We start from the raw sequence: 50,345 nt of genomic DNA on the forward strand, positions 1-50,345 counted from the left end.
CTGTGTTGACGTCGGGTCGGGCCTGGTTGGCGGTGAAGGGGTATCCCTGGGTTTTGCCGTCGGGTGCGGTGACGTAGATGTGTACGGGGATTGACTGAGCTGGGGTGCCGGGGTCCAGGGTCCAGCCGCGGATGGTCAGGGCCGCGCCGGTGGAAGTTGCGATGATTCGGGTCACGTCCAGGGACCCCAGAGGCGAAGGAACGCCGGCGATAGCGTGGCTCTTACATCCCAGCGAGAGATTGTCGAACCTGCCGATGGCGTACGCGCACACTTGGTAATTTCCTGGGGCACTCACGCCGATGGTCTTGATGAAACCGTGGTTCGTGCCCAAACCCAAGACCTTATCCACGTCTGGGCGGGCTTCGTTGGCCAAAACTGCGTAGCCTGTCTTCACACCATCCGGGCCGGTGACATATATGTGGGCCTCGGTGGCAACCGTCGGATCTGCCATATCTACAGCCCAACCCGCCACTTTGAGAGACGCACCAGAGGCCGTTTTGCCGAAGGTAAGGGCGTCAAAACTTCCCTTCGGGACTTGGACGGCCGTGATCGTGACCCCAGCGCCGGAGTTGGAGATCCAGTCGATGGTTACGCGGGTTCCGGCGTGGGTGGTGAAGGTCTGTCCCGGCTGCCAGGTCTGGTTGTAGCTGTAGTAGCCGTTGAAGGTCGTGGTGCTGGGTTGCAGGGCGATGGAACCTGCGCCGGAGGACTGGACGACCTTGACTCCGCGATTGCCGCCGAGCGCCGTTGCGGCGTCGTTTCCCACGGGAAGACGGAGTTCGAGATAGTAGGCTTCGCCGCTGATGGGGTCCGTGAACTTGATGGCCCGGTTGTCGTCCGCGCTTCCCCAGGCCTTCAACTGATAGGAGTTCTTGCCGGACGCCTTCCCCAGGTCCCTGACCTCATTGCCGGAGCCGAAACCACCAAATTCATAAGTGGGGGAGCTGACTACCGGCTGGCTGACCTGCGACACTCCCATCAGGTCAAGGTTGTCCTTGTATTCCTCGATGCTGCACGAACTGTTGGCGAATGACCCATCTGGGTTGCTGGCGGTGTCCACTGCTCCGTTGGTGCAGCGGAGCCTGTTGGCGTGCATCAGCCCCAGGACATGCCCGAACTCGTGGGTGAGGACGCTCTTGGTAAGCGTCGCCGGGAGCGGCATGAGGACTCGTCCGCTGGTTCCGTTGTAACTCCAGCCCGCCCCGTAGGCCCCGTCGGAGAGTGTGGGTGTGGAGACGAACACCACGAGGGCCGTATAGGAACTGGGGACCCACCCGATTTCTCCGGCGATCGTGTTCATCATCGATGAATAGCTCTGCGTGGAGGTCGCCTTGCTCGTCCTGTTTTCAACGCTGGCAACGCTCATGGACAGCCGGCCGTTCGACATGGCCTGCCAGTACTCGCTGCTCGTGTTGATTGCGGCCCGCGCGGCCGCCTCCGGGATGCTCGCTTGCCGGTCGGCCAGCTGGACCATGACCAGCTTCACCTTAATGTCGCCTCGCCGGGAAAGTGAGTACGCCTCCGTGGAACTCTTCCTGGCGGTGATGCCCTTGGGGCCGGTGGGTAGCGGAGTTTCAAACGTGTGATCGATAAACGGTTTGTCCCCGGAAGCCTCGGAATATACGGAATGACCGTGCGCGGACTCCGGGCTCGCGCTCGCGCTCACGGGCGCGGGCGCGGGCGCCTGCGCCGGACCGGACGCAGGCAGAGATGCCGGCGTCGGGCTGGCCGTGGCTGCGGGGGAGGCAGCCGGGGCCGGCACGGACGCCGGGGTCGCCGCAGGCGACGAGGTCGGGGTCGGGGCCGCCGACGGATCAGCGAGAGCAGTCGAGAGCGGCGCAGCGGTGAGCGAGGCAAGAGTGACGACTAGCGCCGCCAGAAGCGCCGTCGTCTTCCGTATTGAATTCACAAGGTGTCTTTCATGAGACCGCCGCCCCACTGAATGCTCAGCGGGGCGGCCGGGGAGACCGGGAAGTGAGGTCAGTCTACGGACGGCACACCGGCAGATCCGGCAACTTGCACCAAACTTTCGTCTTAGGTAGCGAATCGTTGCCTAATCTTGAGCAAAGTCCATGGTCCCGCAAAGCGCCGGTCCTACTGGCCGAGCTCCAGCTCCAAAGCGTTCGCCTCGACGTAGTCCAAGGCGTGCCGGATCGCGCCGACCGTGACAATGGAGTCACCCAGCGGCGAGACGGTCACGCGCGGGGGCGTCGCCGTATAACGGGGGAGCAGGGCAGTGATCCCGGGCAGCAGCGCCCCTGCTGATTCAGCCACGGCGCCGCCGACCACTACCTGCTCGGGGTTGATGAAGCTCGCTACGGTGGCAATGACCCGGGCCATCCGGTCCGAAATCCGGTCCAGGATGGCCAGCGCCGCGGGATCCCCGGCGGCGGCATCCTCAAAGACGCGCCGCGCGCTCGCCACGCCGCCGCCGGCGGGACCACCGCCGGCCGCCGACCACTGCCGGGCCAGGCTGGCGATGCCGTCGCTGGAGCCGACGCCCTCCACGAGGTCCAGGTACCCCATTTCACCGGCAGCGCCGCCGCGGCCGTGCAGCAGCCGCCCGGACTCCAGCACCCCGGCGCCCAGGCGCTCACCAGCCAGCAGCACCACCAGATCGTCGACGCCGGCCCCGGACCCCCGCCAGCGTTCGCCGAGGGCGGCAAGGTTCGCATCGTTTTCCAGCAGCACCGCCCAGCCGTGCAGCTCCTTCAGCGCCGCGCGGAGCCCGACGTCGAACAGGCTCCAGAAGTGCTGGGTCCCCAGCACCTTGCCGTCACGGTCCACCGGCGCTGCGATGCCCGCCCCGACGGCTAGGACCGTGCCGGGGCCGCTCCCGGCGGCCGCCAGCGCCTGCCGGCAGGCGCGGTCAACGACGCCGATCCGCTCCTCGGCGGGGATGTCCGTGGCCCGGAAGCTTTCGCTGGAGCGCCCGACGACGGTGCCGCGGAGGTCCGCGACTGCCGCGGTCGTGGTGGCGGCGCCGATGTCGATGCCCAGCACGAAGCCGGCCGTCGCATTGAGCTCAAACCGCCGGGCGGGACGCCCCTTGCGCGGGCCCAGGGGCTGTTCCTCGCCGCGGGGGTCCAGCTCGCGGATCCAGCCGCGCCGGATCAGGTCCTCGCAGACGGCGATCACCGAGGCCCGCGTCAGCCCTGTCCGGGTCATCAGCTCGGTCCCGGTGGCCACCTCCGTGGTCCGGACGGCGGCGAGCACCGACTGGGCATTCACCCGGCGCAGCAGCTGGGGTGTGGCGGCGGCTGCCGTCGGCTTCAAATGTTGACCTCTCCCGGATCCGGACCCATAATTGTTCAGGCAATATATTTACCTTGTATCTAAATTACCAGAGCCCCAGTTCCGAGCCCGGAGGATCCCCCTTTGTCCAACACCGCAACGCTGGCCACCCTGTCCGGTTCCGACCTCGCCGCCGATCCCAACTGGTGGCGCCAGGCGTCCGTGTACCAGATCTACCCGCGCAGCTTCTCCGATTCCAACGGTGACGGCCTCGGCGACATCAAGGGCATCACGGCGAAGGTCCCGTACCTGAAGGAACTCGGGATCGACGCCGTCTGGCTCAGCCCGTTCTACCCCTCGGCCCTCGCCGACGGCGGGTACGACGTCGACGACTACCGCGACGTCGACCCCAAGCTCGGCACGCTGGCGGACTTCGCTGAGATGTCCGCAGCCCTGCACGAGGCCGGCATCAAGCTGATCGCCGACATCGTTCCGAACCACTCCTCGAACCGCCATGCCTGGTTCAAGGAAGCCCTCGCGTCGCCGAGAGGTTCGGACGCGCGGGAGCGCTACATCTTCCGGGACGGCCAGGGCGACAACGGCGAAATCCCGCCGTCGGACTGGGAGTCCGTCTTCGGCGGTCCCGCCTGGGAGCGCATCACCGAGCCGGACGGCACTCCCGGCCAGTGGTACATGCATATCTTCGCCAAGGAGCAGCCGGACCTGAACTGGTCCAACCGCGAAATCCGCGACGACTTCCTCAAGACCCTGCGCTTCTGGTCCGACCGCGGCGTGGACGGCTTCCGCGTGGACGTCGCGCACGCCCTCACCAAGGACCTCACCGAACCGCTGCTGTCCAAGGCCGAGCTGAGCGTGGCCAACAGCGGCACTGACGGCTTCGACGACGGCTCGCACCCGTTCTGGGACCGCGACGAGGTCCACGAGATCTACGTCGAATGGCGCGAGGTCTTCAACGAGTACAACCCGCCGCGCACCGCCGTCGCCGAGGCCTGGGTCCACGCCAGCCGCCGCGGCCGCTACGCGAGCCCGGAGGGCCTGGGCCAGGCGTTCAACTTCGACCTCCTGCAGGCCGACTTCGACGCCGAAGAGTTCCACGAGATCATCACCCGCAACCTCGCCGAGGCCGCCGAGTCCGGCGCCTCCTCCACCTGGGTGTTCTCCAACCACGACGTCGTCCGGCACGCCACCCGCTACGGCCTGCCCAAGGGCGGCGGCAAGCACGCCAAGGGCCAGGACGGCAAGGGCTGGCTGCTGGCCGGCGCCCCGGCTGAGGAGCTCGACGTCGAACTCGGCCTGCGCCGCGCCCGCGCGGCCACCCAGCTGATGCTGGCGCTGCCGGGCTCCGCGTACCTGTACCAGGGCGAGGAGCTCGGGCTGCAGGAAGTCGCGGACATCCCGGATGCGGAGCGCCAGGACCCGACCTTCTTCCGCAACAAGGGCGTGGAGATCGGCCGGGACGGCTGCCGGGTTCCGCTGCCCTGGGCCGCCGAGGGCAGCTCCTTCGGATTCGGCGACGGCGGCGCGCACCTGCCGCAGCCGGCCTGGTTCAGCCGCTACGCCGTCGCAGCCGAGGACGGCGTCGACGGTTCCACACTTGAGTTCTACCGCCGGGCACTGAAGCTGCGCCGCGAGCTGCAGACTTCGGAAGAACTGGAATGGCACACCGCGGCAAGCCCCGACGTGCTGCACTTCAGCCGCCCCGGCGGCTGGCAGACCGTAACCAACTTCGGTGACATGCCCGTCGAGCTGCCCGCCGGGACGGTGCTCCTCAGCAGCGGACCCCTGGACGGGAATCTCCTGCCGGGCAGCACCACCGTCTGGCTGCGGTGAGCGCCACGGACGGAATGGTGGCAGCAGGCCAGCCGGCCCGGGAGCTGATTTATGGCTGCATGGGCCTTGGCGGCAGCTGGTCGTCGGAGCCGTACTCGTCCGCGCACGTGGACGAGGCGGCAGCCGCCGTCGATGCCGCCCTCGAAACTGGCATCACCCTCTTCGACCATGCGGACATCTACCGTTCCGGCAAGTCCGAGGCGGTGTTCGGCGAGGTGCTGGCCGGCACGCCGGGGCTGCGCGAACGCATCCGGCTGCAGACCAAGTGCGGCATCCGGCTCAACGAAGACGGCCTGAAGGGCTACTACGACCTGAGCCGGGACGCCATCCTGGCCCGCGTCAACGAAAGCCTCACCCGGCTCCGCACGGACTACGTCGACGTGCTGATGCTCCACCGTCCGGACCCGCTGATGGACCCCGCGGAGGTTGCCTCCGCCGTCGGGCAGTTGATGGCCGAAGGCAAGGTCCGGGCGCTGGGCGTGTCCAACATGTCAGGCGCGCAAATCGAGGTCCTGCAGGACCGGCTCGAGACCCCGGTGGTCGCCAACCAGCTGGAGATGAGCCTGCTCAAACGCGCTTGGCTGGAGAGCACGGTGCTGGTCAACCACGCCGAGGGCACGGACCATAGCTTCCCGCACGGCACGGTGGAGCACTGCGTCCGGCACGGGATCACCCTGCAGGCCTACGGCGCCCTCGCCCGGGGCCTCTACACCGGGGCGCCGGCCCCGGCGCCGTCGGCAGCGGAGGAGGCAACCACCAGGCTCGTAGTGCAACTGGCGGCGGAGAAGGAGACCACCGGGGAATCGATCCTGCTCGGCTGGCTGATGAAGCACCCGGCCGGCATTGCCCCGGTGATCGGCACGGCCAATCCGGACCGCATCCGCGCCTGCGCCGACGCGGCCGCGGTGGCAGCATCCATGACCCGGACCGAGTGGTACCGGCTCTGGGTGACGGCGCGGGGCAGCAACATCCCCTAGCGTTTCTGCCGTCCCACCCGGCTGACTGGCAGCTAAGGCCGTTTTGGGCGCCCAAAACGGCCTTAGCTGCCAGTTCCTTGGGCGGGGACGTGATTTTGGTCGTATTGGTCGCTTCCGAGGGCCGGAATACTTCGCGGGAGGCACCCCGGAACGGTTAGCGTAGATACATGACCTCCACAACCACCGCCGGGACCGTCCGGCCTCAACGCAACATTCCGGCCGAAATCGCCCGCTCCTGGCTGCTGGTGAACGCAATGAAGACCGAACTCTTCGACCAGTCGGCCGTGTCCCGCGCGGACGCCATCATCCTGGACATCGAAGACGCGGTGGACCCCTCCCAGAAGGACGCCGCCCGCGCCAACGTCGTGGACTGGCTGACCGCCGGCGGCACTGCCTGGGTCCGGATCAACGACGCCACGAGCCCCTTCTGGGCCGACGACCTCGCCGGGCTCCGCGGCACGCCCGGCCTGCTCGGCGTGATGCTCGCCAAGACCGAGTCCGCGGACCAGGTCACCGAAAGCTTCCACCGCATGGACGGCAAGACCCCGGTCATCCCGCTCGTCGAGTCCGCCGTCGGGATCGAGGAGGCCAACAACATCGCCAGGGCCCAGGGCGCGTTCCGGCTCGCCTTCGGCTCGGGCGACTTCCGCCGCGACACGGGCATGGCCGCCACCCCCGAGGCCATGGCCTACCCCCGCGCGAAGCTGGTCGTGGCCAGCCGCGTCGGCAACCTGCCCGGCCCCATCGACGGGCCCACGGTCGGCACCAACCACCCGATCCTGCGCGAGCAGACCGGCATCACCGTCATGATGGGCATGACCGGCAAGCTCTGCCTCGCCATCGACCAGACCCACGTCATCAACGAGGTCATCAGCCCGACGCCGTCCGACGTCGCCTGGGCCACTGACTTCATGGCCGACTTCGAGGCCAACGGCCGCGTCATCCGCGACGGCTCGGACCTGCCCCGCCTGGGCCGCGCCGAAAAGATCATGAAGCTCGCGGTAGCCTTTGGGGTGCAGCCGGCCCTCTAGCCAGCCCCCGAACCAAGGAGACCCCGTGACGGATACAAGCTATCTGGTCCACGGGGTCTTTTGGGATGCTGAACCGGACGAACCGGGGATAGCCGGAACCCCCGACGACGGGCACCCGGTGATGCGCCTGCAGGACCCCGACGGCGGCTGCACGGACCTGCCGCTCCGCGCCGGCACCCGGCTGGGCTTCCGCCTCGCGGCAGCGGGGAAGTACTGCCTGGGGCACCACCAGGTGCACGGGCCCGCTGACCGGGACCACGTCCTCTGCCCGGCCAGGGCACTGGCCGTCAAGGGCAGCCAGTGCGAGCGGTGCTTCGTGGTGGACGATTCCCGGCTCATCCACGATTTCCACCGCGGCGGACGCGTTCCGCCCGGGCTGCGCGCCTACCTGATGCAGCCGCATTGGCTGTACGTCGCCACCTTCGCCGGCGGCGCCAGCAAGGTGGGTACGGCCGCGGACCTGCGGAAATGGAAGAGGCTCGCCGAACAAGGCGCCGTCGTCGCCCGCTACGTCGCCCGCGCCGACGACGGCCGGGTGGTCAGGATCCTCGAAGACATCGTGACGCGCGACGCCGGCCTTCCGCAGCAGGTCCGGTCGGCTGCCAAGGCCGCGGCCCTGGCCGGGCCGGCCCCCGCCGCCGAACTCGATGCCGTGAACAGCAGGCTTGCCGGCGGCGTCCGGGACCTGTTGGTCGGCGCCGGGGACGGCGGGTTCGAGGTCGTCGACGAGCCCTGGCAGCGGCCGGGCCTCTCGGATGCGGCGTGCGCGCCGGCCGTCCGGCACGCCTACCCGCACGAGCTCAGCACGGGAACCCACGGGTTCCGGATCGACTCGCTGAGCGGCAGCATCGCACTGGCCAGGCTCGACGGCGCCGACCTTGAGTTCGTCGTCAACCTTGGGCAGATGAAGGCCCGGACCATCGAACTCGGCGACCACGGCTCGGAAGTTCCGGCGGTCCAGGAGTCCCTGTTCTGAGCGGCAAACCGAGACCAACGGCCCAGTAGACTGGCACGGTGCTGAAAGAATTCTGGGACTCCGCGTCAACCACCTACAAGGTGCTGGTTTTCAGCGCCATGGGCATGCTCGGCGTCGGCATTGTCCTGAACCTGATCGGCAACAGCTCCGGCAACCAGGACCTCGCTGTTGCCTCCCTCGCCGTCATCGGCGTCGGCCTGGTCCTGCACATTGCCGGGATCGTGGTCCGCGGCCAGACGATCCGCAAAAACCTCAAACGTTAGCGGCGGCGTTCCGGCGCACGTGGCTGCGGGCATGCTCCACGGCCTCGGGCAGGGACGTGAACAGATGCTTGTGGTGGCGCAGTGAACGGATCACCCCGACATTGGTCACCAGCTCGAGGTGCTGCGGCTGGACACCCTTCAACAGGACCGTCACCCCGCGCAGCTCCAGCGCCGAGATGACCTCCACCAGCGTGTGGGCTCCGGTGGCGTCGAGCATCCGCACCTGCGACAGCCGGATGATGGCCACCTGGATGTCCTTGACCTGGCTGATTTCCTGCAGGACGCGTTCCGCTGCGCCGAAGAACATGGCCCCGTCCAGCCGGAGGATCGCTATGTGTTCGTCCCCGGGTTGGCGTGCTCCCGGGATTTCCTCCCGCTTGACCCCGCTGAGTGACGCGAACTTTCGCAGCGTGAAGAGGGCCGCGGCGACCAGCCCGATCTCGATGGCCACGATCAGGTCGAAGACCACGGTGATGAGGGCCGTCAGGACGAATACAAAGGCGTCGGCGCGGGTGGAGCGCAGGACGGCGGTCACCGTGTGCATCGAGACCATCCGAGTGGCCGTGACCATCAGGATTCCGGCCAGGACCGCCAGCGGGATCTTCCCGACGAGTCCCGCCGCCAGATAGATGATGGCCAGCAACACCAGGGCGTGCACCATTGCGGACAGCCGGGTCCGGGCGCCGGAGCGGACGTTGACGGCGGTCCGGGCGATGGCGCCCGTGGCCGGCATGCCGCCAAACAACCCGGCGGCAACGGAGGCGAGCCCCTGCCCTGTGAGCTCCCGGTCCGGGCTGTACGTCCCGGAGGGCCTGCCGTCGGGGCCGACCATGCCGGCAGCCACCCGTGCGGAGAGCAGGGATTCGATGGCGGCCAGCATCGCGATGGACACCGCAGGCATCAGCAGCCCGCCCACCGCGTCTGGATCGAGGGCCGGTACCGACGGTGCGTTCAGAGAATCCGGCAGCGCCCCGATCCGGGGGATGTCCAGTTGCAGCAGCTCCGCGGCCACGGTGGCCAGGAGCACTGCGATCAGGCTCGCGGGAAGGGCCTTGTTCAGCTTCGGAAGCAGGATCATCACCGCGGCGACGACCGCGACGACGCCGAGCGTCTGAAGCACCGTGGGGAGGGTGGCCCCGGAGACGGCCTCGACGGCGGCCAGCACGGTATTGTGGCCCGGTGTCCCCTCGGTGCCGGTGGCCATCGGAACTTGCTGGAGGAAGATGATTGCGGCGATGCCGAGGGTGAAGCCCTCCACCACGGGCCACGGGATGAAGGCCACCGCCCGGCCCAGGCCGCTGATGCCCAGGATGACCACCAGGAACCCCGCCATCAGCGAGACCAAGGGGATGCTGCCGGCGCCGTGGACGGCGACCACCGGGGCGAGCACCACCACCATGGCTCCGGTGGGACCGGAGACCTGGACGTGCGAGCCGCCCAGGACAGCCGCCACCAGGCCGGCCACCACGGCGGTGATGAGTCCCGATTCGGCGCCGACGCCGGAACTCACCCCGAACGCCAGCGCCAGCGGCAGGGCCACGATCCCCACGGTGATGCCCGCCAGCAGATCCGTTTTCCAGGAGGAGCGAAGCCCGTCGTAGTCACGGCGGGACGGCAGGAACCGGCGGAGGGGCGCCCGGGCGGGACTCATGAATCGGAAGCGCTGAGATGCTCGCTCGGCAGTCCCTGTGCGAGCTTGAGCTGCTCATTGGAATCGGCCAGGCTGTCGAGGAGGAAGGTCCGGGCGATGGCCAGCAGCTCGGCGATCTTCGGATGCGCCAGCCGGTACGTCACGGCGTTGGCGGACCGGGACGAGCTCACCACCCCGTGGCGCCGCAGCGTGGCGAGATGCTGTGACAGGTGGGACGCTTCGAGGCCGGTTTCGGCCAACAGGTAGCTGACGGGCGCCGAGTAGTCCGGCGCCGCGGACAGCAGCTCGAGCACCCGGATCCGCGCTGGATGGGCGAGGGCCTTGAACAGGTTCGCCTTGATCTCGTACAAGGGGGTTTGAGCGGCTGTAATCATCGCTGCCTGTCCTTTCTCATCGCCGCAATTCCAGGGCCGGCCATGAATTGATGAAATGATGTTTTCATCATACCGCAGTTCGCCTTTCTATTCACCCCCGTCATCGTCGCAGGTGGCCGGGCGGCGTGGCGATAGGCTGGATCCATGACTATCAATCCGGATCTGCAGGGGCGCAGCTACCCTGCCGCAGAGGTGTACGACGTCGGCCGCGAGAAGATCCGCGAGTTCGCCCGCGCGGTCAAGGCCACCCACCCCGCGCACTTCGACGTGGAGGCCGCCGCGGCGCTGGGGCACCGCGACGTCGTGGCACCGCCGACCTTTGCGATCATCGTCGCCCAGCGGGCCGACGCCCAGCTGATCGAGGACCCGGACTCCGGCATCGACTTCTCCCGCGTGGTCCACGCGGACCAGCGCTTTGTCCACCACCGTCCGATCGTGGCAGGGGACCGGCTGGTTGCGGAACTCCACGTCGACGGCGTCCGTGCGATGGGCGGCGGGGCCATGATCACCACCCGCTCGGAAATCTTCGCCCTTACCGCAGGCGCAGCAGCGGCCGGCGACGATTCGCGTGAAGCCGTCGCCACCGCCACCTCATCCATCCTGGTCCGCGGAGAGGGACAGTAGCCATGACCCCCACATTCTCAGAACTCACGGTCGGCCAGGACATCGGCAGCCGCAGCATCGACGTCACCCGCACGGACCTCGTCAAGTACGCCGGTGCCTCCGGCGACTTCAACCCCATCCACTGGAATGAGGCCTTCGCCACCAGTGTGGGACTGCCCGGCGTGATTGCCCACGGCATGTTCACCATGGGCTCCGCCGTCCAGCTCGTCACCGACTGGGCCGGCGACCCCGCTGCCGTCGTCGACTTCCAGACCCGCTTCACCAAGCCGGTCCCGGTCGCCGACACCACCGGAACGCCGGACGCCGGCGCCGTGATCGAGATCAGTGGAGCCATCGGGGCGCTCGACGCCGAGGCAGGCACCGCCCGCGTCGACCTTACGGTCCTGTCGGCCGGCCAGAAGGTGCTGATGAAGGCGCAGGCCGTCGTCAGGCTGGCCTGACCGTATGGCGCTGGAATGAGCGTGAGCACGGGCCAGTCCGCCGAGGTCACCCACTGGCGTAACGCCGTAGTGGCCGCCTACGCGGTCAGCGGCATCGCGTTCGCCACCTGGGTGTCCCGGTTGCCGGCCATCCGCGACGGGCTGGACCTCACCCCGGGGAACATCGGGCTTCTGCTGCTGTGCATGACGCTGGGGTCTTTCATCTCGGTCTCCGCATCGGGGCTGATCGTGCTCAAGTTCGGCTCGAAACAGACCATCCGGATCGGCAGCATCATGGTGGGCGCCGGACTGGTCCTCGCGGGCCTGGGAACCTCCGTCCTGGTCAACCCGCTCGCCGTCGCCGCGGGACTGGCCGTGATCGGACTCGGCACCGCCAGCTGGAACACCGCCTCGAACGTCGAGGGTGCCGCCGTGGAGCGCGCCGTCCGCCGGCACATCATGCCGCGGCTGCACGGCGCCTTCAGCCTCGGCACTGTTGCCGGCGCCGGTGCGGGCGCCTGGGCCGCGGGAGCCGGGGTGCCCGTCTTCTGGCACTTCGGCGCCGTGGGACTGCTCGTCGCAGGCTCGGTCGCGACTGCCGCATCGTGGTTCCGCGCCGACGTCACTCCGGTGGAGGGCGGGCAGACCTTCAAGCCGGCCGAACTCGACACGTTCGAGGATCCCTCCACCGGGCCGATCCCGATCATCCGGCCGGCCCCGGACCAGCCCGATCAGCCGCTGGACAACAAACGCCAGATCGCCCAGGCCTGGCGGGACCGCCGGACACTCCTGCTGGGCGTCCTCGTGCTGGGGCTCGCCCTCGCCGAGGGAGCAGCCGGGGACTGGGTGGCGCTCGCACTTGCCGACGGCCACGGCCAGTCCGACGCCGCCGGCGCGGCCGGGTACGGCCTCTTCGTCACGTTCATGACCATAGGCCGGTTCGCGGGCACGGTGGTCCTGGACCGCTTCGGCCGCGTCCCGGTGATGCGCTGGTGTGCTGCCCTGGCCGTGCTGGGCCTTGGCTTGTTCGTCTTCGCGCCGGTGCCCTGGGTGGCCTATGTGGCCCTCGCGGTGTGGGGACTGGGCGCCTCACTGGGCTTCCCGGTGGGCATGTCCGCCGCCGCTGACGACCCGGTCAAGGCGGCCGCCCGGGTCTCCGTGGTGTCCACGATCGGCTACGGCGCGTTCCTCTGCGGCCCGCCCCTGCTGGGCCTGCTGGCGGAGCACGTCGGCATCCTGCACTCCCTGCTGGCCGTGATGGTGATGCTCGTTGTCAGCTTCCTGCTCTCCCCGGTGGCCCGGAAGCTCACCTGACTTCGACGGTGCTTAGGGGTGCGCAGCGGAACCCGGCTAGGCTGGTCGGGTGACCCAGACTCTGCTTTCCGCCCTGACCACGGCCGCCGTCGGCGGCCCCGCCGGCCGTTTCATCGAGGCCCGCACCGAGGCCGAGATCATCGAGGCCGTCCGTTCCGCGGATGCGGCCGGCGAACCGCTGCTGATCATCGGCGGCGGCTCCAACCTGCTTGTGTCCGACGACGGGTTCCCCGGCACCGTCCTGAAGATCGCGTCAGAGGGCTTCACGGTCAGCGCGGAGGACTCCTGCGGCGGCGTCGCCGTTGTGGTGCAGGCCGGCCACAACTGGGACGCGCTGGTGGAGCACGCGGTGCGGCACGCCTGGTCCGGCATCGAGGCGCTCTCCGGCATCCCCGGCGCCACGGGGGCCACCCCGGTCCAGAACGTCGGCGCGTACGGCTCGGACGTTTCCCAGACCATCGCCGCCGTGCGGACCTGGGACCGGCACCGCAACGCCGTGCAGACCTTCACCAACTCGGAGCTGAAATTCGGCTACCGCGATTCGATCCTCAAACAGACCACCGTGAACGGCTCCCCGCGCTACGTCGTGCTCACGGTCGAGTTCCAGCTGCCCCTGGGGCGGATGAGCGCCCCCGTCCGGTACGCCGAGCTGGCCCGGGCGCTTGGCGTCGAAGCCGGCCAGCGGGCCTATTCCAACGATGTCCGGCGCGAGGTGCTGCGGCTCAGGGCATCCAAGGGCATGGTGTGGGACGCAGCGGACCGGGACACCTACTCCACCGGCTCGTTCTTCACGAACCCGATCGTGCCCGCAGAGGTGGCAGCCGACCTGCCCGAAGGCGCGCCGCGGTACCCGGGCGGCGCCGACGGGCTGACCAAGCTCTCCGCGGCCTGGCTGATCGACCAGGCCGGCTACGGCAAGGGATTCGGGCTCGAACCGGACAGCGTTTCCGGCGGCCGGGCCTCACTGTCCACCAAACACACCCTTGCCATCACCAACCGGGGATCGGCCAGCGCGGCGGACCTGCTGGCGATCGCGCGTGAGGTGCGCCGCGGCGTCGTCGAACGCTTCGGGATCGAACTTCATCCGGAACCGCTGCTGATCGGCGTGGAGCTCTAGGACACACCGCTACTGCCGGGCGGTCAGTTCCTGCCGCGGTGCGGGGAGACCTTGCTGAAGAGCATAAAGGTGAAGCCGGACGCGGCGGCGCCCAGGAAGAACACCTGGCAGAACGCCACGGACTGGACGCTGGGTCCGCTGCGGAGCAGGAAGCCCGCAAGGGCGAAGACGACAGCCCCGGCCAGCAGGGCCACCGAGCCGAGCAGGAAACTCTGCACGGTGTCCGGCAGGCCCCCCGGTTCCGGGCTCTCCGGTGGTCCGGCGTCGGACACCCGGGGCCGCGGCTGTAGCGAGGCCGCAGTGACGAAGCTGACCACCGCCACAGCCATGGACACCATTGCCACGAGTTGCATGGTGCTCATCATCGGCGAGAGCCGTGTTCCGCTGGCAATGGCAAGGGCGAGTCCGGCGGTCATGCCGGCTGCGCTGGATGCCCAGCCCAGCAGGGCCAGCCTCCTGCTCAGGGGCCGCAGCAGCGGCCACATCTCACTCATGGTCATCCAACAAGGGTAGGCAGTCCGGCTGGAAGGCTGCTGGGAACCAGCCGTCAGGAGTCCTAGCATGGGTGCATGACAGCAACGGCGCGCGTCCGGCTCAGCCGGGGGATCCTGGGACGGCTGCGGCTGGCGTCGCAGGGCCTGGCGGGGTCCGGGTTCCGCAGCGCGGCGGCAGCAGTGCGCTGGATGACAGCGATGCAGGCGCAGGACCTGCAGGCCGCCCTCTGGGCAGTCGGCCAGCGGGTGCCGGGTTCCCGCGTGGCTGATGTCCGCAGCGCCCTGGACCGGGGGGAAATCGTCCGGTCGTGGCCGATGCGCGGGACACTGCACCTGATGGCTCCCGAAGACTTGAAATGGATGCTGGCCATTACCTCCGATCGGCTGATCCGGGGCATGGCCGGGCGCCACCGGGAGCTCGACATCGATGCTGCGGACGTCGATGCCGCGGCGGAAACCGCGCTGCAGCTGGTCTCCGGCGGGGCGGCCGCCAGCCGGGCGGAACTGTTCCAGGCCTTCGAACAGGCGGGCCAGTCCACGGCCGGCCAGCGCGGCATTCACCTGCTGGGGATGCTGTGCCAGCGGGGCTGGCTGGTGCAGGGTCCTCTGGCGGGCAACCAGCAACTTGTCGTTGCTTTCGACGACTGGATCACCGAGTCGCGCGTCCTGGACCGTGCGGACGGCATCGCCGAGTGGCTGCTGCGTTATCTGCGCAGCCACGGGCCCGCCACGGAACGCGACTTTTCCTGGTGGTCCGGCATCCCCCTGACAGAGGTCCGCACGGCACTGGCCCGGGTGTCGGACCAGTTGGTGGAGTTGAAGTTCGAGGGGACCAGCTACTGGCTCTCCCCGGAGACGGCTGCACTGCTCGACGACGGCGTCCCCGCGGGCCGCCTGCTGCTGGCACTGCCCGGATTCGACGAATTCCTGCTCGGCTACACGGACCGGTCGCTGGTGTTGCCGCCGGAGCATGCGAACAAGATCGTGCCGGGCGGGAACGGCGTATTCCGGAAGACGATTGTTGCCGGCGGCCAGGTCGTCGGCACCTGGGACGCGTCCCGCAACGGCGGGGCGATGGTGGTTGTTCCCGAGCCCTTCGACGACGTTAACGGACTGCGGCCCGCCGCCCAAAGATCCTTTGAGCTGCAGGCCGCAAAGTACCGGAGATTCCTCGGTACCTGACGTGGGTGGTGAACCCCTAGAGTGTGCCGGTCGCGATGTTGAGCATGCGGCGGAGCGGTTCGGCCGCGCCCCACAGGAGCTGATCGCCCACCGTGAAAGCGCTGATGTACTGCGGTCCCATCTCCAGCTTGCGGATGCGGCCGACCGGGATGTCGAGGGTGCCGGAAGCGGACACCGGGGTGAGGTCCGCCATGGAAGCGTCCTTGGTGTTGGGCACCACCTTTGCCCACTCGTTGTCCGCATCCAGGAGCTTCTCGATCTCGGCGACGGAGAGGTCTTCGCGCAGCTTGAGCGTGAGTGCCTGGGAGTGCGAGCGCATGGCGCCGATGCGGATGCACAGACCGTCCATGATGATGTGCTCGTCGCCGGAGGTGCCGAGGATCTTGTTGGTCTCCACCCCGGCCTTCCACTCTTCCTTGGACTGGCCGTTGCCGAGGTCCGCGTCGATCCAGGGGATCAGCGAGCCGGCCAGCGGGACGCCGAACTGCGAGGCATCGATGTCGGTGCGCTGGTGGGCCAGGACCTTGCGGTCAATGTCCAGGATGGCCGACGCCGGATCCTCCAGTTCCGAGCTGACCTGCGCGTTGAGCGTGCCGAACTGGTTCAGGAGTTCGCGCATATGCCGGGCGCCGCCGCCGGAGGCAGCCTGGTAGGTCATGGAGGTGCCCCACTCGACGAGGTTGTTCTTGAACAGCCCGCCGAGGCCCATGAGCATGCAGGAGACGGTGCAGTTGCCGCCGATGAAATCCCTCGTGCCGTTGGCGAGGCCCTTGTCGATGACGTCGCGGTTGATCGGGTCCAGCACGATGATCGAATCGTCGTTCATCCGCAGCGTGGAGGCGGCATCGATCCAGAGACCGTCCCAGCCACGGCTGCGGAGCTCGCCGTGGACCTGCTTGGTGTAGTCGCCGCCCTGTGCGGTCACGATGATCGGCAGCTTGGCGAGGGTATCGACGTCGAACGCGTCCTCCAGCTTGCCGGCACCCTCAGCGAAAGCCGGAGCCGCACCCCCTGCATTTGAGGTGGAGAAAAATACCGGGTTGATGCTGGCGAAGTCGCCCTCTTCCTGCATGCGTTGCATCAGGACGGAGCCGACCATGCCACGCCAACCGACAAGTCCAACGGACGGAGTAGCTGCTGTAGTCATTTTGCCAGTTTAGACTTTGCCGGCTCCGCTGCGCAGTCGGTTACGTCACCGCCCGGTCCAACTGGCGCCGAGTGGTGCCCTTTCCGGTGCTAGCGGTCCAGCGTCGCTGTCGCGCCGTGGTTGGAGAAAGTATGCGGTTGCCTCGCCCCGGGCTCTGGCCGCGGATGAGGTTTCGGGCGGATCATGATGGTGTCTGCCGCGGTGGACGCCGGTTCGTCTATGGTGCCGTGGTTGAGCCTGTGGGCTAGCGTGGCGCGGAGGGCTTCCACGGGAACCGTGGATTGTTGCCCTTGGAGCACGAGTGTTAGATTCCTCTGTTTTCCCTGTCCTCCCCGCGGCCGACGCCGACATAACGAGGTCAAGGTGTCAGGAGGAACAGTCATGGATATCGTGCACGAGCGGGCTGCCGGTTTGGATATTTCCAAACGCGACGCGAAGGTCTGTCTCCGGCTTCCCGGGCAGCGGGCCGGAACCTACACCTCCACGGTCACAACCTGGGGCGCAACCACGGGCCAGATCCTTGCCCTGCGGGACTTCCTGGAACGCGGGCACGTCACAACGGTCGTGATGGAAGCCACGAGCGATTACTGGAAACCCTTCTTCTATCTCCTCGAAGAAACGCTGCCGGTGATGCTGGTCAACGCCAAGGCCGCAAGGAATATCCCGGGCCGCAAAACCGATGTTTCCGACGCGGCCTGGCTGGCCCAGCTGGGTGCGCACGGGCTGCTCCGGGCCTCGTTCGTCCCGGAGCAGCCGATCCGTGAACTGCGGGACCTGACCCGGGCCCGGTCCATCGCCACCCGTGACCGGACACGCGAGATCCAGCGCCTGGAGAAGTTCCTGGAAGGCTCCGGGATCAAGCTCTCCTCCGTGGTCTCGGACCTCACCGGGGTCTCGTCCCGGGCGATGCTCGAAGCCCTCGTCAACGGGGAACGGGACCCAGAGGTCCTCGCCGGCCTCGCCAAAGGAACCCTGCGCTCCAGAATCCCCGAGCTCGTGGAGGCCCTCACCGGCCGCTTCAAGGAACACCACGCGTTCATGGCCCGGCTGCATCTGGACCAGATCGATGCCCAGTCCCGCATCATCGACGCGCTCACCGGGCGGATCGAGGAAGCGATGGAGCCCTTTCGTGCCGCCAGGGAATTCCTGGCCACCATCCCCGGAGTCTCACTCAAAGTCGCCGACGTGATCATCGCCGAAACCGGCGCGGACATGTCCCGCTTCGAAACACCCGGCCGGCTCGCTTCCTGGACCGGCGTCTGTCCCGGCGCCAACGAATCCGCCGGACGGATCAAGTCAGCGCACATACTGCCCGGCAACAAATACCTCAAAGGCGCCCTGGGCATCGCAGCCCTGTCCGCTTCCCGGAGCAAGAACACCTACCTGGCCGCAAAATACTGGCGCGTCGCCGCCCGCCGCGGACCCATGAAAGCCACCGTGGCCGTCGAACACTCCATCCTCACCGCCGTCTGGCACATGCTCGCCGACGGCGAATGCTACGCCGACCCCGGCGCCGACCACTTCACCCGCCTGGACCCGATCAAAGCCAAGAACAACGCCATCAAGAAACTCAAGAGCCTCGGATTCAACGTCACCATCACCGCCGCCAATGCAGCCTGACCACCCCTACTTTCGTATTAGTCGACCGGCCGGGGCAGGTTGCGGTCCCTGCGTAGTTTCTCGGCCTTGCGTTCCTTGGCGTAGCTGTACCAGGCCGCGACGAAGGGGAAGATGCAGGCGGGAAAGACCCACCACACCTCGCCCGCGATCTGCCAGGCGTCCTGCCTGATGACTTGGACGACAAAGTAGACAAGTCCGCCCATTGCAGCGGTCAGCAGGATTGCGAGAAACAGAATGCCGTTGGAACTGTTGACAGGTTTGATGATGCCGACGCCGGAATCTTTCCGTACCCCATACTCGTCCGGCGTGTAGGCCACCAGTTCGCCGTTCTCGGCCCGGCGGTGGATCAGGTCCTCTTCCCCGGTCCGGCCGGGCGTGTAACCGGGTTCCTGGGGCACGTCCCGGCTACGCCTGGCCACGGAACTCCTCGACGGCGCTCAGCAGCCCGCCGTCGTCCAGGCCTTCCGTCTCCGCGACCTCGTCGGTGGCGAAGTCCGGGATGCCGATTGTCCAGGTGTCGCCTTCGCTGCGGACCAGCAGGTGGCGGTCGGCGTCGAGGGTCTTGAAAACGAGGTAGGCGGAACCGCCGGGATTCTGCTCGACGTGCTGGCGGACGAGGCGGAGGGTCGCCTCGGCGGAACTGATGGCGGGGTCCTGGGCAAAAACGAACCAGGTTCCCAGCAGTCGGGGCTGCAGCATCAGGGCCACGTCGGGGGCTTCGATCAGCACGACGTTGTCCATGGTGTCCGCGGTCAGCAGGGAAACCTCCGTCCACCGGGTTGCCTGCCCAAGGGCCGTGGCCACGGCGGCGGCGACCCCGGTGACGCCAAGGTCGCCGTCGTCATCGATGGTGGCCAGGTCCCGGGCCATCAGGGACGATGCGCCGGCAGTGGACAGTGTGACGTCGTCCACCATGTCCTGGGCGCGGAAGACGCTGACCGAACGGTCCCGCGCGGTACCTTCGAACACGTTGAGCAGGTAGGCGAATTCGCCCACGCCAAAGCCGATCACGTCGACGCCGAGCCGAGGCTCCTGCTGGGTCTCATTCTGGACAGTCATGTGGGTCTCCTAACCCCCGAAGCCGAAGAACTTGGCCACGGATTTGCCGGCATCTTTGACGTTATCGGCCGCGTCACTGACGAATTTCCCGGGGTCCTTCACAGCGTTGACGACGCCTTCGCCGATGTTCTGGCCGACGCTGGAGATGGTGTCCCAGTTCTCGTAGACGGCGATCCCGACGCTGGCCACCTGGCAGACGGTTCCGGCGGGCGGCGGCAGGAAGCAGCCAATACCGAGCGCCGTCTTTCCGAGGCTCGCCGCGCCGCCCTTGATGTCGCCGTCGGCGAAGCTCCGCACGGAGTCGACGGCGCTGAAGCCAACGCCTGCCCAGCCAAGGCCCCTGGCAAGCCCGGACTTCCCGAGCCATTCAAGCTTTGTCCCCGCGCCGATCCACGGCTTTTCCGCGAAGAACCCCTCGAACTTGCCCAACGGTCCGATGTACTTGTTGAGGTTTTTCAGCGAAGCGATGTCGGAGGCCTTGTCGATCGCGGCGAGGCCGCGGTTCGCCACCGCCGAGCCCTTGAGCAGGTCGTCGAGGGCAGGGTTGCTGATCAGGCGGTGCGGGGCGAAGCCCGGGCCGCCGATCCGGTGCTTTCCCTGCACGAAGGACTTGATGAAATCCGCACGCTGGTTCTTGAGGACCCAGCCAAGCTGGCCGGTGTGCTTGGCGAGAGTGAGCGGGGCCTTGAGGTATTTCTGAATCAGCATTGCGGCCCGGAGACCGCCGATTCCGCCGGCCAGCGCTCCGCCGAGGAGCGCAAACGCGCCGTCACCGTTGCGCGCGCCGCCCAGGGCACCCACTCCGCCGCCGGCCCCGGTCGCGGAGTTGCTGGCCTTCTCCTGCTGCTCGGCGTGGGTCAGCAGCCGCTTGGACTCCGCCTTGAGGGCGAACGCGGTCTTCTGGATCAGGGCGCGGTGGCTGCTGTTCCACTCGGAAGTGAAGCGGGCGCCGTCGGCGCCCTTCCAGGACGTGTTGCCGTTGATGGCCGACGTCAGGGTGGTGGACTGCTGCAGCAGCGTCTCGGACGTCTTGCCGAACTGTTGCGCCAGTGTGCGCAACTGGGCGACGTCGGCGCCCCACAAGTTTCCTGCCATAGCGGCATCCCCCTTTTCGTGCATCAGCCTAACCGGCGGCGGCCTGGATCTGGCGCATTCCGGTGTGAGTATCTAACCGGGACCAATGTAGCCGGAACCTCGGCAACCGGCGATGGGGTGATCTCCCCATCCGCCGGACCAAGTCGGGCTTACTCGCCGGTGTGCTCCGCGAGCAGAGCGTGCTTGCGCTTCCTGAGCGCGAAGAACGCGCCGAAGGCGAAGGCCTGGGTGATCACCACGAGCACGATGGCCCCGGCGATCTTGTTGCCGCCAAGGATCATGGTCAGCCCCACGATCGCGGACAGCAGCGCCAGGAGCGGCAGCAGCATGTAGCCAAGCACAAACAGGGTTTCGGGTTTCTTCAGCATTCCTTAGCCTTCCGTCCGGCGCCACACGTTGATGCGGTAGCGGGTGCCGTTGCCGGCGGTTTCCCAGCCGTCGGCCGGCAGGCTCGCGCCCATGGTCCAGTCGTATCCGAGATCCGGGGCGAACGTGTCGCCCTCCGTTGCGGCGTCAATGGTGGTGATGACAGCGACGTTGGCGAGGTCCATGGACTGCGCGTAGATGTTGCCGCCGCCGATGATCCAGACCATGCCGTTCCCCGGCGCGAACTGGGATTCCAGGAGCGCGTCGTCCAGGGACTTGACCGCGATGGCGCCTTCGGCCGCCGGCGTCGCGCCCCAGCCTTCCTGGCGGGTGATGACGATGTTCGTCCGCCCGGGCAGGGGGCGGTACTTGTCGGGAAAGGACTCCCAGGTCTTGCGGCCCATGATCACCGGGTGGCCCGTGGTGAGCCGGGTGAAGTGCAGCATGTCCTCGGGAAGGCGCCACGGCATGCCGCCGTCCTTGCCGATCACACCGGTGCTGGTTTGCGCCCAGACGACGCCGAGCCCGGTGAGGCCCGCCAGCTTGTCGGTGAAGTCGGCGGGCTGTCCGCCCTGAATCTTGTCGTTGCTCATACGGCTATCGGGGCCTTAATCGTCGGGTGGTGCTGGTATCCGACCACTTCGAAGTCATCGAGGGTGTAATCGAAAATGGAGTCCGGCTTGCGGGTGATCGTGAGCTGCGGGTACTCGTAGGGGTCGCGTGTGAGCTGCTTGAGGACCTGGTCCATGTGGTTGTCGTAGATGTGGACGTCGCCGCCGGTCCAGACGAACTCGCCCGGTTCCAGGCCGGTCTGCTGGGCGATCATGCAGGTCAGCAGGGCGTAGGAGGCGATGTTGAACGGCACGCCCAGGAAGGTGTCCGCGGAACGCTGGTACAGCTGGCAGGACAGCTTTCCGTCGGCCACGTAGAACTGGAAGAACGCGTGGCAGGGAGGCAGGGCCATGTCTTTGAGCTCGGAGACGTTCCAAGCCGAGACAATGAGCCGGCGTGAGTCCGGGTTGGACTTCAGGTTCTCGATGAGCTCGGCGATCTGGTCGATGTGACCGCCGTCGGGAGTCGGCCAGGAGCGCCACTGGACGCCGTAGACCGGGCCCAGTTCTCCTTCGGCGTCGGCCCATTCGTTCCAGATGGTGACGCCCTGGTCCTGCATCCATTTCACGTTCGTTTCCCCGCGGAGGAACCACAGCAGCTCCACCGCGACGGACTTGAAGTGCACACGTTTCGTGGTGACCAGGGGGAAGCTTTGGCTGAGGTCAAAGCGCATCTGGCGGCCGAACACACTCAGGGTGCCCGTTCCGGTGCGGTCCGATTTGTGCGTGCCGTGTTCCAGGACATCGCGCAGCAGGTCTTCATAGGGCGTAGGAATGCTCACCGTCCCAGTCTACTGAGAACTGGCTTTCCCTCCTTATCCGTCTTGCTGGCTGAGCCTCGTCCGCAGGATTGCCAGGAGGGCGGCGTCGTCGAATCCCGCTTCGCGGCCTTCCGCAATGTAGCGGTCGACGGCGGTGGTCACCTCGCCGGCGACGGCCTCCGGTGCCGGGGCTTCGGGCAGGGTCCCGGCCGTCGGCGTCCCGGCGACCACAGTGCCGTTGCGGCGCCGGGTTTCGACCAGCCCCGCCTGTTCGAGCTCCCGGTAGGCCCGGGCGACGGTCCCGGCTGCGATGCCGAGGTCCGCGGCGAGGCTCCGGACCGTCGGCAGCCGGGTGCCCGGCGCCAGTATTCCCAGCGCGATCAGCGAGGAGACCTGCCCCCGGATCTGTTCGTACGGTGGTGTGGCCGAGCCCAGGTTCACGGAGATTCCTGCGCTCACGCGGAGACTTCCTTCCTCGGCAGGGGAGGAGCAGGGGCCGGCCGGGCCAGGGCGCGCACCGGGATAACCGCGATGACCGTGGCCACCACGCCGAGCACCGCACCTGCCGCGATCGCCGGCCACCAGGAAGCCTCGGCCGGGTCGGTCCACCCGAAGGCCTCCCGGCCCAGGACGGCCGCCCAGGCGTTGCTCTGAGTGAGCAGCAGCACGCCGGCCTGGGCGGTGAGGGTGGCCGCGAGGGTTCGCACTACGCGGTGGACCGTGATGGCGCGAAGCGCCGCGTCCAGGCCGGCGGGGGCATCGGGGATGCCTTGGCGACGTCTTGCCGCGGCGAGTGCGGGCAACGAGACGGCGCAGACCGCTGCCGTGAGGAGTGTGGACGGAACCCAGCCGAGGCCCTCTCCGAGCCGGGCCTGCCCGGCCGCCGTGACAAGGAGGACCACGAGGAAGACGAGCAGCGACAGGACGGCAGTCGCCAGGAGGGCGGGGCTCACCGGCTGCCGGGGCCAGCTGCGCCGGGCTTCAGGGCTGCCGTAATTGTGCTGCAGCAGGAGCTCGCCGGCGGTAATGACGAGAAGCACGGCGGTGGCCATCAAGGTCAGAATGCCGGCATAACCGAACCCCGCAAATCCGTAGCTGGCGGCAGCCGCGACGGCCTGGGCGAGGAAGGTTCCGGCAATTAGCGGCACGGCGGCGGCCAGGCCCAGCAGCGCCCCGAGGGAGGAGACGAGCCTGGCCGCCGGATGTTGCCGGCCGGCGGCGAGCCCTGCCTCAGGGCGATTCTGGACGCCCAGCCCGGCGGCCGCGATCCGCGGGGGCCGCCACCACCACATCACGAACAGCACAACCGTGCCCGCCAGCGCAGCCGGATTCGTCCAGGACACTGCCCCCTGAGCCGGATCGGGCCGGGCCGCGAAGTTCCCCGCGATCACCCCAAGGCCCGCAGCCACGGTGGACACCGTCCGGAGCAGGCGGTTCATGGCGATGGTCCGCAGCACGGCGTTGTCGGCGGCGTCGAGGCTCTCCAGCTGGCGGCGGCTGGCTATCAGCCACAGCACCAGCCACGTCCCGCCCGCCAGCACCAGCAGGGCGCCTCCGAGCCACCCGGCGACCTCCGGCCCGGGGATGCGGCCGTCAGCGCCGCCGCTGTAGTAGCTGTAGCTGTTGGGGCCGTCGCGGACCGTGGTGGGCGCCACTGCCGCGAATCCGGGGAGGGTGGCCGTCTGCGCGATGGCTGCGGCGGCGGTGAGGAAGATGGCCGCCGTGGTCAAGGCCAGCCTGCGGGGCAGGAAGTCGCGGATGCGGCGGACTGACAGGACGGCCTGCCGCCGCATCCGGCGTGGACCAGGGTAAGTGATTTGGCCCAGGGCGTGTACGGTCAGGCAGCCCAGGACCGACCACGCCAGCGCCGGCAGGATGGTCTCCGTACTGGTCAGGGTGCCGCCGGCGGAAGGGTTCGCCGGAATGATGCCCAGGTTCATCGCCCCCTGGAGGGAGCTCGCCAGCCAGCCGATGACGCCCACCCACAGCGCGTGCTCTGACACCGACGCCGGAGTGGTCCCCGTGTTCGGCGCCCAGATCACCCAACGCAACACCATGTAGACAACGACGGCGGCGAGGAGCGGACCAAGCAACAGCAGCGGCGGCACAATGAACTGGACCGGCATAAAATCCCCCAAAGATCCTGCGGCAATGTATCAAGTATTTGATACAAACTACGGCCAGAACAATGGACGGTCAAGAACCTCAGTCGTCGAAGGGGCGGAACCGCTCCACGGCCACCACTTTGTCCTTGCTGTGGTGCGCCACGTGGCACACCACAATCTCACCGGGAGCCAGGAACGGATCGGCGTCCGGCAGCAGGGCGCGCAACCGGGAACCCATATGCTTTCCGAGCTGGGCAAACACCGTAGGAAGGGCGGGGCGGTGTGTGCAGACCGCCACGCCGCGCTGCTTGTCGAAGAGACCTTCGATGGCGGCCGCCGTCTTGTGCGGATGGCGGCCGTGCCGGTGCTCGGTGAGGGCTTCGTTCAGCTTCACCTTCGCATCGGAGGCCTTGGCATACGGGGCGATCGTGGCCACGCACCGGACCCACGGGCTGGAAACAACGCGCTTCGGTTTCCAGGCCTGCAGGAGCCGCCCGACTGCCTGGGCCTGCCGCATCCCGGTGGCGGCCAGCGGCCGGTCGCCTTCGGCCTTCGACCATGAAGAGCGCGGCTTGGCTTTGGCGTGGCGAACGATCACGAGCGGCCAGGTTTTCAGTTCGCCGCGGGCATGGGCGGCCGCCAGATGCTCCAGCGGACCCACGTCGCTCGGGTTGCTCAGGAGGCGGGCCGCCTTCTCCGGCGAGCACCACATGACGCTGTCCACTTCCTTGCCGTCCGGCAGCAGCGACGCCCCGTCGACGTCGACGGCCCAGTAATGGACCACCTTCAGTCCGGCGGGGACGTGGTAGTGGATGGAAGGCAGGGGGATGCCCAGCGGCACCCTCAACCCGATTTCCTCTTCGACCTCGCGGGCGGCGCACTCGGGCACCGTCTCGCCGGGGTCGATCTTGCCCTTGGGCCAGGACCAGTCGTCATACCGCGGGCGGTGGATCAGCAGGACCTCAAGGTCACCGTTGTCGCCGGCGGCGATGCGCCACGGCAGGGCGCCCGCAGCCACCACCGCAATGTCCTCGCCGGGATGGTCTGTCTGGTCGGCGACCAGTGAATCGCTACTCAATGCCAGAGCCCCTACCGCAGCCCGGACGAGCGCTGGCGCGAGCGGGAGTTAAGCAGCCAGGACTGGATGTCCGCGAGATCCGTCCCGTCCTCGGCGAGGTGGTGGCGGGTCCATTCCCCTTGGTTGTCGAGGTGCCAGCTGGCGGTCTCGGGATCCATGTAGCGGCGCAGCAGGTCCATGACATAGCTCGTGTCGTCCCCGCTGGTGAGCTGGACGAGGGCTTCCACGCGGCGGTCCAGGTTGCGGTGCATCATGTCCGCGGAGCCGATGTAGACCACCGGGTCCCCGCCGTTGGCGAAGGCGAAGACACGGGAGTGCTCCAGGAACCGGCCCAGCACCGAGCGGACCGTGATGTTGTCGCTGAGGCCGGGCACCCCCGGGCGCAGCGAGCAGATGCCGCGGACGATCACGTCCACGGGGACGCCGGCCTGAGACGCCCGGTACAAGGAATCGATGATGGCTTCATCCACCATGGAATTGACCTTGATCTGTACCCGGGCGGCGAGGCCTGCCTTGGCGTTCCGGATTTCGGTTTCAATCCGGTCGATGAGTCCTGAACGCACCGACCGCGGGGCCACCAGGAGCCGCTTGAAGGTCGACTTGGGCGCGTAGCCGGAGAGCTGGTTGAAGAGCCGGGAGAGGTCCTCACCCACCTGCTCATTGGCCGTGAGGAGTCCGAGGTCCTCGTAGTAGCGGGCCGTGCGGGGGTGGTAGTTGCCGGTGCCGATGTGGCAGTAGCGGCGGAGGCCGTCCACTTCCTGGCGCACCACAAGGGAAAGCTTGCAGTGGGTCTTGAGGCCCACGATGCCGTAGACCACGTGGACGCCGGCCTGCTCCAGCTTCCGGGCCCATGAGATGTTGGCCTGCTCATCGAAGCGCGCCTTGATCTCAACGAGGGCCAGGACCTGCTTGCCGGCCTCGGCGGCGTCGATCAGGGCGTCGACGATCGGCGAGTCGCCCGAGGTGCGGTACAGGGTCTGCTTGATGGCCTGGACCTTCGGGTCCGACGCCGCCTGCTCCAGGAACGCCTGCACCGAGGTGGAGAAGGAGTCGTAGGGGTGGTGCAGCAGGATGTCCCGTCGCCGCATGGCCGCAAAAACGTTTGCCGCCTTGGACGTTTCCGATTCGTTGAGGTGCCGTGAGGTGTGGGGGACATGCTTGGGGTAGTGCAGGTCCGCGCGGTCGATTCCGGCGATGACCGATAGCCCGCGGAGATCCAGCGGGGCCGGGACCGAGTAGACCTCGGATTCCTCGACGCCGAGTTCGCGGATCAGCAGCGCCCGGATGTTCGGGTTGATGTCGTTGGTGACTTCGAGCCGGACCGGCGGCCCGAAACGGCGGCGCAGCAGTTCCTTTTCGAGTGCCTGCAGCAGGTTTTCGGCGTCGTCCTCTTCGACCTCGACGTCCTCATTGCGGGTGACGCGGAAGGTGTGGTGCTCCAGCACCTCCATCCCGGCGAAGAGCTGGTCCAGGTGGACGGCGATGACTTCCTCGAGGGCGATGAAGCGCGCCACCCGACCGGGCACCGAGCCGGCGCGCGGGCCGTCAATCGAGATCAGCCGGGGGAGCTGGTCCGGGACCTTGAGGCGGGCGAAGAGTTCCTTGTCGCTGACCGGATTGCGGACGACGACGGCGAGGTTCAGTGAGAGCCCCGAAATGTAAGGGAATGGGTGGGCCGGGTCCACGGCCAGCGGCGTCAGGATCGGGAAGACCTTCTCGGCGAACATGGCGCTGAGCTGGTCCTTGGCCTGGGAATCGAGTTCCTCCCAGCGCATGAGGTGGATGTGCTCATAGGCCAGCGCGGGACGGATCTGCTCGGCGTAGACGCGCGCGTGGCGCTGCTGCAGGCGGTGGGCTTCCTCGCCGATCTGTTCCAGGACCTGCACCGGGCTGAGTCCGGCAGGGGAGGGGACGGCCAGTCCGGTGGCGATCCGGCGCTTGAGCCCGGCGACGCGGACCATAAAGAACTCATCCAGGTTGGACGCGAAGATGGACAGGAAGCTGACGCGTTCCAGCAGGTGCAGGTTCGGGTCCTCGGCCAGTTCCAGCACGCGGGCGTTGAACGCGAGCCAGCTCAGTTCGCGGTCCAGGAAGCGGTCCGGGCTGAAATCGCCCTCCGGCTCCAGGTTCGGCGCAAATTCCGGAATGTCGATCCGGTCCTGGGTCGCGCGTGAGGCAGGCACTTCGGAGGAACCGAACTGGGCACGCGCCGGTCGGACTTTCTTGTCCGACGTGGCGGCCTCAGACGTGGCTGTCCGGGCAGATTCCCGTTGCATGGTCTCTCCTAATGCTGGCGCGATTTAGCTTCAACCTTACAAGCAATCAGCCTGCGTACAGCTTTCGAAGAGGGCAGATTTCCGGCTGTKGACATCAGATGTCTGCCGATTGGATTAACGCCCTTCCAATGGGGCATACATGACGTCGACATCCCAACGCGTGAAGCCCAGCCGCCGGTACAGCGACACGGCCGGAATGTTGTCCGCATCGACGTAGAGCATGACGGCGTGCAGGCCCAGGCTCTGCAGGTGCCGGATGCCGGCCACGGTCAGTGCTTTACCCAGGCCCGTGCCCTGGGCCTCGGGAGTTACGCCCACCACGTACACCTCGCCGATCGCCGGGTGGTCGCCGTGGCGGGGGTGCACCTTGGTCCAGTGGAAGCCGAGGATCCGGTCGGAGGCATCGACGGCCAGCAGGAAACCGGCGGGATCAAACCACGACTCGGCCATCCTGGCGTCCAGGTCGGCGCGGGTCATGTTTCCCTGCTCCGCATGATGCGCGAAGGCGGCCTTGTTCGCGGCCAGCCAGGGGTCCTCGTCCCGGCCCGGGGTGAAAGCGCGCAGCGCCACCCCGTCGGGCAGCGGGACATCGGGCAGTTCCGCCGCCGCAGTGGTGAGCCGCATCTTCCACAATTCGCGGACGGGGCCGTAGCCGTAGCGCGCGGCGAGGTCTGCGGCGGCCTCGTGGTTGCCGTGGGACCACGCCTTGAGGCCGGCGAAGCCGCGGGTGTCCCGGAGTTCGCCGACCAGCCGGTCCGCCACGCCCTGGTTGCGGTAGCTGGGGTGGACGGCAATTTCCAGCACTCCCGTGCCGTCCGGTTCCTCGATGACGACGGCGACTCCGGCCAGGTCCTGTGCCGTCGCCGGGTCGGATTCCTCGTCGGGGCAGTAGAGGGCGAGCGTCAGCACGGTGGGTGTCCCCGGGGACGCGTCGGCGTTCGTGGCACGCAGCGTGACCAGCGTCTGTTCGGACAACGGCGGGTTGCCGTCGGATTCCTCCGCGGCGGCCGCGAGGGCCTTGACGTCCTTCAGGAGCTGCTCATCGGCAGCTCCTTTGGCGGCGAGCACGGGCCAGTTCTCAGGATGCGCAGGACTCATGCTGCAAGGCTATACGGTGCCGCCGGGGCGGAGTCGAKTTTGTTGTTCCGGAACAGTTACGTATAGTCGTTAACTCATCCGGCTGATGGGTGCGGGACTTCGTTTCCCGGACCGTCAGTTCAGATGCGAGGGGGATCCACCACTGGGGTGGCCTCGATACGTTCGACCCGTATGTCCTCCACTGAATACCTGGAAAAGCCCCGGACCTCGGTCCGGGGCTTTTTTGTGTTCCCGCGGGTTCTGCCCAAAAGCGGAACTTCCGGACCCGGCCGCCGCTGGTCCCGCCAGGGGCTGCGGTCCGGGGGCACTTCGACACGGACACGCCGCGGACACCGGAGCCAAGGGACCGGAATCGTACCCAAAGGCGCCCCGGACGGCGAAGGTCTGTGTTCGGGCTCCCGCGACGCGGCCCTTGCGCGGATCGGCCCGCAGTCCGGGCTCCGGCACAGCTGCCTGTTGTCAGCCGTCGTCCCGGTCCGAGTCAGGACTGTTGAGACTTCAGGCCTCGGTGAGTTCTTCCTCCGGATGCCGGACCAAGGTCAGGCGGTAGCCAACGTTGCGGACCGTACTGATCAGGTTCTCGTGGTCGGCGCCGAGCTTTGCCCGCAGACGCCGGACATGGACGTCAACGGTGCGGGTGCCGCCGTAGTAGTCGTAGCCCCAGACCTCGGTCAGCAGTTGCTGGCGGGTGAAGACCCGGCCGGGGTGCTGCGCCAGGTACTTGAGCAGTTCAAATTCCTTGAAGGTCAGGTTCAACGGCGCGCCGTTGACCCGGGCGGTGTAGCTGGCCTCGTCGATGACGACGCCGGCGGCACGGATCTCGGTCGGCGCATCGTCCTGGTCCGGCACGGCACGGGCGACGCCCAGCCGGATGCGGGCCTCCACCTCGGCCGGCCCGGCGGACTCAAGCAGGATGTCGTCCACAGCCCACGCCGACGAGACCGCGGCCATGCCGCCCTCGGTGAGGATGAGCATGAGGGGAGCACTCAGGCCCGTGGCCTTAAGCAGTTGGGTCAGTGAGCGTGCGCCGACGAGGTCTTTGCGGGCGTCGAGCAGGACGATGTCGCAGGGGTCGGTCTCCAGCAGCGCGGTCGGCTCCGCGGGGAGAATGTGGACCCGGTGGTTCAATAGTTCCAGAGCAGGCAGGACGTCCACCGATGAGCCGGTGCTGTTCGTCAGTAGCAGGATGTGCGACATGTTTCCTCCAAGGGGTGTCCGCGCATCTTTGGGCGTCTGTAGCTGAGTCTGAGTATACCTAAACGCCCCTTACCGGCCATGGTCCCGTCACCTGCGGCCAGTCCTTTTGCGACACAAATCGGTCATATAGGGCAGGATTGATCCGTCGGGGCCTGCAGCCCCCTGACGTTGATCAGGTCGAATTGGGGTCCGCAGTGAGCGAAGGTACGACGATGACCGGTAAACGGATGACGGATAAACAGATGTCGGGTAAACAGTGAAGTCTTGGACCATCGGCGTTGTTGGCCTGGCCGGACTCGCCGCGATCGTCGGCGCGTCGTACTCCTCGCCGGAGGCCCTCCTTGCGGTGGGGGTCCTCACCGCAGCCGGCGTCGGAATCGGCTGGCCGCACTTCCTGGGCATCCCCGCCAGGAAGACCCTGGCCGTCCTGATCGGCCTGCCCGGCGTGGGCGCCGCCGTCGCCGCCACCTACCTTCCCGCCCCGGGCTTCCTGGACTGGACGCCGTCGTTCATGGCCGCAGGCGTGATGGCGGTCTTCGTGATGCAGCTGATCCGCGGCACGGGACAGGCGCAACGCCTGGAGTCCACCCTGGGCTCCTGCGCCGGTGTGCTGTTGTCCTGCCTGGGAGCCGGCTGGATCGCGTGTTTCCGCTTCAACGGCGTCCGGGAGATGCTCCTGGTCGCTGCGATCAGCGCTGCGATCGCCCTGATGGCGGGCCTGATCCGCTGGCCGGACCGGGTCGTGGCGCCGCTGGGCGTCGTCGGTGCAGGGCTGGCCGGACCGCTCGCGGGCCTTGTCTTCTCCGACATCGCCGTGCTGCCGGCGGCGATCGTCGGCGTCGTGGTGGGGGCCGTGCTGGTGAGTTTCCGCCGGCTGGTGATCCTCCGCGGCGAATCCCTGAGCTTTGCGGCGGCCCTCGGGATGGGGCTCGGCCCGGTTGCCGCCGTAGGCTCGCTGGCTTACTTCATAGACAAACTACTCATCTACTAAAGCGTTAGGATGGCATCATGTCCGTACTTGCATTTGAAATTTTCTTCCTTGTCCTCCTCGGCGTTGCCAGCCTGGCCATGGCCTGGTTCGCGGGCTTTGTTGTGTACCGGCTCTTCAAAGGCCAGAAGTAACAGCCGGAAGTAACGCCCTGCAAAGTCCCGTCGTTTCCAGAGGTAGCTGCTGTGCCGATTGAAATTCCTACAGATCTAACACCCGAAATCGTTCCGCTGTCCTGGCTCATTGGTGAGTGGGAGGGCCGCGGCCGGCTGGGGGCCGGGGAAGAGGATTCGGAGCACTTCGTGCAGCACGTGTCCTTCACGCACAACGGCCTGCCGTACCTGCAGTACCGGGCCGAAAGCTGGCTGACCGACGACGAGGGCACCAGGCTGCGTCCCTTGACCGTCGAATCAGGTTTTTGGGCCTTGGAGCGCAAGCAGCGCGAGGAAGACGGCGGACCGGGGCTTATCCCGGCTGACATCGTTCCCGTGCTCAAGAGCGCCGACGAGGTCGAAGCCCTGCGCAACGAGGACGGCGGCTTCGACATCTCGGTTTCGATCTCCCACCCCGGCGGGATCTCCGAGCTGTACTACGGGCAGATCAAAGGCCCGCAGATCCGGCTCAGCACAGACATGGTGATGCGCGGCAGCCACTCCAAGGAGTACACGGCCGCCACCAGAATTTTCGGGCTCGTGGACGGCAACCTGCTCTGGCGCTGGGACGTGGCCACGGGCAAGGGCACCGCGGGGGGCAGCGGCCTGGAGGCCCACGCGTCCGCGATCCTGCACAAAGCGGTTTGACCGGCGGCGCGCCACACGCCGCAGAAACGCCGCCGGGTTTGACGTCTCACTGATTTTCCGTTGTCCGCAGCGACCGCAGGGAGCACCAAAGTGAATGCCACACCCGCCATGCCTGACACGCCCGCCGATTACAGCGACCTCAAGGCCGTGTATTTCAACGGCACCCTCAAGAAGTCCCCCGAGACCTCCAACACGCAGGGCCTGATCGACGTCAGCCGCCGCATCATGGAGAAACACGGAGTCGCCACACGGGTCATCCGGACCGTCGACCACGACATCGCCAGCGGCGTCTACCCGGACATGCGCGAGCACGGCTGGGCCACCGATGAATGGCCGGAGCTGTACCCGGCCGTCCGGGAAGCCGACATCGTCGTCGTCGCCGGACCCATCTGGCTGGGTGACAACTCCTCGCAGACCAAGAAGCTGATCGAGCGCCTCTACGCGCACTCCGGCGAGCTCAACGACAAGGGCCAGTGGGTCTTTTATCCGAAGGTGGGCGGTTGCCTGATCACCGGGAACGAGGACGGGATCAAGCACTGCGCCATGAACGTCCTGTACAGCCTCCAGCACATCGGCTTCACCATCCCGCCCCAGGCCGACGCCGGCTGGATCGGCGCCGTGGGTCCGGGCCCGAGCTACCTCGATGAGGGCTCGGGCGGACCGGAAAGCGACTTCACCAACCGCAACACCACCTTCATGACGTGGAACCTGCTGCACCAGGCCCGGATGCTCAAGGACGCCGGCGGCATTCCCGCCTACGGCAACCTGCCCGAGGCGTGGAAAGCCGGCACCAGGTTTGACTTCGAAAATCCGGAATACCGCTAGCCCCCGAGGACTTCTACTACATATGACTATCAAGAGCCCACTGCTGGCGCGCCCTGGCGCCGTTGAAGCCGGCGGCGCTGACGCCGGTGTCGCGTCCCATTACGGGGAGCCGCTGCGCGAACAGCGGGCGCTGGCCGGCGGCGCCGCCGTCGTGGACCTTTCCCACCGCGGCATCGTGACTGTGACCGGGCCCGACCGGCTGACCTGGCTCAACACCCTCTCGTCCCAGCAGCTCACCAACCTGGCGCCCGGACAGTCGAGCGAGCTGCTGCTGCTGAGCGTCCAGGGCCGGATCGAATTCGACGCGCGGGTGGTGGACGACGGCGCCACGACCTGGCTGATTGTCGAGGCCGCCGAGGCAGGCCCGCTCGCCGAGTGGCTCAACAAGATGAAGTTCATGCTCCGCGTCGAGATCGCCGACGCGTCGGCGGACTGGGCCGTGTTGGGGTCCACCCGCCGGGTGCCGGAATGGTCGTCCCTGCTGGTGTGGGAAGACCCTTGGCCGCATGTCGGCGCCGGCGGCTACTCGTACGCCGTCGTGGGGGAGGACGCCCACCCCGGGCTGGAACGGCCCTGGTTCGAGTATCTGGTCCCGGCTGCTGAACTGGAAGCAACCGTCGGTGAGCGCCAGCTTGCCGGTGCCTGGGCAGCCGAGGCGTTGCGCGTCGCTGCGTGGCGGCCGCGCTGGGGTGCCGAAACCGACGACAAGACCATCCCGCACGAACTCGACCTGCTCCGCACCGCAGTGCACCTGAACAAGGGCTGCTACAAGGGCCAGGAAACCGTGGCCCGGGTCCACAACCTGGGCCACCCGCCGCGCCGGCTGGTTTTCCTGCAGCTCGACGGCTCGCAGCACACCATGCCCGCCATCGGCAGCGAGGTCCGCTCCGGGGACCGCAAGGTGGGCACCGTAACCTCCGTGGCGCAGCACTACGAAATGGGGCCGGTGGCCCTGGCCGTGGTCAAGCGCTCGGTCGCGCCGGAAGACGTGCTGACCGTGCTCGACGGCGACGAGCCGTACACCGCCGCGCAGGAAGTCATTGTGGCACCGGACGCCGGCCAGGTCGTGGGACGCCAGACCGGCTTCCTGAGGGGCCCACGATGACGGCCGACAATCCCGGCGCCCCGGACACGGAAACCCTGGCGCTGGCCCACGCCCTTTTCGACGCGGCCCGGGAAGGCAACACCGCGCTGCTCGCCGGCTACCTGTCCGCCGGGGCTCCGGCGGCCATGACGAACGCGGCCGGGGATTCCCTGCTGATGCTTGCGGCCTATCACGGCCACGTCGATGCCGTTCGGCTGATCCTGGCACACGGCGGAGACGCGAACACCGCCAACGACCGCGGCCAGACGCCGCTCGCCGGAGCCGTTTTCAAGGGCTACCCGGACGTTGTGCAGGTACTGGTCGACGCCGGCGCGGACCCCGACGCCGGCACCCCCTCTGCCCGGGCCGCCGCGCAGATGTTCGAGCGGCAGGACATCCTGGCCCTGCTGGGCTGATTCGTCTGCCCCGCACACAGCTCCCCTTCAGCACCTAAGGAACTCCATGGAAATCGTCGCCCGGCCGTGGCCGGCACTCTGGTCCCTCGTGATCGGGTTCTTTATGATCCTGATCGACACCACCATCGTCTCGGTGGCCAACCCCAGCATCATGGAGGGCCTCAACGCCGACATCAATTCGGTGATCTGGGTGACCAGCGCCTACCTGCTCGCCTATGCCGTGCCGCTGCTGATCACCGGCCGGCTGGGCGACCGCTTCGGCCCCAAGAACCTCTACCTGGCGGGGCTGGTCGTGTTCACGCTCGCCTCCCTCTGGTGCGGGCTCTCCGGCGACGTGGAGATGCTGATCGTGGCCCGCGTATTCCAGGGCTTCGGCGCCGCACTCATGACACCCCAGACCATGGCCGTCATCACCCGGATCTTCGCGCCGGACCGGCGCGGAGCGGCGATGGGCATCTGGGGCGCGACCGCCGGCGTCGCCACCCTCGTGGGACCAATACTGGGCGGCGTCCTAGTTGACGGCCTGGGCTGGGAGTGGATCTTCTTCATCAACGTCCCGGTGGGAATCATCGGATTCTTCCTCGCGCTGCGCTACGTGCCGGCTCTGAGCACCCACCCGCACAAGTTCGACATCCCCGGCGTGCTGCTCAGCGCCGTCGGGCTGTTCCTGCTGGTGTTCGGCATTCAGGAGGGCGAAACCTATGACTGGGGCACCATCGCCGGACCCATCACCGTGTGGGGTCTCATCATCTCCGGGATCGCCGTGCTGGTGGTGTTTGTCGTGTGGCAGAAGCTGAACAAGGGCGAACCACTGCTGCCGCTGTCCCTCTTCAAGGACCGCAACTTTTCGCTGGCGAACATCGGCATCACCACCGTCGGGTTCACGGTGACGGCCTTCACCCTGCCGCTGATCTTCTACTTCCAGATGGTCCGCGGGCTGACGCCCACCCAGTCGGCGCTGATGATGGTGCCGATGGCACTCATCTCCGGCGGACTGGCGCCGCTCGTGGGCAAGGTCATCGACCGGGTCAACCCCAAGTTCATCACCGCAACAGGCCTCGTCCTGATGTCCGTGGCGCTGTTCTGGAACTCCCTCCTGATGCACCCGGACACGCCGATCTGGCTGTTCCTGCTCCCCAGCGCCGTGCTGGGTTTCGCCAACGCCGGCATCTGGGCGCCGTTGAGCTCCACCGTCACACGCAACCTGCCGCCGCGGCAGGCAGGTGCCGGCTCGGGTGTCTACAACACGACCCGCCAGATCGGCGCCGTCCTGGGCAGCTCCGCCATAGCCGTCCTGATCCAGGCCCGGCTCGCGGCCGAACTCCCCGCGGCCCCGGGAGGGTCCGGGGAGTCCGGGCCGATGTCCTTCGCCGGTGCCTTGCCGGACGCCCTGCACGAGGGCTTCTCGACGGCGATGGCCCAGTCCATCCTGCTGCCGGCTGCGGTCATCCTGCTCGGCGCGGCGGCGGCGCTGTTCTTCGCCAAGCCCCAGCCGGTGCAGGGGTGGGGCACCCCAGGCTCTGTGCCGGCAGCGTCCGCCGGAGCCGAGGGTTCCGAGGTGCGCTCCCGCTGACGTGTAGGCGGGCCCTGGTGCTGCCGGATCAACCCAGCAGCACACTGGTCTGGATGCCGCCTGCGGTGAAGCCAAGGCTCCGGGCGATGGCCAGGGAGCCCTTGTTGCTGACGTCGGAGCGCCACTGCAGCGTCAGGCCGGAGGCGAGCGCCTCATGGGCCGCTATGGAGGCTGCCAGTGAGCCCAGCCCCCGCCGGCGCCACTCCGGAGCGACCAGCACCCCCATCTGGGCCAGGATCCCTTCCCATTCGGTGTAGGCGCCGCAGGCTACGGGGGTCCTGCGGCCTTCCTCCGCATGCATGACGGTGAACCGGTGCGCAAGGTCCGAGAGGCCCACCTCGTTGACGTCATCGGGCGGGCACGCGGCTTCCAATTCGATCGCTTCCGGGTTGCCGTGCGAGACGGTCAGCTCCTCCGAGGGCTGCTGCAGGGGCAGGTCGTCGGCGAAGAAGAGCGCGGCGGCGCCGAGCCCGTGGCCGCCATGATCCCGGGTGATGGTCAAGAGGGTGACGTGCTGCGCGAGTTCCCCGTCGGACAGCCCGGCGGCGGCGTCCAGCGCCCATTGCGGGCCCACTAGGACAGAGTTGCCGAACAGCCGGATGAACTGCACGGCCCGGGCCGCTTCATCTGCGCGCGTGATGCGGTCGCCCGCGGCGGCCGCGAAAGCACCGTCGTCGAGCCCCAGGCGGCGGGCCCATGCGAGCTGGATGATGTCGACCGAACCGGGCTCAAGTGTCATGGTTCCACCCTACCCACCGGGGGGTGTCGGGCTCTGTGCAGAGGCTCAGGCGGCTCAGCCGAAGAGGACCGCGGCCTCGTCATAGCGGTTCTTCGGGACGGTCTTGAGGTTGCCGAGCGCGGCGTCGAAGCCCACGTGGACGATGTCGGTGCCGTTGAGGGACACCATGGTTCCCCAGCGTCCTTCGACCACCGAGTCGATGGCGGCCATGCCCAGGCGCGTCGCCAGCACGCGGTCGAACGCGGTCGGAACCCCGCCGCGCTGGATGTGGCCCAGGACGGTGGCCCGGGTTTCGATGCCGGTCATGGCTTCCAGCTCCGGGGCCAGCCGCTCGGAGATCCCGCCAAGCCGGGGGCGGCCGAAGGTGTCCAGGCCGCGTTCGGAATGCGGCGTCTCCTGGCCGTCCGGGACGAAGCCCTCCGCGACGACGACGAGCGGCGCGCGCCCGCGGTCGCGGGCCGAGACGACCCACTCCGCGATCTGCTCCATCGAGGCTTTCTGCTCAGGCATCAGGATGGCGTGGGCGCCCGAGGCCATGCCGGCGTGCAGCGCGATCCAGCCCACGTGGCGGCCCATCACCTCGGCGATCATGCAGCGGTGGTGGGACTCACCAGTGGTCCGCAGGCGGTCGATTGCCTCCGTGGCGATCTCGACGGCGGTGTCGAAGCCGAAGGTGTAGTCAGTCGCGTCGAGGTCGTTGTCGACGGTCTTGGGGACGCCGACGATCTTCAGGCCGGCGTCGGTGAGCCGCTTGGCTGCCGCCAGGGTGCCTTCGCCGCCGATGGCGATGATGGCGTCGATGCCGAGCCGGTCCATGTTGGCCCTGATGACCTCGGGCCCGCCGTTGTTCTCGAACGGGTTGGTGCGGGACGTTCCCAGGATGGTCCCGCCCTGCTTCGCGATGCCGCGGACCATGGTGCGGGGGATGTCGATGATGTCGCCCTCGACGACCCCGCGCCAGCCGTCCAGGAATCCCACGAATTCGTGGCCATGGACGGCGATGCCTTTGAGGACGGCGCCACGGATGACGGCGTTAAGTCCGGGGCAGTCTCCGCCGCTGGTGAGGATTCCAATTTTCATGTCTCGGCTCAAATCCTGGTTCGAAGGTGTACAGGCAGAGCGCCACGCTGAGCTCACCTAGAGTCTAGTGGCGTGTGTGGGGCAGGACACAAAAGGTTACAGGTCGACTGGTTGCAGCGGGACCGGTTGGCTGGACTGGCTGCAGAAAGTGACGTGGCCCAGCCGAGCGCTTCGCGAGGAAGGACTCGAGGGCGATGGCGTTCCGCTGGTCCGGAAGGAGCAACCAGGCGATGATGTAGAGGACGAAAGCCGGCCCGGGAAGCAGCGCGAAGAGCAGGAAAGCGATCCGGACGAACGCAACATCCACATTCAACTTGGCGGCGATCCCGCCGCAGACGCCGCCCAACCAGCGCTGCGGACCGCGTTTCAGGCCAAGGCCCCTGACGGTGCTGAAGAATTTTTCCATGATTCAAGACTTCCCTGTCGATGCATCTTTGTCACGTCCCCGGGCCGAGAGCAGCCCGCCGATCACAAGAGCCGCCCCGGCGCCAATCATCAGGCCGATCGCCACGTAGGTCCCGTTGAGGGCCACGATGCCGAGCTGGGAGATGATGATGAGCGAGGCAAGGGCCACCACGATCAGCCCCCAGACGATGGTGCCCACGCGTGCCGGGGAATCGACCGGCGGCTCCGTTCCTTCGAACGGTGGGGGAGTGGGCGGGCCGCTGCCTTCCGGGCTGCCCGCCGGTGCGTCGTAGCTGCTCATGTCAGTTCCCTTCCTTGATGGTGACGTTGCTGAACGTGCCGTTGACAGTCACGATCAGCGCCGCTCCAGGCTTGCCGGTGTTGTAGTTGCTTTGCCGGGTGGTCATGCCGCCGTGGCTTTGGCCGCCTTCATTGAGGTTGCCCATGGACATGTCGGCGCGGACCTCCACCGGAACGGTGTCCGGAATGATCACCGTGACGTTGCTCGCCGTGGCGTCGATGGGGACCACGACATCAGTTCCCAGCGGCGGGTTGAGGGCAACCTTCGTCAAGTCCACGGTCCCGGTGCCGGCGGTGATATCAAAACCGCCCAGGGCCTGTTCAATGCTCACCGGAGACCAGCTCGCGTTCCGCGGACGGAAGCCGTCACCGTTGGGGAGCACATTGAAGATGCCGCCGACAATCAGGGCGACCGCGGCGAAGAATCCCAGGATGCCTGAGGTGCGGCCCCGGAGACCGGCGACGATGATGCCTAGGCCCAGGACCACCGCGGCGCTCTCCCAGACGACGGCGTTGCTGGACGTGCCGAGATCGATGACGTTCGCGACGTCGAGGGCTTTGATGCCGCCGCCCACCAGCAGGGCGAGGCCGGCGGTGACCGCGACGGCGGGTGCGCCGGGGCCGAAGCGCCGGGGCTTGGCCGGCGGGACGGGACCGCTGCCCGGCACCGGCCGGTAGCCGCCCCCGGGGGGAGGAACAGGACCCGACGGCGGCGGGGGGCCCCAGACGGGCCCGGGGACGGTTGACCCGTCGTAGCGGGGCAGCGCCTCCGAGGAGCCGTAGCCGGCGGTGGCGAAGGGGGCAGTTGGTGATGTTGCCGGGTTCATCGGGTAGCCGGAGCCCGCAGGGCCGCCGGGCTGGGAACTCGAGGACATGGGAGTGGCTCCGTTCCGGGACTTGTTGCGCTGGGTCAGGTAGTAGATGAGGTAGATGGCGCCGCCCACCCAGAAGACCGCCCAGATGAAGCCGCCGAAGCCGTAGCGGTCCCAGCCCCAGACGCCGGCACCCAGGCTGGGGAGGCCGATGACCGTGGTGATCAGGGCCCCGGTCATCCCGGACGACCACCGTCCGGCCGCGGCCTCCTGGACGTGGATGCGGCCGTCGGGTTCGGGCAGGAGCGCCCAGGCGATGCCATAGAGGAGGACGCCGACGCCCGCGAAGACCGTCAGGACGATCRGGATCCCGCGGACTATCAGCGGATCGACGCCAAAACGCTCGGCAATGCCGCTGGCGACACCGCCCACCCAGCGCTCGCGGCCCCGGTGGATGCCTTGGCTGCGGATCCAGTCGAAGAAATGCAGTGGCTGGCTCCCGGCCGGCGGGGTCGCGCCATGGTGGGCCGGGGGCGTCGCGCCGTAGTAGGGCGGGGGCGGCGGCGGCGTTCCGGAGCCGATGCCGCCACCGGCCGAAAAGTCCAGCGGGAGGGTGGCGGAAGTATCCACCGGAGTGGTGGGGGAGCTGTCGGCTGCGGGCCGCTGGTCCGCGCCCGAGGTCTCTGCCGGCGGCTCCGCCGGTTGTCCGGCAGTCTGAGCGGCAGTGCGGCCTGTGCGGCCCGAAGGGTCGTGGCCCTCTGAGCTGTCGCCCTCATCGGGCTGGTCAATGTGCGGGTTCATACTTCGATCCTTCCGCCTGGCGCCAATCCGCTCTACTGGGGAACACCCTGAACTGTCCCTGAGACACCCCCGGTTAGGGCAGGAATCGGGTCCGGGGAACCCTGATCCGTGCTTGGATTGACTCATGACAACCGCCGTTTCCCGCCCGCCGCTGGTCCGCGGCAGCGACCGGATGATTGCCGGCGTCTGCGCCGGTCTCGCCCGTCACCTGGGCTGGCCGCTGCGGATGGTCCGCATCGGCATGGTGGTGGCAGCGCTCGCGGGCGGCGCCGGCGTCGCGTTCTACGCCTGGCTCTGGATCATGGTTCCCACCGCGGACGAAAGCGCCAAACGCAATGCCCGGCAGCCGGCGTCGCCCATTGCCCCGGCAGTGAGCGCACCTTACGCGGCCCCCTACCCCCGCCCTTCGACGGCGGCCGTGTCCCCAGCGGGTGCCGTCCCGGCGGCCGCGGGGGCGGCACCCGCACCGGCGGGCACCGCTCCCGCCGACTCGTTGCGGAGCCGGGTCACCGGGATGCGCTACGGCAAGGAGATTCTGCTCGGGGCGGGTCTGCTGCTGGCCGCCGGCATCCTGATCGCGCGGCTGCTCGGCGTTGATGTTCCACTCGGGACCCTCATTCCGGTTGCTGCCATCCTGGGCGGCGCAGCCATCGCCTGGATGCAGCTGGATGAGACGCGCCGGGCTGGCCTCGTGGACAAAACCAAGGCGGACCAGGCCGGCGGCTGGGCACGGCTTGCGGCCGGGCTGGCGCTGGTGGTGGCCGGGGTCCTCGTCATGGTGTCCGGCTCCGGGTCCTGGGAACAGACGTGGCTGGCCCTGCTGTCCTCGGTGGCGGTGCTCGGCGGTGTGGCACTGGTCCTCTTGCCATGGGGGCTGAAGTTCTGGCGCGACCTGGAGGCGGAGCGCGCCGGTCGGGTCCGTGCGACGGAACGGGCCGAGATCGCCGCCCATCTCCACGACTCCGTGCTGCAGACGCTGGCGCTGATCCAGCGGCGCGCCGGCAACGAGACCGACGTCGTCCGCCTTGCCCGCGCCCAGGAGCGCGAACTGAGGGGCTGGCTGTACCGGGATGCGGGTAAGGAAGCCGGGCAGCTCTCCGAGGGCATCAATGCCGCTGCGGCTGAAGTGGAGGACTCCCTGGGCCACGCGGTCGAGGTGGTCACCGTGGGCGACTGCGCCATGTCCGAACGGCACGAGGCACTCGTCCAGGCCGCCCGTGAGGCCATGCTGAACGCGGCCCGGCACGGGGGCGGTGCCGTCTCGGTGTACCTGGAAGTCACGGACGGCGCGGCGGAGGTCTTCGTGAAGGACCGCGGGCCAGGCTTCGACCCGGACGCCGTCCCGGCCGACCGGCTGGGGGTACGGGAATCGATTGTCGGCCGGATGAACCGCCACGGCGGCACCGCCGTCATCACCAGCAGCCAGGACGGCACCGAGGTGCGGCTCCGGCTTCCCCTGCCAACGGGAGCATCCGCCGGCGCCGCCACCAACAACAGCAATGGAGAGGCCAGACTGTGAGCACAACCGAAGCAGGGAGCCCGGCGCAGGGGATCCGGGTGGTGATCGTGGACGATCATGCCATCTTCCGGTCCGGTTTGAAGGCCGACCTGGACCCGAGCATCGTTGTGGCCGGCGAGGCCGGCACGGTGGAAGAAGCCGTTGCCGTGATCGCCGCGGTGCGTCCCGACGTCGTGCTTCTCGATGTCCACCTGCCGGGCGGACTCGGCGGCGGCGGGCGCGAAGTGCTGGCCGGCTGTGCGCCTTTGTTCGGCAGCACCCGGTTCCTGGCCCTGAGCGTCTCGGACGCGGCCGAGGACGTCGTCTCGGTGATCCGGGCCGGGGCGCGCGGTTATGTCACCAAAACCATTTCGGGTGCGGAGATCTCCGACGCCGTCCGCCGGGTCGCGGGCGGGGATGCCGTCTTTTCGCCCCGGCTGGCGGGCTTTGTCCTGGATGCCTTCGGCACCGCCCCGGCGGACATCGCCGACGACGAACTGGACCGGTTGTCCGCCCGCGAGCTCGAGGTGATGCGGCTGATCGCACGCGGGTACAGCTACAAGGAAGTCGCCAAAGAGCTGTTCATCTCGATCAAGACAGTGGAAACCCACGTCTCGGCGGTGCTGCGCAAGCTCCAGCTCTCCAGCCGGCACGAGCTCACCCGCTGGGCCGCCGAACGCCGGCTCCTCTGACTAAGGATGCGCTATCACTTACAGTCCCTTTGAGGCAGGTTTAGGGACCATAAGTGACAGCGCATCGGGAGTAGTCGCGTTATTTCGCCTTGCCGAGGAAGTCCTGCAGGCGGGCAACGCCGGTCGCCAGGTCCTCGTCGCCGAGGGCGTAGGAAAGGCGCAGGTAGCCGGAGGGGCCGAAAGCCTCGCCCGGAACCACCGCCACTTCGACTTCGTCCAGGATCAGGGCGGCCAGCTCCGCCGACGTCGCCGGCCGGACGGGTCCGTTCGCGGACGGGAACTCCTTGCCGAGCAGGGCGCGGACGTCCGCGTAGACATAGAAGGCGCCCTTCGGCGTCGGGCATTCAACACCCTCGATGGCGTTCAGCCCGGCAACGATGGCTTTGCGGCGGCGGTCGAAGGCAAGCTTCATCTCGTCGACGGCGGTCAGCGGGCCGGACACTGCGGCGAGGGCGGCCACCTGCGGGATGTTGGAGACGTTGGACGTCGCGTGCGACTGCAGGTTGGTGGCGGCCTTGATGACGTCGGCCGGGCCGATCATCCAGCCCACGCGCCAGCCGGTCATGGCATAGGTCTTCGCAACGCCGTTGAGGATGACCACCTTGTCGCCCAGCTCCGGGACGGCCGTGGCGATCGAGGTGAAGGGAACGCCATCGTAGGTCAGGTGCTCATAGATCTCATCCGTAACCACCCACAGGCCCTTGGACGCGGCCCACTGGCCGATCTCCCTGACCTGCTCGGGCGAGTACACGGCACCGGTGGGGTTGGAGGGGGAGACGAAGAGCAGGATCTTGGTGCGGTCCGTGAGCGCGGCCTCGAGCTGCTCCACCGTGACCAGGTACTCCTGCTCCGGTCCGGCAAAAACCTCGACCGGAACGCCACCCGCGAGCCGAATGGCCTCAGGGTAGGTGGTCCAGAACGGCGTGGGGACGATGACCTCGTCGCCCGGATCGAGCAACGTGGCGAAGGTGTTGTACACGGCCTGCTTGCCGCCGTTGGTGACCAGCACCTGCGACGCCTCGGCCTTGTAGCCGGAATCCCGGAACGTCTTGTCCGCGATGGCCTGCTTCAGCTCCGGCAGGCCGCCGGCCGGGGAATAGCGGTGGTACTTGGGCTGGCCGGCCGCTTCAATGGCTGCCTGCACGATGTAACCGGGAGTCGGGAAGTCCGGCTCGCCGGCACCAAAGCCGATCACGGGGCGGCCGGCCGCCTTCAGCGCCTTCGCCTTGGCATCAACAGCCAACGTGGCGGATTCGGCTATGGCGGAAATACGCTGTGAAATGCGGGCGGCAGGCATCGCGGGTCCATTCTTCGCTTACAGCTTCGGTGGCTGTTTGTGGGATTCGACGAAACCTACTCTATGCTGTTCACCGGACCGTCCGGGGCGCCCGCGTGGAAATGTGACTGCAACTGAGTCAGGTGAATTTCGCGTCTGGTTTACCGCATGTTTTTCCCAGCTGTTCTCGTGGGAGGTGGAGGGTCCGGTGAGGCCGGTTCGACGTAGGCGCAGTTGTTGCGTAGACTGGTTCTCCGGTGTTGAAAACACGATGATGGTCTGCGCCTCAGGAAAGTCTGGGGAAGGGCCCGAAAACGGTTTTCGATCCATAGGGTAGTGGCGCAATTGGTAGCGCAGCGGTCTCCAAAACCGCAGGTTGCAGGTTCGAGTCCTGTCTGCCCTGCGCAAGCTGTTCCGGTTTCTCCGGAGCAAGCGCAGCAACCATGGTTCAGTTCAGAGCCGGGTATCCGACATTGCGAGGATGAGTGAGGACCAGGTGACCGAAACGGCTGCAAGCAGCTCCAGTGGCCGCCCCGCCAAGAATGCCCCCAAGGCAGGTTTCTTCGCTCGAATTGCGCTCTTCATCCGCCAGGTAATCGGCGAACTGAAGAAGGTCGTTGCACCGACCCGCAAGGAACTGATCAATTACACGCTCGTGGTGCTGGTGTTCGTGGTCATCATGATGCTCATCGTCACCCTGCTGGATCTGGCCTTCGGGACCGGAGTGGCCTGGGTCTTCGGCGGCGTTGCGCCCACGGACCGCTAAGGCGACCGGTCCGCAGACTGCGTGGATTGCCACCGGAGTTCCGGAGGCTCCTCGGAGTGTGCGGAATTGAGTCATTTAAATAGGCATGTTAGGCAATGAGGAAGCAGGAGACCAAGTGTCTGAGCAGGAGCTCGAGGTAACTGAGACTGAGCTGGATAAGAGCCAGGACGCCGCGGTGGAAGCCGGGGAAGAGTCCGAGGCTGCGTCTGCTGCGCCCGAATCCGACGCCGCTGACGAGGCTGCCGACACGGCAGAAGCTCCGGAAGCCCCCGTTGAAGAGTCTGCTGACGCGGACGACGACGAAACCGCCGACGCCGGCGAAGAAGCAGACGACGAATCAGGCGACGCGCTGGCCGCGGCCGCTGCCGCCGCGGAGGTTGATCCGGCCGACGAATTCAAGGCCAAGCTGCGCCGCCAGGAGGGTGACTGGTACGTCATCCACTCCTACGCCGGCTACGAAAACCGCGTCAAGGCCAACCTTGAAACCCGCATCCAGACCCTGGACATGGAAGATTACATCTTCGAAATCCAGGTTCCGATGGAGGAAGTCGTTGAGATCAAGAATGCTCAGCGCAAGGTCATCAACCGCGTCCGCATCCCCGGTTACGTCCTGGTCCGCATGGACCTGACGGACGCCTCCTGGGGCGCCGTCCGCCACACGCCCGGCGTCACCGGCTTCGTGGGCAACGCCCACAACCCGGTCCCGCTGCGCCTCGACGAGGTCTTCTCCATGCTCGCCCCGGTCTTCGAAGAAGAGCAGGCCGAGAAGGGCAAGCCGGTCAAGCACGCTGCCGCGCAGATCGACGTCGACTTCGAGGTCGGCGAGTCGGTCATCGTCAAGGAAGGCCCCTTCGAGACCCTTCCGGCCACGATCTCCGAAATCAAGGTGGACTCCCAGACCCTCGTGGTCCTGGTCTCCATCTTCGAGCGCGAGACCCCGGTCACGCTGTCGTTCAACCAGGTCAGCAAGATCTAGTTATCCCCCCAGAATTCGCCCCGGACTGCCCGCTTTAGCAGCCAGGGGCGGCCGGCCGCCTCGCCATGGCGGCCACCAACCTGAGGCACGCTCCTGTGTCCCAGGAAGTAATTGAGAGAAGGACCCTACATTGGCTCCCAAGAAGAAGGTCACCGGCCTCATCAAGCTGCAGATCCAGGCAGGTGCCGCTAACCCGGCCCCGCCAATCGGTCCTGCGCTTGGCCAGCACGGTGTCAACATCATGGAATTCTGCAAGGCGTACAACGCTGCGACGGAAGCCCAGCGCGGCAACGTTATTCCGGTTGAAATCACGGTCTACGAGGACCGTTCATTCACGTTCATCACCAAGACCCCGCCGGCTGCAGAGCTCATCAAAAAGGCTGCAGGCGTCGCCAAGGGTTCGGCTACCCCGCACACCGTCAAGGTTGCGAAGCTGACCCAGGCCCAGGTCAACGAGATCGCCACCACCAAGATGGAAGACCTCAACGCCACCAGCCTGGAAGGCGCCGCGAAGATCATCGCCGGCACCGCCCGTTCCATGGGTATCACCGTCGAGGGTTAATTCCCTTCCGCTGATGCGGCGTCGGGTCCGGGCAACCGACCACGACGCCGGGCAGCACCGCCGGGCGACCGGCACCACCTAAACATTGAAATGTCGGAAGTCCGGAACTACCATCCGGAGCCCCGACTGTGGCAGGGCCCAGCGCGGTCCGCAGACCACAACTGCACAAGGAGAAATAAGCAGCATGGCAAAGCGCAGCAAAGCATATGAGGCAGCCGCAGCCAAGATCGACGCGGAGAAGTTCTACGCGCCGTTCGAGGCAGTGACGCTGGCCAAGGACACCAACCCGTCCAAGTTCGACGCCACCGTTGAGGTCGCTTTCCGCCTGGGTGTAGACCCGCGTAAGGCTGACCAGATGGTCCGCGGCACCGTTAACCTGCCGCACGGCACCGGTAAGGTTGCCCGCGTCCTCGTGTTCGCAACGGGCGATAAGGCCGAGGCAGCAATCGCTGCCGGCGCCGACTTCGTTGGTTCCGATGACCTGATCGAAAAGATCGCAGCCGGCTGGACCGACTTCGACGCCGCCGTTGCCACCCCTGACCTCATGGGCAAGGTTGGCCGCCTCGGTAAGGTCCTGGGTCCGCGTAACCTGATGCCGAACCCGAAGACCGGCACCGTGACCGCTGACGTCGCCAAGGCCGTCAACGACATCAAGGGTGGCAAGATCGACTTCCGCGTCGACAAGCACTCGAACCTGCACTTCATCATCGGCAAGGTTTCCTTCGACGTCATCAAGCTGGCCGAGAACTACGCAGCCGCACTGGAAGAGGTCCTCCGCCTCAAGCCGTCCGCTTCCAAGGGCCGCTACATCCAGAAGGCTACCGTCGCCACCACGTTTGGCCCGGGCATCTCGGTTGACCCCAACGTCACCAAGGTCCTGACCGAGGTCTAGTCCTCACCAGGCTCCACGGAAAAGACCGTCCCGCATCCGCGGGGCGGTCTTTTCCGCGTTCCGGGCGCCGGTTAGGCTGGCCCGGTGACTGCAGAGACGTACCGCATAGAACCCCTTGTGCTCCCTGCCGCCCTCGACTCCCCGGACGCGGGGGACTTCCTCGACGTCGGCGGCTTGTGTGACGCACTGACGCTCCAGACCTGGGGAAACCTCGACCGCTCAACCCCGCCCGAGGCCCGGCTGCAGTTCTGGCGGGACAACGACTACCGGAAGATCCAGCTCTTCTTCGTGCGCCTGGATGGCCGGATGGCTGCCCGGTCGTGGGTCCGCTGCGAGCTCCAGGACAACCTCCGCAGCGCGTTGGTCCACGTCGATGTCCTGGAAGAGTTCAGCGGCCGGGGAATCGGCCGGGCCCTGCTGCTCCACGCGGAAGAGCTGGCAGCCGCGGCGGGCCGCACCATTCTGCAGAGCTACACGGAGCATCCCGCAGGCTTTGACCCGGGGGACACGGAGGCAACCGTCAGCCCGGCCACCGGAACTGGCGCGGTTCCGGCTGACGCGCGGGGCGTACGCTTCGCCCTTAAGGCCGGGTACCGCCTGGAACAGGTTTCGCGCTTCAGCGCCCTGGATGTTCCCGCGCGGGCAGCATCGTGGGACGCCCTGGAGCGGGAGGCCCTGGCCACGGCCGGCGGGGAGTACGAGATTGTGTCGTGGACTGGGCGGTGCCCGGACGAGTATGCCGTGCAGCTCGCCGTGCTGATGTCCCGGATGAGCACTGACGCGCCGAGCGGGGACCTGAGGTACGACCCGGAGGAGTGGGATGTGGCACGGCTCCGCAACGTCGAGGACACTTGGCGGCGGGCCGGCCTGGAGTCCTTCGTGGCAGCCGCCCGGCACCGGGGCAGCGGCGAACTGGCAGCCTATACGGTGCTGCAACTGACGCCGTCGAAGCCGTGGCTGGCCGACCAGGACGACACGCTCGTCGCCGCCAGCCACCGCGGGCACCGCCTGGGCATGCTCGTCAAGATCCGCAACCTCCGCCGCCTGCTGGCAGAATACCCGGCCGTGGAACGCGTGATTACCTTCAACGCCGCGGAAAACGACCACATGCTCGCCATCAACATCGCCCTCGGATTCCGGCCGGCCGGCTGGGACGGCGAATGGCAGCGTGTGGTCACGCCATAACGCATGGAAAGGCAACCGAAACCGGCATATGCTGACGGGTGAAAGCCCGGCTGCTGCCGGGCTTCCGGCACCAGTGGTGGACGGCAGAATGGCTGGGATGATGCCCTCTATGGCAAACGACGTACGGATTGAACAGCTATGGATCCCCGATTCGCTGGACGGGCAGGACGCCGCAGACTTCATTGCCGCCGTCGAAGTGGGACGCAAGGTGCGCATGCAGACCTGGGGAAGCGATGACCTCGCCTACGCGCCCCAGGAAAAACTCCTGGAGATGGCAGACCCGTACGAGCGCCAGGTCATCCTCGTCGCCAAGGTCAACGGCGAGATTGTCGGGACCGTTGACATCGCGCTGCCCCTCGCGGATAACCTCGACCTGGCTGAATTCGCCCTCGACATCCTGCCGGAGTTCCAAGGCCAGGGCGTGGGGCGGCAGCTGCTCGAAGCCGCAGAGCACTTCGCCCGTGACGAGGGCCGCCACACGATCCTGATCGACACGAACCATCCGAGTGCCTCACTCGGTGACAACTCGGCGGATCAGCTGGTGCCCGGCACGGGCCTTGGCTTCGTCCCGCTGAACAGCCGGGAGGTGGAGTTCGCCCGGCACACCGGCTACACCCTGCAGCACATCGAACAATTCAGTGCCTGCACGCTTCCCCTCGACAGCGAACTGGTCGAGGAGCTGGAAACCGAAGCCGAGGAGGCCAACGGCGGCCGTTACCGCCTGCACCACTGGACCGACCGGTGCCCGGACCAGTGGCTTGAAGCCGTCGCCGCGCTGGAAAACAGCGCCGGCGAAGACGGCGTGCCGGGCGTCGACGACACAGTCATGGTGTTCGACGGCGGCATCCTCCGTGCGGCGGAAGAAGTCGCCATCGCGCAGGGCCGCCGGACGGTGGTCACCGCCGTCGAACACATCGCCAGCGGTGAGCTCGTTGGACTGACCACCATCAGCGTGCTTGCGCTGCGCCCCGACGTCGTGTTCCAGGACGACACAATGGTCCTTCGGGAGCACCGCGGCAACAAGCTTGGCCTGCTGATCAAGGTCGCGAACATGGAGCGGCTCGCTGAGCAGTTCCCGGATGCCCGGGTCCTATACACGTGGAACGCCCCGGAGAACCGCTACCTGCTGAAGGTCAACCAGCAGCTGGGGTTCACCACGGCGGGGGTGACGGGCATCTGGCAAAAGGAGCTCCCTGACTTCGGCCCGAGCGTCAGCTGACCTGCGTGCCGGCCGCCGATTTGGAGCACACGCCCCGTCTCGCGTAAGCTGGGGGGACCAAAGACCGTCGGTTGTTGGAAATCCACTCTCCCAAGCAAGACTCACTTCTGCAGTCGCGCCGGGAGAGCCAGTGGATCTCCAGACGAAGGACCCTGAACAGAGGGCGGCCGGCGCAGGTGAACGAAGCAAAGCTCCGCGGTCATGGACCGCGTCGAGACAAGCCCCGTGCATCTGCGCGGGGCGTTTTTAGTTTTTAGCTCTTTTGAGCGGGGACCGGGAAACGCCGGCACTATCCCCGGAAGGAGGGTTATGGCAACGCCTAGCAAGGTTTCAGCAGTAGCTGAGATCACTAACGATTTCAAGGAATCGAACGCCGCTGTCCTGACCGAATACCGTGGGCTCACCGTTGCACAGCTCAAGCAGCTGCGTGTCTCTCTCGGCCAGGACACCAAGTTCTCGGTCGTCAAGAACACCCTGACCGCCATTGCAGCCAAGGAAGCTGGTGTCGAAGCATTCGACGGTCAGCTCGCCGGCCCCACTGCAATCGCGTTCATCAAGGGTGACGCAGTTGCCGCTGCCAAGAGCCTGACGGATTTTGCCAAGACCAACAAGCAGCTGGTTATCAAGACCGGTTACTTCGAGGGCAAGGCACTGAACGCCAGCGAAGTTGCTGCCCTGGCAGCACTCGAGTCCCGCGAGCTGCAGCTCGCCAAGGTTGCAGGCATCCTCAAGGCTCCTGCTGCCGCCGCTGCGCGCATCATCGACGCGCTGCGCCTCAAGCTTGAAGAAGAGAACGGTGCACCGGCAGAAGCCGAAGCGCCCGCCGCTGAAGAAGCTCCCGCTGAAGCTCCGGCTGACGCCGCCGCTGAGGCTCCGGCCGACGCTGCAGCCCCCGAAGAGAACTAACTCTCTAAAACCAGACTCCGGTGTGAAGGCGAGCCCCCGGGCTGCCGAGCACCACTATAGGAAGGACGCCACACCATGGCGAAGCTCACCAACGAAGAGCTCATTGAAGCTTTCAAGGAACTGACCATCATCGAGCTCTCTGAGTTCGTTAAGCTCTTCGAAGAGACCTTCGAAGTTACCGCTGCTGCTGTTGCTGTTGCTGGCCCCGCTGCCGGCGCTGCTGCAGAAGAAGAAGAGAAGACCGCATTCGACGTCGTCCTGGAGCACCCGGGCGACAAGAAGATTGCAGTCATCAAGGAAGTTCGCGCGATCACTTCCCTGGGTCTCAAGGAAGCCAAGGACCTGGTTGACAGCGCTCCGAAGGCTGTTCTCGAAGGTGTCACCAAGGAAGCTGCCGAGAAGGCTGTTGCACAGCTCGAAGAAGCCGGCGCTCGCGTTACCCTCAAGTAACTCGCTGCTTCTGGCACCGGCCGGGAACCTCGCGTTTCCGTTCGGCTCCGGGAAACCCCGTCCACTCCGGTGGGCGGGGTTTCCTGCGTTAACGGCCACGGCGGCCTGCCGGGACGGCGTCCGCAAACAGCAACGCGGGGTCACTTCCGGTCCGTCCCAGTGGGTGGGATGGGCCGGAAG

50 protein-coding genes, 1 tRNA gene and 1 pseudogene are annotated in these 50,345 nt (G+C 67.3%); 28 read left to right on the forward strand and 24 right to left on the reverse strand.

Annotated elements, in window-relative coordinates; genetic code table 11:
* Positions 1-1,486 (reverse strand): M43 family zinc metalloprotease (locus AB4Y67_RS16325; RefSeq protein ID WP_441406809.1); only part of this gene is annotated, 1,486 nt, incomplete at its 3' end.
* A 608-nt stretch (positions 1,487-2,094) separates the two neighbouring features.
* Entirely contained in the window at positions 2,095-3,276 is a 1,182-nt protein-coding gene (locus AB4Y67_RS16330) for an ROK family protein (protein WP_441406810.1), read from the reverse strand.
* A 102-nt stretch (positions 3,277-3,378) separates the two neighbouring features.
* On the opposite strand from AB4Y67_RS16330, the gene AB4Y67_RS16335 reads away from it, so the two are divergent.
* The 5 genes from AB4Y67_RS16335 (at position 3,379) to AB4Y67_RS16355 (ending at position 8,332) form a co-directional block, all read left to right on the forward strand.
* Positions 3,379-5,085, forward strand: a complete 1,707-nt coding sequence (locus tag AB4Y67_RS16335; RefSeq protein WP_441406811.1) for a glycoside hydrolase family 13 protein — start codon at positions 3,379-3,381, stop codon at positions 5,083-5,085.
* Positions 5,086-5,099: 14 nt separating this feature from the next.
* The gene (locus tag AB4Y67_RS16340; protein WP_441406854.1) at positions 5,100-6,062 is read left to right on the forward strand and encodes an aldo/keto reductase; all 963 of its coding nucleotides are present in this window, start codon (positions 5,100-5,102) and stop codon (positions 6,060-6,062) included.
* 167 nt (positions 6,063-6,229) lie between these two features.
* Positions 6,230-7,093, forward strand: a complete 864-nt coding sequence (locus AB4Y67_RS16345; RefSeq protein WP_441406812.1) for an HpcH/HpaI aldolase/citrate lyase family protein — start codon at positions 6,230-6,232, stop codon at positions 7,091-7,093.
* Positions 7,094-7,118: 25 nt separating this feature from the next.
* Entirely contained in the window at positions 7,119-8,069 is a 951-nt protein-coding gene (locus AB4Y67_RS16350; RefSeq protein WP_441406813.1) for a DUF2797 domain-containing protein, read from the forward strand.
* Between the two features lie 38 nt (positions 8,070-8,107).
* Positions 8,108-8,332 carry a DUF3188 domain-containing protein gene (locus AB4Y67_RS16355; protein ID WP_441406814.1) on the forward strand — a complete coding sequence of 75 codons (225 nt, stop codon included), beginning with the start codon at positions 8,108-8,110 and terminating at the stop codon, positions 8,330-8,332.
* Here the strand turns inward: AB4Y67_RS16355 and AB4Y67_RS16360 are convergent.
* The gene (locus tag AB4Y67_RS16360) at positions 8,322-9,983 is read right to left on the reverse strand and encodes a SulP family inorganic anion transporter (protein WP_441406815.1); all 1,662 of its coding nucleotides are present in this window, start codon (positions 9,981-9,983) and stop codon (positions 8,322-8,324) included. The two genes, AB4Y67_RS16355 and AB4Y67_RS16360, sit on opposite strands and share 11 nt — an antisense overlap.
* Complete coding sequence (locus tag AB4Y67_RS16365) at positions 9,980-10,357, reverse strand: ArsR/SmtB family transcription factor (RefSeq protein WP_441406816.1); 378 nt, start codon at positions 10,355-10,357, stop codon at positions 9,980-9,982. The genes AB4Y67_RS16360 and AB4Y67_RS16365 overlap by 4 nt, the downstream gene beginning before the upstream one ends.
* 144 nt (positions 10,358-10,501) lie before the next feature.
* Between AB4Y67_RS16365 and AB4Y67_RS16370 the strand changes: the two genes are divergently transcribed.
* The 4 genes from AB4Y67_RS16370 to AB4Y67_RS16385 are packed head-to-tail and all read left to right on the forward strand — an operon-like array spanning position 10,502 to position 13,831.
* A complete protein-coding gene (locus AB4Y67_RS16370; RefSeq protein ID WP_441406817.1) occupies positions 10,502-10,981 on the forward strand; it encodes an FAS1-like dehydratase domain-containing protein in 480 nt (159 codons plus the stop codon).
* Between the two features lie 2 nt (positions 10,982-10,983).
* Positions 10,984-11,421 (forward strand): MaoC family dehydratase, encoded by a 438-nt coding sequence (locus tag AB4Y67_RS16375; RefSeq protein WP_441406818.1) that lies wholly within the window; start codon positions 10,984-10,986, stop codon positions 11,419-11,421.
* Positions 11,422-11,436: 15 nt separating this feature from the next.
* Positions 11,437-12,714, forward strand: coding sequence for an MFS transporter (locus tag AB4Y67_RS16380; RefSeq protein WP_441406819.1), 1,278 nt, complete (start codon positions 11,437-11,439; stop codon positions 12,712-12,714).
* Positions 12,715-12,763: 49 nt separating this feature from the next.
* Positions 12,764-13,831, forward strand: a complete 1,068-nt coding sequence (locus tag AB4Y67_RS16385) for a UDP-N-acetylmuramate dehydrogenase (protein WP_441406820.1) — start codon at positions 12,764-12,766, stop codon at positions 13,829-13,831.
* 23 nt (positions 13,832-13,854) lie between these two features.
* Here the strand turns inward: AB4Y67_RS16385 and AB4Y67_RS16390 are convergent, their stop codons facing one another.
* Complete coding sequence (locus AB4Y67_RS16390; protein ID WP_441406821.1) at positions 13,855-14,331, reverse strand: hypothetical protein; 477 nt, start codon at positions 14,329-14,331, stop codon at positions 13,855-13,857.
* Between the two features lie 69 nt (positions 14,332-14,400).
* Here AB4Y67_RS16390 and AB4Y67_RS16395 point away from each other — a divergent pair, with 69 nt between their 5' ends.
* Entirely contained in the window at positions 14,401-15,507 is a 1,107-nt protein-coding gene (locus AB4Y67_RS16395; RefSeq protein ID WP_441406822.1) for a winged helix DNA-binding domain-containing protein, read from the forward strand.
* Positions 15,508-15,523: 16 nt separating this feature from the next.
* Here the strand turns inward: AB4Y67_RS16395 and asd are convergent, their stop codons facing one another.
* On the reverse strand, positions 15,524-16,654 hold the full coding sequence (gene asd / locus AB4Y67_RS16400; RefSeq protein WP_441406823.1) for an aspartate-semialdehyde dehydrogenase: 1,131 nt from the start codon (positions 16,652-16,654) through the stop codon (positions 15,524-15,526).
* A 381-nt stretch (positions 16,655-17,035) separates the two neighbouring features.
* Here asd and AB4Y67_RS16405 point away from each other — a divergent pair, with 381 nt between their 5' ends.
* Positions 17,036-18,274 (forward strand): IS110 family transposase, encoded by a 1,239-nt coding sequence (locus AB4Y67_RS16405; protein WP_441406824.1) that lies wholly within the window; start codon positions 17,036-17,038, stop codon positions 18,272-18,274.
* Between the two features lie 17 nt (positions 18,275-18,291).
* On the opposite strand, the gene AB4Y67_RS16410 is transcribed toward AB4Y67_RS16405, so the two are convergent.
* From AB4Y67_RS16410 to AB4Y67_RS16465, 12 genes are all read right to left on the reverse strand, one after another.
* Positions 18,292-18,693 (reverse strand): hypothetical protein, encoded by a 402-nt coding sequence (locus AB4Y67_RS16410; RefSeq protein ID WP_441406825.1) that lies wholly within the window; start codon positions 18,691-18,693, stop codon positions 18,292-18,294.
* A complete protein-coding gene (locus AB4Y67_RS16415) occupies positions 18,680-19,333 on the reverse strand; it encodes a hypothetical protein (protein WP_441406826.1) in 654 nt (217 codons plus the stop codon). The genes AB4Y67_RS16410 and AB4Y67_RS16415 overlap by 14 nt, the downstream gene beginning before the upstream one ends.
* A 9-nt stretch (positions 19,334-19,342) precedes the next feature.
* A complete protein-coding gene (locus tag AB4Y67_RS16420; protein ID WP_441406827.1) occupies positions 19,343-20,428 on the reverse strand; it encodes a hypothetical protein in 1,086 nt (361 codons plus the stop codon).
* 149 nt (positions 20,429-20,577) lie between these two features.
* Positions 20,578-20,796: an NF038396 family protein gene (locus AB4Y67_RS16425; RefSeq protein ID WP_441406828.1), complete on the reverse strand. Its 219-nt coding sequence runs from the start codon at positions 20,794-20,796 to the stop codon at positions 20,578-20,580.
* Between the two features lie 3 nt (positions 20,797-20,799).
* On the reverse strand, positions 20,800-21,387 hold the full coding sequence (locus AB4Y67_RS16430) for a dihydrofolate reductase (protein WP_441406829.1): 588 nt from the start codon (positions 21,385-21,387) through the stop codon (positions 20,800-20,802).
* Complete coding sequence (locus AB4Y67_RS16435) at positions 21,384-22,187, reverse strand: thymidylate synthase (RefSeq protein ID WP_441406830.1); 804 nt, start codon at positions 22,185-22,187, stop codon at positions 21,384-21,386. Before AB4Y67_RS16435 ends, AB4Y67_RS16430 begins: the two co-directional genes overlap by 4 nt.
* Before the next feature lie 33 nt (positions 22,188-22,220).
* Entirely contained in the window at positions 22,221-22,625 is a 405-nt protein-coding gene (locus AB4Y67_RS16440) for a GntR family transcriptional regulator (RefSeq protein WP_441406831.1), read from the reverse strand.
* Positions 22,622-24,292 carry a hypothetical protein gene (locus AB4Y67_RS16445; RefSeq protein WP_441406832.1) on the reverse strand — a complete coding sequence of 557 codons (1,671 nt, stop codon included), beginning with the start codon at positions 24,290-24,292 and terminating at the stop codon, positions 22,622-22,624. The genes AB4Y67_RS16440 and AB4Y67_RS16445 overlap by 4 nt, the downstream gene beginning before the upstream one ends.
* 79 nt (positions 24,293-24,371) lie before the next feature.
* A complete protein-coding gene (locus AB4Y67_RS16450; RefSeq protein ID WP_441406833.1) occupies positions 24,372-25,349 on the reverse strand; it encodes an NUDIX hydrolase in 978 nt (325 codons plus the stop codon).
* 11 nt (positions 25,350-25,360) lie between these two features.
* On the reverse strand, positions 25,361-27,625 hold the full coding sequence (locus AB4Y67_RS16455) for an RNA degradosome polyphosphate kinase (RefSeq protein WP_441406834.1): 2,265 nt from the start codon (positions 27,623-27,625) through the stop codon (positions 25,361-25,363).
* A 114-nt stretch (positions 27,626-27,739) separates the two neighbouring features.
* The gene (gene mshD / locus AB4Y67_RS16460) at positions 27,740-28,723 is read right to left on the reverse strand and encodes a mycothiol synthase (RefSeq protein ID WP_441406835.1); all 984 of its coding nucleotides are present in this window, start codon (positions 28,721-28,723) and stop codon (positions 27,740-27,742) included.
* Positions 28,724-29,221: 498 nt separating this feature from the next.
* Positions 29,222-29,920: a winged helix-turn-helix transcriptional regulator gene (locus tag AB4Y67_RS16465; RefSeq protein ID WP_307465631.1), complete on the reverse strand. Its 699-nt coding sequence runs from the start codon at positions 29,918-29,920 to the stop codon at positions 29,222-29,224.
* 256 nt (positions 29,921-30,176) lie between these two features.
* On the opposite strand from AB4Y67_RS16465, the gene AB4Y67_RS16470 reads away from it, so the two are divergent.
* The 6 genes from AB4Y67_RS16470 to AB4Y67_RS16495 all read left to right on the forward strand — a co-directional run bounded on the left by AB4Y67_RS16470 (position 30,177) and on the right by AB4Y67_RS16495 (position 35,606).
* A complete protein-coding gene (locus AB4Y67_RS16470; RefSeq protein ID WP_441406836.1) occupies positions 30,177-30,911 on the forward strand; it encodes a permease in 735 nt (244 codons plus the stop codon).
* 182 nt (positions 30,912-31,093) lie between these two features.
* Positions 31,094-31,708 (forward strand): FABP family protein, encoded by a 615-nt coding sequence (locus tag AB4Y67_RS16475; RefSeq protein WP_441406837.1) that lies wholly within the window; start codon positions 31,094-31,096, stop codon positions 31,706-31,708.
* Positions 31,709-31,816: 108 nt separating this feature from the next.
* A complete protein-coding gene (locus tag AB4Y67_RS16480) occupies positions 31,817-32,533 on the forward strand; it encodes a flavodoxin family protein (RefSeq protein ID WP_441406855.1) in 717 nt (238 codons plus the stop codon).
* A gap of 22 nt (positions 32,534-32,555) precedes the next feature.
* A complete protein-coding gene (ygfZ, locus tag AB4Y67_RS16485) occupies positions 32,556-33,638 on the forward strand; it encodes a CAF17-like 4Fe-4S cluster assembly/insertion protein YgfZ (protein WP_441406838.1) in 1,083 nt (360 codons plus the stop codon).
* A complete protein-coding gene (locus AB4Y67_RS16490) occupies positions 33,635-34,033 on the forward strand; it encodes an ankyrin repeat domain-containing protein (protein ID WP_441406839.1) in 399 nt (132 codons plus the stop codon). The genes ygfZ and AB4Y67_RS16490 overlap by 4 nt, the downstream gene beginning before the upstream one ends.
* Before the next feature lie 46 nt (positions 34,034-34,079).
* Positions 34,080-35,606 carry a DHA2 family efflux MFS transporter permease subunit gene (locus tag AB4Y67_RS16495; RefSeq protein ID WP_441406840.1) on the forward strand — a complete coding sequence of 509 codons (1,527 nt, stop codon included), beginning with the start codon at positions 34,080-34,082 and terminating at the stop codon, positions 35,604-35,606.
* Between the two features lie 28 nt (positions 35,607-35,634).
* Here AB4Y67_RS16495 and AB4Y67_RS16500 read toward each other — a convergent pair whose 3' ends face one another.
* From AB4Y67_RS16500 to AB4Y67_RS16520, 5 genes and pseudogenes are all read right to left on the reverse strand, one after another.
* Positions 35,635-36,345 (reverse strand): GNAT family N-acetyltransferase, encoded by a 711-nt coding sequence (locus AB4Y67_RS16500; RefSeq protein WP_441406841.1) that lies wholly within the window; start codon positions 36,343-36,345, stop codon positions 35,635-35,637.
* A gap of 54 nt (positions 36,346-36,399) precedes the next feature.
* Positions 36,400-37,425: a 6-phosphofructokinase gene (locus AB4Y67_RS16505; RefSeq protein ID WP_441406842.1), complete on the reverse strand. Its 1,026-nt coding sequence runs from the start codon at positions 37,423-37,425 to the stop codon at positions 36,400-36,402.
* Between the two features lie 163 nt (positions 37,426-37,588).
* Positions 37,589-37,831: pseudogene (locus tag AB4Y67_RS16510) on the reverse strand (PspC domain-containing protein); the annotation flags it as partial.
* Between the two features lie 3 nt (positions 37,832-37,834).
* Positions 37,835-38,131 carry a hypothetical protein gene (locus tag AB4Y67_RS16515; RefSeq protein WP_441406843.1) on the reverse strand — a complete coding sequence of 99 codons (297 nt, stop codon included), beginning with the start codon at positions 38,129-38,131 and terminating at the stop codon, positions 37,835-37,837.
* Position 38,132: 1 nt separating this feature from the next.
* Entirely contained in the window at positions 38,133-39,743 is a 1,611-nt protein-coding gene (locus AB4Y67_RS16520; RefSeq protein WP_441406844.1) for a PspC domain-containing protein, read from the reverse strand.
* Between the two features lie 124 nt (positions 39,744-39,867).
* On the opposite strand from AB4Y67_RS16520, the gene AB4Y67_RS16525 reads away from it, so the two are divergent.
* On the forward strand, positions 39,868-41,262 hold the full coding sequence (locus AB4Y67_RS16525) for an ATP-binding protein (protein WP_441406845.1): 1,395 nt from the start codon (positions 39,868-39,870) through the stop codon (positions 41,260-41,262).
* Positions 41,259-41,933, forward strand: a complete 675-nt coding sequence (locus AB4Y67_RS16530) for a LuxR C-terminal-related transcriptional regulator (RefSeq protein WP_441406846.1) — start codon at positions 41,259-41,261, stop codon at positions 41,931-41,933. The genes AB4Y67_RS16525 and AB4Y67_RS16530 overlap by 4 nt, the downstream gene beginning before the upstream one ends.
* A 79-nt stretch (positions 41,934-42,012) precedes the next feature.
* Here AB4Y67_RS16530 and AB4Y67_RS16535 read toward each other — a convergent pair whose 3' ends face one another.
* The gene (locus AB4Y67_RS16535; protein ID WP_441406847.1) at positions 42,013-43,230 is read right to left on the reverse strand and encodes a pyridoxal phosphate-dependent aminotransferase; all 1,218 of its coding nucleotides are present in this window, start codon (positions 43,228-43,230) and stop codon (positions 42,013-42,015) included.
* Positions 43,231-43,539: 309 nt separating this feature from the next.
* On the opposite strand from AB4Y67_RS16535, the gene AB4Y67_RS16540 reads away from it, so the two are divergent.
* The 9 genes from AB4Y67_RS16540 (at position 43,540) to rplL (ending at position 50,165) form a co-directional block, all read left to right on the forward strand.
* Positions 43,540-43,612 (forward strand) — tRNA-Trp (locus AB4Y67_RS16540).
* 78 nt (positions 43,613-43,690) lie between these two features.
* A complete protein-coding gene (gene secE / locus AB4Y67_RS16545; RefSeq protein ID WP_441406848.1) occupies positions 43,691-43,975 on the forward strand; it encodes a preprotein translocase subunit SecE in 285 nt (94 codons plus the stop codon).
* A gap of 115 nt (positions 43,976-44,090) precedes the next feature.
* Entirely contained in the window at positions 44,091-44,951 is an 861-nt protein-coding gene (gene nusG, locus AB4Y67_RS16550) for a transcription termination/antitermination protein NusG (protein ID WP_441406849.1), read from the forward strand.
* A 130-nt stretch (positions 44,952-45,081) separates the two neighbouring features.
* Positions 45,082-45,513, forward strand: coding sequence for a 50S ribosomal protein L11 (rplK, locus tag AB4Y67_RS16555; RefSeq protein ID WP_018773647.1), 432 nt, complete (start codon positions 45,082-45,084; stop codon positions 45,511-45,513).
* A gap of 184 nt (positions 45,514-45,697) precedes the next feature.
* The gene (gene rplA, locus AB4Y67_RS16560) at positions 45,698-46,405 is read left to right on the forward strand and encodes a 50S ribosomal protein L1 (RefSeq protein WP_441406850.1); all 708 of its coding nucleotides are present in this window, start codon (positions 45,698-45,700) and stop codon (positions 46,403-46,405) included.
* Positions 46,406-46,489: 84 nt separating this feature from the next.
* Positions 46,490-47,590: a GNAT family N-acetyltransferase gene (locus AB4Y67_RS16565; protein ID WP_441406851.1), complete on the forward strand. Its 1,101-nt coding sequence runs from the start codon at positions 46,490-46,492 to the stop codon at positions 47,588-47,590.
* 109 nt (positions 47,591-47,699) lie between these two features.
* Positions 47,700-48,809, forward strand: coding sequence for a GNAT family N-acetyltransferase (locus AB4Y67_RS16570; protein ID WP_441406852.1), 1,110 nt, complete (start codon positions 47,700-47,702; stop codon positions 48,807-48,809).
* A 309-nt stretch (positions 48,810-49,118) separates the two neighbouring features.
* Positions 49,119-49,715 carry a 50S ribosomal protein L10 gene (rplJ, locus tag AB4Y67_RS16575; RefSeq protein ID WP_441406853.1) on the forward strand — a complete coding sequence of 199 codons (597 nt, stop codon included), beginning with the start codon at positions 49,119-49,121 and terminating at the stop codon, positions 49,713-49,715.
* Between the two features lie 75 nt (positions 49,716-49,790).
* Positions 49,791-50,165, forward strand: coding sequence for a 50S ribosomal protein L7/L12 (gene rplL, locus AB4Y67_RS16580; protein WP_224047278.1), 375 nt, complete (start codon positions 49,791-49,793; stop codon positions 50,163-50,165).
* The last annotated feature ends 180 nt before the right edge of the window (positions 50,166-50,345 follow it).

The organism is Arthrobacter sp. YAF17 (assembly GCF_052113365.1).
In the GTDB taxonomy this organism is placed as follows: domain Bacteria; phylum Actinomycetota; class Actinomycetes; order Actinomycetales; family Micrococcaceae; genus Arthrobacter.

What these genes read in the sequence shown, in the direction of transcription:
- ygfZ (WP_441406838.1), top strand. Translation starts at nt 32,556, where the DNA reads ATGACTATCAAGAGCCCACTGCTGGCGCGCCCTGGCGCCGTTGAAGCC.
- secE (WP_441406848.1), top strand. Translation starts at nt 43,691, where the DNA reads ATGAGTGAGGACCAGGTGACCGAAACGGCTGCAAGCAGCTCCAGTGGC.
- AB4Y67_RS16425 (WP_441406828.1), bottom strand. Translation starts at nt 20,796, where the DNA reads ATGCTGAAGAAACCCGAAACCCTGTTTGTGCTTGGCTACATGCTGCTG.
- AB4Y67_RS16495 (WP_441406840.1), top strand. Translation starts at nt 34,080, where the DNA reads ATGGAAATCGTCGCCCGGCCGTGGCCGGCACTCTGGTCCCTCGTGATC.
- mshD (WP_441406835.1), bottom strand. Translation starts at nt 28,723, where the DNA reads ATGAGTCCTGCGCATCCTGAGAACTGGCCCGTGCTCGCCGCCAAAGGA.
- AB4Y67_RS16480 (WP_441406855.1), top strand. Translation starts at nt 31,817, where the DNA reads ATGCCTGACACGCCCGCCGATTACAGCGACCTCAAGGCCGTGTATTTC.
- rplA (WP_441406850.1), top strand. Translation starts at nt 45,698, where the DNA reads ATGGCAAAGCGCAGCAAAGCATATGAGGCAGCCGCAGCCAAGATCGAC.
- AB4Y67_RS16420 (WP_441406827.1), bottom strand. Translation starts at nt 20,428, where the DNA reads ATGGCAGGAAACTTGTGGGGCGCCGACGTCGCCCAGTTGCGCACACTG.
- AB4Y67_RS16525 (WP_441406845.1), top strand. Translation starts at nt 39,868, where the DNA reads ATGACAACCGCCGTTTCCCGCCCGCCGCTGGTCCGCGGCAGCGACCGG.
- AB4Y67_RS16365 (WP_441406816.1), bottom strand. Translation starts at nt 10,357, where the DNA reads ATGATTACAGCCGCTCAAACCCCCTTGTACGAGATCAAGGCGAACCTG.
- AB4Y67_RS16465 (WP_307465631.1), bottom strand. Translation starts at nt 29,920, where the DNA reads ATGTCGCACATCCTGCTACTGACGAACAGCACCGGCTCATCGGTGGAC.
- AB4Y67_RS16395 (WP_441406822.1), top strand. Translation starts at nt 14,401, where the DNA reads ATGACAGCAACGGCGCGCGTCCGGCTCAGCCGGGGGATCCTGGGACGG.
- AB4Y67_RS16340 (WP_441406854.1), top strand. Translation starts at nt 5,100, where the DNA reads ATGGTGGCAGCAGGCCAGCCGGCCCGGGAGCTGATTTATGGCTGCATG.
- asd (WP_441406823.1), bottom strand. Translation starts at nt 16,654, where the DNA reads ATGACTACAGCAGCTACTCCGTCCGTTGGACTTGTCGGTTGGCGTGGC.
- AB4Y67_RS16515 (WP_441406843.1), bottom strand. Translation starts at nt 38,131, where the DNA reads ATGAGCAGCTACGACGCACCGGCGGGCAGCCCGGAAGGCAGCGGCCCG.
- AB4Y67_RS16380 (WP_441406819.1), top strand. Translation starts at nt 11,437, where the DNA reads ATGAGCGTGAGCACGGGCCAGTCCGCCGAGGTCACCCACTGGCGTAAC.
- rplJ (WP_441406853.1), top strand. Translation starts at nt 49,119, where the DNA reads ATGGCAACGCCTAGCAAGGTTTCAGCAGTAGCTGAGATCACTAACGAT.
- AB4Y67_RS16360 (WP_441406815.1), bottom strand. Translation starts at nt 9,983, where the DNA reads ATGAGTCCCGCCCGGGCGCCCCTCCGCCGGTTCCTGCCGTCCCGCCGT.
- AB4Y67_RS16370 (WP_441406817.1), top strand. Translation starts at nt 10,502, where the DNA reads ATGACTATCAATCCGGATCTGCAGGGGCGCAGCTACCCTGCCGCAGAG.
- AB4Y67_RS16390 (WP_441406821.1), bottom strand. Translation starts at nt 14,331, where the DNA reads ATGACCATGAGTGAGATGTGGCCGCTGCTGCGGCCCCTGAGCAGGAGG.
- rplL (WP_224047278.1), top strand. Translation starts at nt 49,791, where the DNA reads ATGGCGAAGCTCACCAACGAAGAGCTCATTGAAGCTTTCAAGGAACTG.
- AB4Y67_RS16430 (WP_441406829.1), bottom strand. Translation starts at nt 21,387, where the DNA reads ATGAGCAACGACAAGATTCAGGGCGGACAGCCCGCCGACTTCACCGAC.
- AB4Y67_RS16445 (WP_441406832.1), bottom strand. Translation starts at nt 24,292, where the DNA reads ATGCCGGTCCAGTTCATTGTGCCGCCGCTGCTGTTGCTTGGTCCGCTC.
- AB4Y67_RS16535 (WP_441406847.1), bottom strand. Translation starts at nt 43,230, where the DNA reads ATGCCTGCCGCCCGCATTTCACAGCGTATTTCCGCCATAGCCGAATCC.
- AB4Y67_RS16345 (WP_441406812.1), top strand. Translation starts at nt 6,230, where the DNA reads ATGACCTCCACAACCACCGCCGGGACCGTCCGGCCTCAACGCAACATT.
- AB4Y67_RS16505 (WP_441406842.1), bottom strand. Translation starts at nt 37,425, where the DNA reads ATGAAAATTGGAATCCTCACCAGCGGCGGAGACTGCCCCGGACTTAAC.
- AB4Y67_RS16375 (WP_441406818.1), top strand. Translation starts at nt 10,984, where the DNA reads ATGACCCCCACATTCTCAGAACTCACGGTCGGCCAGGACATCGGCAGC.
- AB4Y67_RS16415 (WP_441406826.1), bottom strand. Translation starts at nt 19,333, where the DNA reads ATGACTGTCCAGAATGAGACCCAGCAGGAGCCTCGGCTCGGCGTCGAC.
- AB4Y67_RS16570 (WP_441406852.1), top strand. Translation starts at nt 47,700, where the DNA reads ATGGCAAACGACGTACGGATTGAACAGCTATGGATCCCCGATTCGCTG.
- AB4Y67_RS16490 (WP_441406839.1), top strand. Translation starts at nt 33,635, where the DNA reads ATGACGGCCGACAATCCCGGCGCCCCGGACACGGAAACCCTGGCGCTG.
- AB4Y67_RS16405 (WP_441406824.1), top strand. Translation starts at nt 17,036, where the DNA reads ATGGATATCGTGCACGAGCGGGCTGCCGGTTTGGATATTTCCAAACGC.
- AB4Y67_RS16500 (WP_441406841.1), bottom strand. Translation starts at nt 36,345, where the DNA reads ATGACACTTGAGCCCGGTTCGGTCGACATCATCCAGCTCGCATGGGCC.
- AB4Y67_RS16455 (WP_441406834.1), bottom strand. Translation starts at nt 27,625, where the DNA reads ATGCAACGGGAATCTGCCCGGACAGCCACGTCTGAGGCCGCCACGTCG.